A 57,671-nucleotide genomic window follows, 5' to 3' on the forward strand; every position below is an offset into this window, starting at 1 on the left:
AGCTTATTAATTTCCTCCGAGCCTATTATGTCTCCAGCCTGGGCTCCAGATGGTAAAAGTATTTCTTATGTTTCCTTCGAGAAAAAAAGAGCACAAATATTTACTGTTTCAGTTGAAACAGGTCAAAGACGTTTAATTACCAGTTTCCCGGGAATTAACGGTGCTCCTGCATGGGCTCCTGACGGAAGAGAGTTGGCTGTAGTTTTATCTAAAAGTGGAACACCCAAAATTTACAGTGTAGATATAGGTACTGGCAACATGAAGCAATTGACTTTTGGTGATGCCATTGACACTGAACCACGTTATGCCCCAGATGGCAAAAGCTTATTATTTACTTCAGGAAGAGGGGGTTCACCACAAATATATCGCCTATCTTTAGCCAATGGCCAAGTGAGTCGTGTCACTTTTGAGGGTAATTATAATGCACGTGCTTCCTATACACCTGATATGAAAAATATTGTTATGTTGCATCGAGATGACAAGCAATTTAACATTGGATTACAAAGTGCAAGTGGTGGACCAATTGTCAGTCTAACTTTTTCTGGTCGTGATGAGTCTCCATCTGTTGCACCAAACGGTCGTTTAATTCTTTATGCGACGCATAATCAGGATAAAGGTGTATTGGGTATCGTTTCTCTTGACGGTAGAATACGAATGAGACTTCCCGCACGTGAAGGAGATGTACAAGAGCCTGCGTGGTCTCCCTATTTGGGTTAATTATGTCACGAATTATTTATGCACTTGTTTTTTGCCTGGTAACTGTAAACAGCTATGCTTGGAATGCTGCAGGCCACAAGGTGGTGGCCCAAATTGCCTACGATAATTTATCCCCAAAAGCCAGGGCTATGTGTTATAAATACCTTCGTTCACGCCCGCATAACACACCCAATTCAAGTTTTGTTAGCTCCTCAACCTGGATGGATGAAATTAGGTGGAGGGAAGTATATTGGTATGATGTCATGCATTATATCGATATTCCTTTCTCCATTGATGGAACTCACCTACCTCCAGTTGAAAATACCAATGCAACAAGAGCAATAAAACAAGCAATCGCCGTACTTTCTTCTAAAAAGACAAATCCAGCAGATAAAAAACTTGCATTACGCATGTTAATTCATATAACAGGTGATATTCACCAACCATTACACGCTATAACTCGAGTCAGTGCGCAACATCCTAAGGGCGATTTAGGGGGCAATTTATTCTTCTTAGGGAAAAATCCAGTAGGCAGTAATTTGCATCAGTACTGGGACAATGGAGCTGGCTTTTTTCTTGGACAATTTGATGAGACTCGTATAAAAAATACAGCACAACAATTGGAACAAAAAATGTCCTGCTCGATGATTGGTACAGAAATAAAACCTATGAAATGGGCAAAAATGTCCCATAAGTTGGCCATAAAAAATGTTTATCAGATGAACCCTAATGAAACCCCTAGTGATAAATATCAAGATAATGCACAACAATTAGTTCAAAAACAAGCTACTTATGCTGGATGCAGGCTCGCAGCATTACTCAATAAAATTGCTCAATCATAAAATATGTGAGTGCAGTATTAGCGGAACTTGATATTTAATACAAATGAATATCTCGGTTAACTCGAATCACTAACTGTATTTTATGTATTAAAATAATACTATATGAATTTATTTTTATTTATTATGGTATTATTAAATGATAAAAAGAAAGCGCAACGATCCGAGTAATAAAATTACTAGAAATCAGTCTGCAGTTATTCCAGAGCTTTTTTTCAGGCATCATTACTCTTTATTTGTCTCTTCTAATATTTCTGAAAAGGATGCTTATAAACATTATCAAACACTTCAGTCTACTATGATTGATAGGAGAAATTCTAATAATCCTGTAAAACCTCTTATGCTATCTAAAAAAGTTCTCGCTATTTTACATACGGGCGAAGTAGTGGATATGTTAACGGCAACAGGAATTATGAAGGAAAACTTGCCTCCAGTAAAAGACATGAAAGACATTGTACCACAAGAACTTACTGTAGAAGCAAAATGGCTGGATAAGGATAAAGAGAAAGCAAATTGCGGTAATGATTCGAGTGTTTTTGGTGAATTAGGGATTCTGGCCATCTCAAAGGAAGTGAACGTCCTTAATATTCCCAAAATGAATGCACTAGGAGTGCCTGAGACCTTTTTAAGAAAATATGGCGCAGAACTTATTTCACTACATCAATCCTTTATATTAGATGATGTAGAATATGAGGAATTAAAAACTCTATTTCTCATAGAATATATATGGGATCCGGCCTATATTGAAGAATATGTTATGGATCAACTCGGTGGAGGGGGCGTATTTGTTGAAACCCATCCGTTTCCTCATGTTTTCACTCCTTTATCCCCTAAATGTGGTGGTGCTTTAACTCTTGGTTTTGATAGAGCGGATGGATATTTTGATTTTGCAAGCTTTGAAATTCCTTTTGGATATACAATGAAAGTGGGAAGTAATGTGATTCATAGTGACGCATTTTTTGTAGGTCCTTATGCAATCTCTTTGACACAAACAGATCGTGCTAATTCAGTACTTTTAAAACGCGATACTGTAGCCCGGGAAATAGAGAGAGTGTGTCTTACTTCTGTACCAAAATAGCTTAATTCGGGTACCAGCTACTTAATGTAATGTACTGAATTTAAACCTTAAATTACTCATAAAAGCAAAATATAAAGACTGTGCTATATTTTAGATGCAATTGTTTAAAAAATGGGATCGCTATCCTCAACAAAAGGAATTATAAAAATGAATAAATTATTTGCAAAGATTGGTATAGTTAGCATACTAATGAGTGTTTCATTATATGGTTGGGCAGAATCAGGGCCCTGCAAAGCTATTGCAATCACTTGTATGCAAAATGGTTACTTTAAAGGTGGGGAAAATGCAGGTAAAGAATTAGTCAAAGACTGTGTTTTACCTGTAGCCATGGGTAAGAAACAATTACCAAATACTAATTTTAGTCCAGAACAATTGCAGCAATGCAAAATGAAGTTAGCTGAGAAAATAAAAAGTAAAATGCAAGAAAAAATGCAGCAATAACATTCATGTCCTCTCCCGTCAGGGAGAGGACTTTTACCTCATTCCTTTTGTAATGACTCCATCACAGCGCCTAAGAAACGAGTTGCCTCGCCACCAGTGACTGCTCTGTGGTCAAAACTTAATGATAAGGGGAGTATATTATGTGCTTCTAATGTTCCTTGAGCGTTGACAACAGCTCCTTGATAGAGTCTGCCTACCGCCAAGATAGCAACCATCGGCGGAACAATAATTGGACTTGCAAAGCGGCCAGCAAATTTTCCGAAATTAGAAAGTGTTATAGTAGCTCCCTTCAATTTATCTGCAGTAATTTCTCGTTTGCTCACCGACTCTTTAAACTCATTGATCATTTTTCGTAGATCACCATCGGAAAGTTTTGCAGCGTTATGAATAACAGGCACAAATAACCCTTCCTCATTATCCATAGCTAAACCAAGATGCACCTCATCAAAACACTGGCGCGCACCATGTTTTGTATCAAACCATGCATTTAGGGCGGGTTCATTTTTAGCAGCGTAGACTATTGCCCGGATTAGGCGAATCGTAATATCAGTACCTGGCTTCCAGGCACTAATATCTGCTTCATCAAAAATACTTACAGGGACTACTTCCGCATGAGATTGAATCATACTATTGAGCATTGCTCGTCTTACACCGCGCAGAGGTTCAAAACCTGCAGGAATTTCTGAGTTCTTGTCTGCTTGCGCCTGAACATCATCTCGAGTGATGATGCCAAACTCTCCAGTTCCTTTAACTGTAGATAAATCGATATTAAGTTTTCTAGCAAGCATTTTTACCGCAGGGGTTGCCTTGATACGATTTTTAGTCGTATGTTGGATGCCAACAGTAAAATTATCTTCAAAGACTTCACTGCTTTCTTCTAAATTACCGACCACTGTTCCTTTGTCTTCGGTTTTAGCACTAGCTGATTTAAAAGCCACCAAAGGTTCACCTGTTTTAATTACATCTCCAGGTTTACCGTATAATTTACTAATAACTCCAGACTGAGGACAAGGTACATCAACTACAGCTTTTGCGGTTTCCATAGAAACCAATGGTTGATCTGCTATTACAGTATCACCCTCTTTAACAAACCATTCATGAATCTCAGCATCAGGCAAGCCTTCACCCAAATCAGGTAGATTGAAAATATTCATTATTACTCCATTATGCTCATAACACTGTTTTTAATCCGTGCAACGCTAGGGATGTACTGTTTTTCCAGCTGGAAATAGGGCATTACAGTATCATATCCGGTTACCCGTTGGACTGGAGCCATTAAATCAGCCATAGAATTTTCCATAATCTGTGCGGAAATTTCGGCACCAACTCCACAAGTTTTTGCTCCCTCATGAACGATAATACACCGTCCTGTTTTCTCTACGGAGGCTAAAATTGTTTCAATATCCAGTGGTTTAATCGTTGCTACATCAATGACTTCACAAGAAATTCCTTCGTTGCCTAGTTGTTTCGCTGCTTGTTGCGTTTCGTGGATGCTGGCTCCCCAACTTACTAAGGTGACATCTTCACCTTGTTGTAAAGTAAAACACTTTCCTAAGGGAAGCGCCTCACCATTATCTTCTACAGGTTGCTTGACCAAACGATAAATACGTTTAGGTTCGAGAAAAACAACTGGATCAGGATTACGCATGGCTGCTAAAAGCAAGCCATAAGCACGCCGTGGCGAGGAGGGAATCACAACTTGTAAACCAGGAATATGAGCAAACAGCGCCTCAGTGCTTTCAGAATGATGTTCTGGAGCTCGAATACCGCCGCCAAAAGGCGCACGAAAAACGAGAGGGCAATGCAGTCGTCCGCGTGTTCTATTACGCATCCGGGCAGCATGAGAAATAATTTGATTCATTGCTGGATAGATAAATCCCATAAATTGAAACTCAGCAACCGGTTTCAATCCTTGTATGGACATACCAATTGCCAATCCAGCAATCATGGACTCTGCCAATGGTGTATCAAAAACTCTTTTTTCACCAAAACGGTCTTGTAATCCTACCGTGGCGCGAAAGACGCCACCATTTTTACCAACATCCTCTCCAAAAACCACAACATTTTCATCATGAGCTAACTCATAAGCCAAAGCCTGAGTTACTGCCTCGATTAAAGTAATATCAGGCATGAGTTGCTTCCTCCATAGCTATTGCACGTTGTTCCACTAAATACTCAGGTAATTCGGCATAATGATAATCAAAAATACTGCTGATTGGTTGCGGCTCCATACTCAAGTATTCATTAACTGCTTTTTCTACTTCTTCAGAACATTGAATTACCAAATTTTCTTCTTCTTGTGCATTCCAGATTTTTTGTTCTATAAGAAATTCTTTAAATCGTGATATGGGTTCTTTAGGTTTTGCTTTCTCAACTTCATCGCCAGGTTGATAGCGCGTTGCATCGTCAGCTGTTGTATGATCCGATAAACGGTAAGACATGGCTTCAATTAAAGTAGGCCCTTCACCATGACGTGCTTTTTCAATCGCATCGCCAATAACTTGTCTTGTTGCTAGAATGTCGTTACCGTCAATTTGCATGCCTGTAAAGCCGGCGGCTATTGCCTTTTGTGCAATAGTTTGGGTACCTGTCTGTTGATCTCTAGGAACAGAAATTGCCCATTGGTTATTATTTACTACGAAAACGACAGGTAAATTCCATGTGCCTGCGACATTCATTGCCTCATAGAAATCGCCTTCTGAAGTACCTCCTTCACCGAGACACACTACAGCGACACGAGGTTGATTTCTATATTTAAAGGCAAATGCAACGCCTGTTGCATGCAAGCATTGAGAGGCAATTGGAACACAGATGGGTAAGTCTTCTGAATTACAGGAAAATTGACTGCCACGCTCGTCACCACCCCAGAAAGCGAGTATTTCAGACATTTTTACACCGCGTTGAAATTGCGCAGCATAATCGCGGTAATAGGGTACAAGAACATCCTCAGGGCGCATTGCATGACCTATAGCGGTTGAAATTGCTTCCTGTCCATTAATCGGGGCATAAGTTCCCATTTTCCCCGTTCTTTGCAAAGCTATAGCTTTTTTATCAAAAGTCCGTGTCAGAACCATAATTTTATAAAGTTCTTTGAGCACAGAATGATCACGGGCAAAAGAAGGTAGTTGTCCGACCAATTTTCCATGTTCATTTAAAAATTGAGTATATGTAATGTCAAATTGAGCAACTGTTGCCATACAAGGCTCCTTGTCAATAAAGCGTTTGCATAGCATACTCACAAATTAATTCAAAAACCAGAGAATTAGTGTTGAATTCGTGTTACAGAATGAAGTATTTGTAGCTCTATGCAGGCTACAAATATAAATTTTTATAAAATTACCTAAGAGGAACATTTTGAGCCAATTTGTATTATATTCATTAGACTATCATGATTCGTTGCATGAGTATTACCAAAAATTATTTCATTTACCTGGTTTTGTTCTTTTAGAAAGTACAGATCGCGCTTATGGGCGTTATGATATTATCAGTGCCTATCCTTATGATTTTATTCAAATCGATCAAAATGCTGAGGATTTACCAAATTTATTAAAAAAAATAAGTCTGCGCTTATCGCCAATATCCTCTGCGGCGGATCTTCCTTTTCAAGGCGGTGCTTTGGGTTATATTTCTTACGATCTTGGAGCAAAGTTATTAGGAATAGATTCCTGCATACACCCTACATTAGAAAATATGCCTTTGTTAGATCTTGGTTTGTATGATTGGGCAATTATCGTAGACCATCATAATAAAACCGTAACCGTATTTGCGGCAAATACACATCAATCAACAGCTATAATTGTTGATGAAGTATTGGAGTTGTGGAATAACCCTGCGAAACAACAGGATAATGCAGCTATTAAAGGTGATTTTACTCCTTTGATGAGCAAACCAAATTACATCAAAGCATTTTCTTCAGTTTACCAATTTCTAAAAGAAGGAAGGAGTTATCAGGTCAATCTGACTCAGCCATTTCACGTTGGTTATGAAGGGGACAGTTGGACTTTTTATAAAAAAGTTTGTTTGAAAAACCCTGTTCCTTATGCTGCTTTTTTACGAACAGCCCATGCTGATATTTTAAGTTTCTCCCCTGAACGGTTTCTATTGCATGAAGAGGGTAAATTAGTAACATCTCCTATTAAAGGGACAATAGGGCGCTCCACTAACCGTATGGAAGATGAAGAATTAAAAAGTAAATTGGCATCATGTGAAAAAAATCGAGCTGAGAATGTCATGATAGTTGATTTGTCGAGAAATGACTTAGGTAAAATTGCTCAACCAGGTTCAGTACACGTAACGAGTTTATGTGAGGTGCAAAGCTATAATTCAGTACATCATTTAGTAAGTACAATTGAAGCTCAATGCTCCGCTGCAATTCTGCCATTTGATGCATTTTTATCTTGTTTTCCTGGTGGTTCTATTACAGGAGCGCCAAAAGCTGAGTCTATACGAATTATTCATGAACAAGAGTGTTATGCACGAGGCATTTATTGTGGCTCCATAGGTTATTTTTCCCGGCATGGGCGCTTTGATACGAACATTGCTATTCGCACGGTTACAGCCAAAGAGAATACGTTACATTTAGCTGCTGGTGGTGGAATAGTGATTGACTCAAACTGGGAAGATGAATATCGTGAATGTTTTATCAAAATAGCAGCGGTTATTAATGGACTTAAATGAAATTAAAGGAAAAAAACTGACACATTCGGCTGTGGTTGTCTTGTATGAGCAATTATCTGATTCATTGATTCTGACACAACGTAGCGATAAATTGCGTGCGCATCCAGGAGAAATTTGTTTCCCAGGAGGTACCTGGGAAGAAGGAGATGAAAACTATTATGCTACTGCACTTAGAGAGTTGTATGAAGAGTTAGGAATTACCCAGGATCGTATCACTTTGATAAAAGAATTAAATATTCAAAAAACCCTTTTAGGGAAGATTATTCATCCTTGGTTTGCACGTATTGAAACGGTTCATCCTTACCAATTAAATGCTCAAGAAGTAACTCGTTTAATATCGATTCCAATGGCATTAGTCCAAGATGCCCAAAATTATAAAGATTTTATAGTTGAACGCAATGGCCGTCGTTATGCTACTTGTGAATTCACTGGAAATAAAGATTGGGTGTGGGGTGCGACCGCTCGCATAATGAGACAATTGGTAAAATAACACGTGCTAGAAAGAGTATCTTTATTTTGATTTTTGATGAAGAATATCCTGTGGTAAATTGGAACGAATCCAGGAAATAAGTTTCGCTTTTGCTCTCGGACCTGCTTTCTCTTTCTCACATCTCTGCCTACGCCCCGCGGCTTGTCCGTGGGGTCCAGTGTTTTAGCTGCAGATCGTTCTGGATCCCGCGGACAAGCCGCGGGACGTAGTAAGCAAGTATTGAATTTATATAGTAACGGCTGGTTTTTCTTCCGGGAGACTTGGTGATGCAGCATGAGAATCTTTAAGTGCTCGACGAAGAATTTTTCCCACATTTGTTTTAGGAAGCTCATCGTAAAATTCAACTAGCCTTGGAACTTTATAAGCTGTTAGGTGTTCTCGACAATAAGCAATCACTTGTTCTTCGGTTAAATCGGGATCTTTTTTTACAATGCATGCTTTAACACGTTCCCCCGATTCCTTGTCCACCACACCAACAACGCCCACCTCCAAAACGCCAGGATGCATTGCAATTACTTGTTCTACTTCATTTGGATAAACGTTAAATCCTGAGACAAGTAACATGTCTTTTTTTCGATCGACTAGATAAATAAAGCCTTCTTCATCCATTTTACCAATGTCCCCGGTTTTTAAATAACCATTTTTAGTGAACACCAATGCGGTTTCATCAGGTCGTTTCCAATATCCTGGGGTGACTTGAGGTCCTTTAACGCAAATTTCCCCGCTTGTTCCTATAGGTACTTCATGTTCATCATCATCAAGAATAATGACATCTGTAGAGGGAACAGGCACTCCTATACTTCCATTATATTCAGTCAGATTCATAGGATTCATAATGGCAGCAGGACTGGTTTCAGTTAATCCATAAGCTTCTAATACAGGTGTTTTGGTGACTTCATGCCATTTAAGTGCCACACTTTTTTGCAATGCCATACCACCTGCAAGTGAAATTTTTAGGTTGCTGAAATCAACTTCTTTAAAATCAGGCTGGTTTAGTAAACCATTAAACAGAGTATTAACTCCCGTAATTGCTGAAAAACGCACTTTTTTGATTTCTTTAACAAAGTGCTTCATATCACGGGGATTTGTAATCAGGACATTTTTTGCTCCTTGTTTTAAAAAGGTCAAACAATTCGCTGTAAGAGAGAAAATATGATAGAGAGGTATCGCTGTAATAATCGTTTCGTCACCATTTAATCCTACTATAGGCTTAATCCACGCTTCAGCTTGCAGGACATTGGAGATCATATTTCTATGAGTTAAAATAGCGCCTTTTGCTACACCTGTCGTACCACCGGTATATTGCAAAAAGGCAATATCGTCATGACCTAACGCTACATGATGTAACGTCGATTGTTTCCCTTCAAGCAAAGTATAATTAAAAGCTACCGCATGAGGGATATTATAAGCAGGTACCATTTTTTTTATGTATTTAATTATCGAATTGATAATAATTCGTTTCGGAGTTGGAAATAGATCTGCTATTTCAGTCACAATGACATGTTTTAATGTAGGAATGGAGCTTAACGCCTTTTCTACAGTTTTTGCAAAATTAGCAAGCACAATAATTGCTTCAGCACCTGAGTCATTCATCTGATGAATAAGCTCATCTGTGGTGTAAAGTGGATTTGTATTAACAACAATATAACCTGCGCGTAAGATGCCGAATAAGGCTACTGGGTATTGAAGAACATTGGGAAGCATGATTGCTATCCGAGCTCCTTTCTCCAGTTTGAGCTGTTGAAGATAAGCAGCAAAATCTCGACTTAACTCATCCAATTCGCCAAACGTAATACCACTCCCTAAATTGGTATACGCGGTTTTTTTAGCATAACGCGAGCAGGATTCTTTAAACAAATCTACGAGGGAAGAATACTGACTTGCGTCAATTTCATGTGGGACTCCTTTCTGATATTGTTCAAACCACCGTTTATCCACCTTAATATCCTTCTGTTATTGGTTTTCACATGTTAGTATAAACAAAAATATCGGTTATGGATATCATACTCATGGGTGAAAATACAACACAAACTCAAGCATTTAAGTTAAAAGGTCGTCTTTATACATTTACTGTATTACAGGTGTTAAATACGAACGCTGATGTTTTTTCGCAACAACTTGATGATACTATTGCCAAAGCACCTAAGTTATTTGAGCATACACCTGTTGTTTTTGACCTGTCTGCAGTACACCAATTAGAATTTGATTTACAGTCTTTACTCCAGAGTGCGCGTGCGCATGGTATGATTCCTGTTGCCATTCAAGGAGGGAGTGTATTGCATAATACTCTGGCTCAATGTCATGATTTAGCTGTATTGCATGCGTCTTCAACACAAGATAAACCTATTATTGAACAGCCGATTGAAAATAATAATCATTACGAAACAACAAAATCAATAACAAAATTAATTACTGCACCTGTACGTTCGGGGCAGCAAGTAGTGGCAAAAGGTGCCGATCTGGTGGTGACCTCTTCAGTAAGCCATGGCGCTGAATTACTGGCGGACGGTTGTATCCATGTCTATGGCGCTTTAAGGGGCAGAGCTTTGGCAGGAATCTCTGGAGATAAAGAGGCACGAATTTTTTGTCACTCCCTGGAGGCGGAATTGGTATCAATTGCTGGATTTTATCGCTTAAGTGATGCGATCGAACCTTATAATGGTCCTTGTCAAATTTATTTAATCGATGAACACATACAAATAGAGCCCTTATGATAGATGTTGTTTTTATTTCTGATCTTCATTTGCATCCTGAAGATCAGGCCATTCAGGAACGCTTTAATCATTTTCTTGAATGGGCTCGAGTTTCTGTTAGAAATATTTATATCCTGGGTGATTTTTTTCATGTGTGGGCAGGTGATGATGCTATTGATGATTGGAGCAGGGGCATTGCGCATCAGTTATTTTCTTTAAAAAAACAAGGGATTAACTTATTTTACATGCATGGTAATCGTGATTTCTTATTGGGAAAAACCTTTGCACGTCTGGCGGGATGGTCCATTTTATCTGAGCCGACTGTACTCCAATTGGGGTCGGAAAAAATATTGTTAGTGCATGGTGACCGGTATTGTACTAAAGATTTAGCACATCAGCGTTTTAGACGGTTAACTAGAAACAGGATATTTACTACTCTTTTTTTAAGTTTACCGCTGAAATACCGTGAGCGGTTGGTAAATCAAATACGTTATCGTAGCCAGATGAATAGCAACAAATCCATGGAAGAAATGGATGTGGTTGCTGAGGAAATTATAAAGCATATGTCATACTACCAAGTGACCCAATTAATCCATGGTCATACTCATAAACCGGGCATAACTTCTTATCAAAATAATTCTCAAAACTCAAAGCGTTATGTCCTGAGTGATTGGGATGACAAACCCCATCTGTTGTGTTATCATAATACAAAGGGGCTCTATTTTGCTCATTTGTAATTTTTTTAGAGAGGCTGGCTATGACTCAAAGTAAAAAAGATGAACTTGAAAGAAAAAAAGAAGAGGCGAATAAAGAGCTTGAAGAAGACATAGATCGGATCAATAAAGAAGAAAGTAAGAAAAAGCAAGACGAATCACTTGAAGCTGCACGATTTAAACATCAGCAAGAGTGGGCTAAGGTTATGGATGAGTTGAGAGAAAAACATAAAAGCATAAGCAAGAAAACAGGTAAAGAATCAACTCTTTGGGAAGACGTAATGGCGGAAGCTGACGATGTGATTAATTCAGAACAAACCTCCATCAATGACTGGCGCTCTAATATGATGTCCTTGCTAAATTTCTTTTCGAGACTTAATAAAGCAATGAATACATCGTCAACCCAGGTTGCTGGTGAAGCAGTAGATCGTATAAAGAAGGCTACCCACGAAATACCTATAGTTAGATCAATAACACATCCTAAAGAGTTTATATATGAAGGACTTAAATCAGCCATACTTCATAAAATTAAAGGCGACAAAGATATAAGCGTAGATGGCTTTAAACAGAAAGTTACGTTTAAGGATGGGAAAGTTGACATCGCTCCTTTAACTGATAAGAATGGTAATCCCTTACCCAAGCAACGCGACCAGTATGGAAGAGAAACCGAAAATGAAGCAGATAAAGCATTTAAAAAATTGGTTGATCTTTGGTTACAAGAAAACGATTATGTAATGGACTCTCAAACAAAAATTTATAAGCATTATCCGGATGGTACGCCATTAACTCAAAAAGATTTTGATGAATTACATAAGGGTTTAGGTAAGTTTTTAAAAGAAACCGCTTCCTTTAAATTTGAGGAACAAGAGAGCTTGCAATCAGGACTGACTCATAGTTAATCTTTATTAAGCTAATCCTTTAATGAGATTGCGGTATTCCGCTATGAAAGCGAAATACCGTATCAGTTGCTAAAATAAAATCATTTTCTAAAGATAAAAACAAATTCAGACGTTGCTCTATATCCCCGCCATATAATTTTGCCAAGCGCAGATAGTCTTCAAAATGACGGGCTTCTGATCGAATTAAAGTAGCGTAAAACTTTACTAAGTCCTGATCCTCAAGATAGGGGATGAGTGCATGAAAACGCTCACAAGAACGGGCCTCAATAATGGCACCAATTATCAGCTGATCGCATAAGCGCTGAAGGACATTCCTGCTGGTAACCTGCTTATGCATGTGAGTCGCATATCCTGATGGTTGCAAGGGACAAAATTGAATACCTTTTTGGGTCATCAGGTTAATGACTTTTTCAAAATGAAGTAACTCCTCCCGAGCTAAAGGCGACATTACCTCAACCAGTTCCTTTTTTTCCGGATACTTGCTGATAAAATTAATTGCAGTTGCTGCAGCTTTACGTTCACAATGTGCATGATCAATTAATAATAAAGGAATATGCTCCGCAGCGAAATCCAACCATACTTGCGGTGTTGTTATTTGGAGAAAATCATTTAATAATTGTAAATCAATATCTAATCGTTTTAACATCTGTGAAATACACTATACTTATCAAATAAAATGTCTTATATCATAGGATCTTTTTACAATTCTACTATTTTGGTCCTCAAGCTTTGATTTTTATGATCTGATTTTGTGCGCTGCGAAAAATCAAAGCCATGTGGTTCAATCTAGCGAATTGCAGACAGGCTCTATACTTTGAAAAATTTGAATTGGATGAAAAATGAACGGGGAAGAAATTGATAATGAATTAAGCAATTGGTTTTCAACTTACGGAATAATAACAGCTGAACGTATATTAGGTAGGTACCAAGTCAATCTAGCACAAACCGAATTAGTTGTAGCTATTAAAAGTCCATTTAGTTTTTATCATCGAATGCTGCAGGTTCCACTAAAAAGTGTACTTAATGGAATCATTTTGCAACAAGCAAATGATTATCATGTGTATGTACAAAAATTATTTATTGATTATTTATTGTCTGGAGAAAATTCTAAAGATGAAGAAGCCCAAGGTGCTGCAACACGTGAAGTTATAGAAAAAGAACGACAGCAATTAGTAGCGCTAGGTGATGAGTTTAATAATGTGCAAGGAGAACATGCCCATTTCATTGCTGCCAGTCAGGCTGTTTTGATAAAAATAGCTCAAGTGTTCAATACGGAATTGGAAAAGGCGATCACCACATTAAAGAGCGTACTTAAGAGTTCTGGCTTTTCAGAGAAAAAAAGTAAAATCCGACAGGCAATTAATCATGCTTTGATCTATTGCAATATGGCAGAAGTCCAAAACAATAAATATATTTTTATAGATAAAATGAATGAGGTTCTCAATGCATCATTATCGGAAGATTTAAAGGAGAAAATTATAAGTATTTTGTCCGAAATTTTGCAAATGGATATGGATTTTGATGAGCAGATAAGTGATTTTGTTGCACAAACTGAAGAATTAAGCAGGTCGGCTAATTCCTACCGCACTCAATTTTATGAGACAATCCTTCGCGTTGTTGAATTGTTAAAATCATTGCCTGAGTACAAAATTGATCCTGAGCAAGATGCCATAAATAGAGAGCCTTTATACTTTGATAAGAACATTGGCGCATTATGAGTTCTATTTTGATCGTTGAGATTATAATTGATAGAAAAATGAATTTATATTAGCCATATAGCCTGCATTTCATGTATAATATTGCACTTTAACTAAATTCCTATGGAGTGCGTGATGGCAAAAGAAACAACGTTGTCAATTATTAAACCTGATGCAGTAGCTAAATCGGTTATTGGACAAATTTATTCTCGTTTTGAAAATGCGGGCCTAAACATAATCGCTGCAAAAATGATGCAACTTTCTCGTGAACAAGCAGAAAATTTTTATGATATTCATCGTGCACGTCCTTTCTTTAAAGATTTAGTTGAGTTCATGATTTCTGGCCCTGTAATGGTTCAGGCATTACAAGGCGAAAGCGCTGTAATGAAAAATAGAGAAATTATGGGTGCAACAAACCCCAAAGAAGCTGCACCTGGAACCATACGTGCTGATTTTGCTGATAGTATTGATGCTAATGCAGTACATGGTTCAGACAGCCTTGAAAACGCAGCTCGTGAAATTGCCTTTTTCTTTGAACCACACGAAATTTGTGAAAGATAAGAAGAGTTAATGATATTAAGTTAAATTAGTTGGTTAAGCCTGTGGGTGAAGCACCTGTCTCTTGATCACATCTCTGCCTACGCCCCACGGCTTGTCCGTGGGGTTCAGTGTTTTAGGGCGGCTCTTCTGGATCCCGCGGACAAGCCGCGGTACATCGGAATAGAGCTGTACTGGATTTTAGCGATGTGTAGAAGATTCAGTTCGTTGTGCCCAGGACTATTTAACTTATGTCATTAAATTTGGAGCAAGAATGACACAAAAAGTAAATCTGCTTGATTACAATTATCAACAAATGCGTGAACTGCTACATAGCTGGGGAGAACAACCTTATCGAGCTCAGCAGATAATCCAATGGATTCATCAGGCCGGGTTTACTGAGTTCACAAAAATGTCAAATCTTAGCAAAGCCTTAAGAGAAAAACTGGCACAGCTGTCATGTGTTAAATTACCAGAAATTGTTGCGTGTCAAAAATCTAATGATGGCACCCATAAATGGCTCTTGAAACTGGAATGTGGTAATTGTATCGAAACGGTTTTTATTCCGGAAAGCAATCGCGGAACTTTGTGTGTTTCTTCACAAGTGGGATGTGCTTTGAATTGTTCCTTTTGTTCTACTGCAAAACAAGGTTTTAATCGCAATTTATCTACCGCCGAAATTATCGGCCAAGTTTGGTTGGCAGTCCGAGAATTATCACAACAAGAAGGAATTCATGACAAAAAAATAACAAATGTAGTCATGATGGGCATGGGAGAGCCATTACTTAATTTTGATAATGTGGTGTCCGCAATGAATATTATGATGGATGACTTTGCTTATGGATTATCGAAACGCCGTGTTACTTTAAGTACCTCAGGGGTTTTACCTGATCTCGAGCGTTTAAGAGAAATTAGTCCTGTTGCTTTGGCCGTTTCGCTGCATGCCCCAAATGATGAGTTAAGAAATGAGCTTGTTCCAATAAATAAGAAATATCCGTTGACTCAGTTAATGGCTTTATGCAAAAACTATTTTAAGAATGAACCTAGAAGAAAAGTAACTTTCGAATATGTGATGCTCAAGGGAGTTAATGATCAACCAGAGCATGCTAATCAATTGATAAAGTTGTTGCGAAATGTTCCCGCAAAAGTCAATTTAATCCCTTTTAATCCTTTTCCAATGACTCAATATGAGCGCTCATCCCAAGAAACAATTGATGCATTTAGAGATAGGTTAATCGCTCATGGTATTAATACGATTACTCGAAAAACACGGGGTGACGATATTGATGCAGCATGCGGGCAATTAGCTGGAGAGGTTAAGGATAGAACAAGTCGTTCTCAAAGATGGCAAAAATTGCATTTTATACCTAAAGCAAACCAAGAACAGCACGCAGCAGAATAGTGAAAAATGCCTTGGGTTTAACAAAGCAATTAATTCGGGAATCACAATAAAATCATTATTTGTGACAAATTATTTTTAATTTAGTTGTAAGCGGTTATAATGCGCTATCATTTCTAACCTTAGTGTGAAAATACTGTGTTGAAAAAGGTTTATCTCTTGCTTGTTATGACTTGCCTATTTTTGCAGGCATGCGCACATGATGGAGAAAGCGAAGAACAAAATTTTAAAAAACCGGATCTCAGTAAGGCTGCGTCATACAATGTTCAGTTAGGATTAGGGTATTTAAAGCAGGGTGATAGGCCAAGAGCGAAAAAAAAGATCCTTACTGCATTGGAGCAAGAGCCCACCTCACCTGATGTTAATTCGGCAATGGCTTATTATTTTGAACAAACCAAAGAATTAGATCAGGCAGAGAAATATTATTTGAAAGCCATATCACTAGCAAAAAATGGAGGCTCGCAACTTAACAATTACGGTGCCTTTTTATGTCGACAAGGTGATTATAAAAAAGCTGAGACTTACTTTTTAAAAGCCGTTAATGATTTAAAGTATTTGCATACTGCAGGAGCCTATGAAAATGCAGGCCTTTGCGCTTTATCAACCCCTAATGAGGATAAGGCAAAGCTTTATTTTGCAAAAGCATTAAATCAGGATCCTTTACGGAAAGTATCTTTTTATGAATTACTAAAACTTGAAATTAAGGCCAAACGAGATGCAGAGGCATTTGCGCTAATACAAAAGCATTCTGATTTAGTTTTGAATGACAGGGTATTATTATCTTTAGCCAAAGAGGTTTGTGATAAAGTTGGGCAACACACTTTAGCTGCAGAATATGAACAAAACATGAATAATTTGAATTCCAATATCGATAATAGTGGAGTAAATAATGACTATAACAACCACCACACTGGATGAGAATATAGTAGAGCATGATAAGAATCCAGGCGAGCAACTTGCCAGTATACGCGAACAAAAAGGGTACACAGTTGAGTATGTTGCCAATAAATTGCATTTAAGGGCTCGTATTATTGAATTAATTGAAAATAATGAATTTCATTTATTACCTGAGCCTGTTTTTGTTAAAGGATATTTGCGTGCGTATGCTAAGTTACTCGGCACATCTCCAGAGCCTTATCTGGCAATATTTAATGCTCAGTTTGTTGTCGAAAAAAAATCTGATCGAGCCCTCTTATGGCAGCAAAGCAAGCGTGAATCGCATAAAGCAGAACATATTATTCGTTGGTTTACAATTTTGTTTGCCTTAGGTGTGATTGTGGCTGTAGGAATGTGGTGGCAAAAAAATAGAGATACGCAACAGATATTTCCGACAAAGACAGCCCCTGTTGATTTATCATTAAATCAAACACCAACAATTGAAACTAAAGAACTTAAACTCACTGATATCTCAAAAATGCAATCTATGTTAGATCCAAAACCGGAAATGTCTCCTATGGAGAAGTTAGGTGACTGAACGAATTCAAGCAATACGTGGAATGAATGATATTTTGCCTGAGACAACAGTTTTTTGGCGTTCCATCGAACAGATTTTCGTGAGTGTATTGTCCAGTTATGGTTATCAGGAAATACGTTTCCCACTTATTGAAAGTACCCAGCTATTTAAGCGGACTATAGGTGAGGTAACTGATATAGTCGAAAAAGAAATGTATACTTTTAATGACTTAAACGGGGATAGTATTACTTTAAGGCCGGAAGGAACAGCTGGCTGTGTTCGTGCCTGCCTGCAAAATGGGCTTTTGCATAATCAGCAACAAAAATTGTGGTATATGGGACCAATGTTTCGTCATGAAAGACCACAGAAAGGACGGTATAGACAGTTCAATCAATTAGGTGTTGAAGCATTTGGTATGGCAGGTGCGATGGTTGAGTTGGAATTAATTTCTATATGCCGTAAGTTTTGGGAGGAATTAGGATTTGCAGATATTGTTCAATTACAAGTGAATACCTTAGGTGAGTTAACCGAGCGCCATCATTATAAAAAAATTCTCGTTGAGTATTTGACAGATCATGAAAATCAGTTGGATGAAGACAGCAAACGCAGGTTAACTCGAAATCCATTGCGTATTTTGGACAGTAAAAACCCAGAAATGCAACAGTTACTGGCAAATGCACCTAAACTGATTGATGTTCTTGGTGAAGAAAGTCGTGCACATTTCCGGTCTTTTTGCGATGGCTTGGATGCATTAAAGATCCCTTACGTAATTAATCCCGTTTTGGTGAGAGGTCTGGATTATTACGGACATACAGTGTTTGAATGGGTTACTGATAAATTAGGCAGTCAATCTACGGTATGTGCTGGAGGACGATACGATATATTAATCGAACAATTAGGCGGCAATCCAACCCCTGCAGTAGGTTTTGCATTAGGTATCGAAAGAATATACCTGCTTTTGGAAACCTTGAGTCTTCTGCAACAAGAGAGTAAAAAGAATGCATTATATCTTATTGCTACGAATGATCAGGCTGTGGTGCGTGGTCTTGTGATTTCCGAACGGATACGCAAGGCTTATCCAACAATAGAAGTGTCAGTAAATACTGCGGGTGGAAGTTTTAAAAGCCAATTCAAAAAAGCAGATAAAAGCGGTGCGCGCTTGGCGTTAATTTTAGGTGAAGATGAATTGGCTAAAGAACAAATTAGTATTAAAGATCTACGTAATGAGACTGAGCAAATTACAGTGGATCAAAATATGATTAATCAGGTCTTGAAAGATTATTTAGAGTGAGTGCGGGAGAATGTTATGTCAGTGTATATGACTGAAGAGGAACAACTAGAATCGATAAAGAAATGGTGGAAGCAATACGGTAATCTTGTCACCGTAGTATTATCGCTTATACTCTTTGGTATTGCCGGCTATCGATATTTGCATTGGCATCAAGCAAAGATTACTCAACAAGCTTCTGTGGCCTATGAGCAAATGATGGTTGCTCTTTCAAACCAAAATATCAAAGGGGTAAGAGCCTATGCTAATGAGTTGATTCATCAGCATAGTAGTACAGTTTACGCTGATGCGGCGCATCTGACACTTGCAAAAATCTATGTCTCAAAAAATAAACTGGATAAAGCTACAGATGAGCTGAAGGCGGTTGCTGCAAATAGTAAAATGCCGGCTTTAAAGCAAATTGCTAAAATTCGTATGGCGCGTATCTTTGCAGCTGAGAAGTCTTATACAAATGCTCTTAATGAATTAAGCAGCATCGATGATAAAACTTATTTACCAGTTATTAATGAATTAAAAGGCGACATTTATGGATCTACAGGCCAATATCAGGAAGCTATGAGCTCCTATAAACTGGCTTTAGATGAAGTAAAAAATAATGGAATGGGTAATCTATTTTTAGAAATGAAAACTAATGAGATAGCCAGTAAATCGCACTCAATGATTTCTGGAGATAAAAAGGTAAAGTCTGTATAACTACTATTAGTCCTACTTGTGGACGTAATAGATGATTTTTTATTGATACATTTTGTAAAAGTTGAGGTTTAATTTTCATGAAAATGAAATTATTTATTTTAATTCTCTGTGCCTTAGTTCAAGGATGTTCAAAACTTGATGACTATATGTTGGGCAAAGACAACACGCCAAAACCCAAAGAACTCAAGCTAATAAAGGATAAAATTAAAGTTGAGCAAAATTGGGCGGTGTCTGCTGGTAAATCATCAAAAAATAAAGAATATTTAAGGCTGAAACCAGTAGTTAAGAGCGGAGTTATTTATACCGCTGATGCCAGTGGATTAGTTCGTGCTATTAATAAGCATAATGGCGAGGTGAAATGGACTACGGCATTGAAACATGGCTTGGTTAGCGGCCCTGCTGTAGCCAGTGGATATATCGTTTTGGGTACCAATAACTCGTCATTGGTTGTATTAAATAAAAACAACGGTAATAAATTATGGCACAAAAAGGTTACTGGTGAAATTTTATCACCACCGGCTATCTTAGGTGGAAAAGTTATCGTGAAGACGATTGACGGCAAAGTTTACGCATTTAATGCAGCAGACGGAAAACAAATATGGATGGCAGAACATGGTTCACCCAGTTTAATCTTGAAGGCAAGCTCATCACCCGTTGGCATGGGAAATTTGGTGTTGATTGGTTTTTCTGATGGAAAATTAGATGCCCTGGATGTAAAAACAGGCCGTGTTATGTGGCAACGCAGCATTGCTTATGCATCAGGTCCAAGCGACGTGGAACGATTGGTTGATATTGATGCTGATCCAATTGTAGAAAATAATGTGGTTTATCTCGCCAGCTATCAAGGTTATATAGGGGCACTGTCTTTGTCAGATGGACAATTTATTTGGAGAAAACCAAGTTCCGTATATAAGAATATGGTTTTAAGCGGTAATACCTTATATGTAACAGACAGTCATGATGTCATTTGGTCCATTGATAAACGTAATGGTCAAGTTAATTGGAAACAGACTGGTCTAAAGGCAAGAATATTAACTGAACCTGCGTTAATAAAAAATGATTTAGTAGTAGGTGATAAAACCGGTTATCTACATTTTATTGATGCTCAAACAGGTGAAATTATAGCTCGCACAAAGGTTTCTGCAGGTGTCAGTATTTCTCCAAGCGTAGTTGGAAGAAAGTTATTTGTGTCAACAGACAACGGAATGCTTAATCAATTATCTGTGAGTTAATAAATGATCCCTGTGATTGCACTTGTTGGACGCCCTAATGTTGGTAAGTCTACTTTATTTAATAGACTTACCAAGACTCAAGACGCACTTGTTGCGGACTTTCCTGGTTTAACTCGTGACAGACAGTATGGTCAAGCTCAACATGAAAACAAACACTATATCGTTGTTGACACTGGCGGCATAGGTGTTGATGATATTGCTGTTGATAATTTAATGTCCAAACAATCGGAGATAGCGCTTAGTGAGGCTGATATTGTGCTTTTTTTGGTTGATGGACGAGCTGGTTTGACTGGAATAGATGAAAAAATTGCCAGCAATTTGCGTAAATTAAATAAAAAAGTCCACCTTGTTGTTAATAAAACCGAAGGGCTGGATGATGATGTTGCTTGTGCCGATTTCCATGGGTTAGGAATTGCTGATACTCACTCTATTTCTTCATCACATGGCAGTGGTATAAGCGCATTGCTGGATGATGTTTTATCGCCATTTGCAGCACAAGCAGATAAAAATGAAGAAGATAATGTAATTAAAATTGCCTTTGCTGGCCGCCCTAATGTTGGAAAATCAACTTTAATTAATCGAATTCTGGGTGAGGAACGAGTCGTTGTTTATGATATGCCTGGTACAACCAGAGACAGTATTGCAATTCCTTTTATCAGGGATGAACAGAACTACATTTTGATTGACACTGCAGGCGTTCGTAGAAAATCCCGAGTTGATGAAAAAATAGAAAAATTCTCTGTGATCAAAACGCTTCAAGCTATTGAAGAATCCAATGTATGCTTGCAAGTTCTGGATGCTAGAGAAGGAATTACTGATCAGGATATGAATTTGCTTGGGTTTATTATTGAATCCGGTAAAGCACTGGTTATTGCAGTGAATAAATGGGATGGCTTGGATGAAGAGCATAAGGAAAATGTAAAAAGCGAATTGTCCAGAAGATTGCATTTTGCGAATTTTGCCAAAATTAGGTTTATTTCGGCCTTGCATGGCAGTGGTGTTGGGGGATTATTTAAAGATATAAATGAAGCTTATGCTTCAGCCATTCAATCTTTTTCAACGCCACGGTTAACTCGTTTACTTCAAGATATCAGCACGAAACATACCCCTCCTTGTGTGAATGGTCGCAGGATAAAATTGAGGTATGCCCATCTTGGAGGCCACAACCCACCAGTAATTGTAATTCATGGGAATCAATTGGCTGATTTACCGGATAGCTACAAACGTTATCTGAATAATGAATTTATTAAACATCTGGGATTAATCGGAACGCCTTTAAAATTGGAGTTTAAAGGCGGAACAAATCCTTTTGCCAATAAAAAAGTTAAATTATCACAGCGCCAGGTGAATAAGAAAAGAAGATTAATGAGTCATGTTAAAAAGCGATCAAAAGGAAAAAAATAAGTGCTATTTGCGTTAGTATCGCTATTTCTTAGCAGGACCTAGATCTGAAACGGGATTTTCTTTTTGAATTTGCTCAAACATTTTTCTTGTAGACGTTTTGAAATGGAAAAAGCTGTTTCGTGGCGTATCAATAATTTGAGCATTTGCTTCGTGCTCAATGTACTGTTTAATATCATCCATTAAATCGTGTAAATTATGTTTACCACCTGTTAATTTATCGTATTGTTGTTGATAAAGAGTTTTTAATAATTCAAATTTTTTATAACTTTCGTCCATGCCCTTACTTGAACCAGACTTCGCTATTTTATCCATCCTTTTATACATGCGGTTCAAAATTTCCCACTCTTGCTTGTTTTCTGGATTTTTTAACACTGGAGGGGGTGGGGGATATATAAATAATTTGTCACTTATCTTGCCGTTACTTAAGTGCGCTTTAAATGGAAGCGATCTAAGAAAAAATGAAGAGACATTAGGTAATGATTCTGCGCTCATCGTGGCTTGAGTTAGATGTTTTGCAGCTGTTCTGCAGTTATTATCTAATGCAATTCCTTGTCTGATTTGTTCTGGATCATAATGAGTATTTCCATCTAAATCGGATAGATCAAGATCTTGGATTCTATTTTTTTTTGAGGTTGCTATATGGTCTAACCAGGTAAATCTTATTTCATCTTGCTCTGAAGGATCTCCGGTATCATTCACCCAATTTGAAGGGACAGCGAAGGCTGCGGCATTGGCTTTATGAGATATTTTCATCTCCTGCAGGAATTTAATAAGACTTCTATATTGACTTTGTGAAATAGAAAACGCTTGGATGTCAATAAGACTTTGACTTTTTTTTGGCATTCGTTCATTAGTTAAATATGTTCCTAGAAGCCCACCCCTACGACCAAACATTCCAATTACAAATTGTTCTTGTGTTTCAGAATCCTTAACACCTATTATCATATAAGAGTGATTTTTATAGCCACACACTGCCATGAAAAATTCAGGTTTTTTGCAAGTAAAACTATCTTGATCGTATTTATATCGCATATACCCAAAACCAAAGTAACATATTTTTACACTATTGGATAATTATATCATCTATATGGTAAGAATTAAATTAAAAAGAACGTTAATTAGTCTAGCTGAAATCATTAGCATATGATTGGCCTTGAAAAGACCCCAAATCCATCAAAAATATTTTTTGTGGACAAAACATATTTGGAGCCTGTTAAAGGCATCAAGAAAGGGTATTGGCATAATTACTAACAGTACAGAAAACTTATTTTTTAAATCCGTAAAGTTACTACATCACATGGAGCATGATTGACTGCAGCATGTGCTGTACTGCCCAAAAATGAGTGCAAACCTATAGAAGAATGACTCCCAATAATAATAAGTTGACAATTTAGCTCTTTCACTTTGCTAAAAATATGCTCTTTAACCGAGCCTACCTCAACAAATTGTTGCTCACGTGGAATATTAAAATTTTCTCCTATTAAAGATAATACAGTCTGTGCATCATCTTTGGCTGGGTTGGCTAATTCTGTAAAACCAAGTCCTTGGGCCAACTGAAAACTTGCAGGCAGTTCAATAACATGTAACAGGTATAATTTAGCGTCAAATTGTTTTGCAATCGCGATTGCTTTTTCTGTGAGATGATTATGTTCTTTAAGCAAATCCGTAGCAAATAAAATATTCTTATACATAGCAGCCTCACAATTGAGTTTATTATTCTAAATAATAGTCGATTCCTTGATATAAGTACCTATTTTACCTCATAAAATTTGAAATAATTTAGTTTGCCATTATGGCATTATTAAGTATTTCTTCTAGATAACGGACCTATGCATCAACTGATTTGCTAATTAGTAAAAGATTATTTATGGAATTCCGATGTTGGCTTTAACTTATAATTAGGATTTATTTCAATTAGAGGAATTAAAACAAAATTTCTAGATTGTATATATGGGTGGGGTATTACCAATTTCTTGGAGTGAATAACTTGATTCGCATATAGGAGAATATCAATATCAATAACTCTGGGCCCCCAACGCTTTTTTCGAATACGTCCTTGTTTTTTTTCAATTCTCTGGCATGCATTCAGTAATTCTAAGGGAGATAAAAGAGTAAAAAGCTCAATCACTGCATTGCAAAAGTCTTGTTGGCCTTTTAATCCCCAGGCTTTGTTCCAATAAAAGGATGAAACTTTGGTAACAACAGTAGAGTGCAAAGCTTTGATTGATTTAATTGCTTTTCGGAGTTGACGCTCGGGAACGAACTGATTAGATCCCAATCCTAAATAACAAATATTCATTGTGAGTCATCACTGGCTTTAATGCTTTTAGGTTTTTTACGACGGCGTTTTCGTTTCGTTAAGTCAGGTGTGAGCTGCGCAACCATTGCAGTTTGTTCTGCCTCGTCTGCATCCTGAAATGCTGTCCACCATTGTGCAAGTTCCATGGATTCGTCACCTGCAAGAGCACGTAATGCCATAAAATCATAAGCTGCTCTAAAACGTGGATGTTGTAAAAGGTTAAAGGCTCTTCCTCCTAGTCTCTTGGCAAAACGGTACTGCAACAACCAGATTTCACGAATAATTTGGGTATAGCGCTTAGGAATCGAAATTATTTTGTTTTGCTCTGCAAGGACAATTGACATCGCCTTTTCTATAGAAGGAAGTGGATCTATTCCGGATTCTTGTAACTCCTTTGCACACTCAATCATAGGAAACCATAAAAGAACTGCAAATAAAAATGCTGGTGTTACTGGCTTTTCCTCATGAATACGAGTATCTGTATTCTCGAGAGAGATTGTTAATAACGCATTTACGGGATAGGTACTGTTTAATAGAACATGAGTTTGAGGACATAAATATTGAAATAAGCCATATTTTATGAGCAATCCTTGCACTGCTACTGCATTACCACATTGGTACAGCTTAGTCATTTCATCAAATAAACGTGAGTTGGAAACATGAGTAATAAGATGACTAATCTCAGGAAAAGGTGCTTCAGTTTCTCGTGCCAGTTTGAAATTTAATTTTGCGCTAAAACGAATGGCGCGTAGCATGCGTACAGGGTCTTCCTGATAACGTTTTATTGGATCACCAATCATACGAATGAGCTTTTCTTCAACGTCGTGTACACCACCAGTAAAATCAATAATCGATGAATCGTTAACATTGTAGTACAGTGAGTTAATTGTGAAATCACGTCTCCAAGCATCTTCATCAAGTGAGCCATAAGCATTATCCCGAACTAACATACCTCGTTCATTTGTTAGTTGACTTTCATCAATAGCTACATGACTTCTAAAGGTAGCGACTTCAATAATTTCGCGATGGAATAATATATGAACCAGCTTGAACCGCCGACCTATAATTCGTCCATTTCTAAATAAACTTTTAACTTGATTGGGTGTAGCATCCGTAGCCACATCAAAATCTTTCGGAGCTTTATGCAGCAGCAAATCCCTGACACTACCTCCTACGATGTATGCTTGGAATCCAGCACCAATTAAGCGGTTAAGCACCTTGAGCGCATTGCTACTAATGTCCGCTTTAGAAATGGAATGTTTATTCCTTGGGATTATATAAGCTGAAGCAACAGGTTGCACATGAGCTCTGTTTCTTTTTAGCAGCTTTTTGATAAATTTGATGATCGCTGTATCTCACAAGATTAATATAACGTGGATATTATATCGAAGCAAAAGAATAAAGTGAATCTTTTGTCTTTATAAACATCATGCTTTCAATAAAGTTTATGCTGTAGATTTTGCAGAAAAATATAGGTAAATATCAGATTAAGAGTATATTATATGTTTTTTCAATTTCTGATATCAGAGGATTTGATGGATTTTATTGATGTTACAGTAGGCTTAATCATTTTAATCATATTGGAAATTGTTTTGGGAATTGACAATCTGGTTATTTTATCTATTTTGTCTGAAAGATTACCTCCCAAACAGAGAAAAAAAGCAAGGCGTTGGGGACTTACACTTTCCTGGGTCATGCGTTTGATTTTGTTAGGAGTAGCAGTTGATCTAATCAAATTGACCAAGCCGTTACTTTCTGTGGCTCATATGTCGTTTTCTGCGCGTGATTTGTTTCTCATAGGCGGTGGTGCTTTTCTAATTTGGAAAGCAACAGAAGAGATTCATCAGGATGTGACTTCAGAGCCTGCTTTAACGGGTGAGCCGAAGACAGCGGCATTTAAAACAACCTTTAAAGCGGTTATTTTCCAAATTGCATTAATGGATATTATATTTTCTTTAGATAGCGTCTTAACTGCAGTGGGATTAACGTCACACTTTTGGGTAATGGCTGTCGCAATTACGTGCGCTATTCTCATTATGGTTTTTGCCAGTGAAGCAGTAAGTGCATTTATTAAAGAATATCCCACAATCAAAATGCTTGCACTAAGTTACTTAATTCTAATTGGGATGGTGCTCGTTGCTGATGGATTTTCTTTCCATATTCCCCGGGGATATATATATTTTGCTATGGGTTTTTCGCTGGGAGTTGAGGCTCTGAATTTGGTAAAACATGCCCGGAAAAAACGAAAGCATCGCTCAGGAAATTAACTATGCTGTATATTAAAGCGTTTCATATTATTGCTATGGTTGCCTGGTTTGCTGGATTATTTTATTTACCCAGATTATTTGTTTATCACGCCGATACTCAAGATGAGAAAAGTCTTAATCGTTTTAAAATAATGGAAAAAAGACTTTACTATGGCATAACTTGGCCTGCTGCAATAGTGACAACTTTATTGGGGTTATGGCTCCTTAGTTATAATCCATCTTATTACTTAAAGGCAGGATGGATGCATGCCAAATTGAGTCTTGTAGTTATTTTATGGATTTATCATTTGTTATGTGGACATTATTTAAAGGCATTTGCACAGAATAAAAATCAAAAAAGCCCCCGTTTTTTTCGTATTTATAATGAATTGCCGACTTTGTTATTGATAGGGATTGTGATCTTAGTTGTGGTAAAGCCGTAGGAATACCCTGGGTGCCGTGTCGCAGTATTGTAGCTAACTCTTGCTCACATCTTTGCCTACGCGCCACGGCTTGTCCGCGGGGTCCAGTGATTTAACGTAGATCTCCTGGATCCCGCGGACAAGCCGTGGGACGTCGGAGCAGAGTTGGACTGGTTTTTCAGAGATGTAACTGGTAGGAGTCAGGTGCTTGGCCAAGGATTTATTCCATTTCAACCATGTCAAAATCTTCTTTACCTGCACCGCAATCTGGGCAGAACCAGTTTTCAGGTACATCTTCCCATCGCGTACCAGGTTCAATTCCATCTTCAGGCCATCCTTCGGCTTCGTCATAAATAAAGCCACAGATGACACAAATGTATTTTTTATATTCTTGCATAATAATACTCGTTTAAAAGCGCATAATTTATCTATTGTGGGCTTCGATGTAAAGATAAAGTGTTTCTTTGCCAATTTTTAAGAATGACTGTAATATTATACCGCATAATTATGGAGATTTTTATGATTCGTTCAACAGATTTATTTCGTCAAGCCCAAAAGCTTATCCCCGGTGGTGTTAATTCACCAGTGCGAGCCTTTAAAGGTGTCGGCGGCGATCCTATTTTTTTTAAACAAGGTAAAGGCGCTTATCTTGTTGATGTAGATAATAATGAATATATCGATTATGTTGGCTCTTGGGGACCATTAATACTTGGACATTGCCATCCAGCTGTAATAGAAGCAGTGAATAAAGTGCTGCATAGCGGTATGAGTTTTGGAGCACCTACTGAACTTGAAGTCCAATTGGCTGAAAAAATTATCTCTTTAATTCCTTCAATTGAGAAAGTACGCATGGTGAATTCCGGTACTGAAGCAACAATGACTGCGATCAGGCTGGCTCGTGGAGTAACCAAGAAAAATAAATTTATTAAATTTAATGGTTGTTATCATGGGCATAGCGACAGTTTGTTAGTTAAAGCAGGTTCTGGTCTCCTTACCTTAGGTATCCCTTCAACTCCTGGAATTCCACAAAGTGTTACTGAGCATACTCTAACCGCAAATTTTAATGATCTAAAACAAACAGAACAATTATTTGAAAAATTTCCTGATGATATTGCTGCAGTAATATTGGAGCCTGTAGCTGGAAACATGGGATTTGTTTTACCTGAGCCCGAATTCCTGAAAGGATTGCGTCAATTATGTGATCAATACAAAACATTATTGATTTTTGATGAGGTAATGACTGGCTTTAGAGTAGGGCTAACAGGGGCCCAAGGGATCTTCGGAGTTATTCCTGATATTACTACTCTTGGTAAAGTGATTGGTGGGGGCATGCCTGTCGGGGCGTTAGGGGGGAGAGCAGAGATCATGTCCTTTTTGGCTCCCGAGGGGCCTGTTTATCAAGCAGGTACACTATCAGGTAATCCATTAGCCATGGCTGCGGGTCTTGCAACTTTATCTGAAATTGAAAAGCCAGGATTTTTTACCAAATTAGGTGAGAGAACTCAAGCGTTAACTCTTGCATTGGCTTCTGTCGCTGAAACACTAAATATCCCATTTTTTAGTGCTTCATTAGGTGGAATGTTTGGCTTTTGTTTTACGGGAAAAAAACATATTGCTGATTATGCGGACATTGCTGCATCAGATGAGGTTTTATTTAAAAAGTTTTATCATGGAATGTTAGGAAAAGGTGTTTATTTTGCTCCTTCCATGTATGAGGCGGGATTTGTTTCCAGCGCACATGGAGAAAACGAAATTATTAAAACACAAATGGCCGCAGAGGAAGTTCTCCAGCAATTAAAAAGACAATAGGTCTGAGGGTGTTTGTAGCCTAGTGCAGTGCAGCGTAACCCGGGGTTTGATAGCGTTATTTATATGGAGAAAATCGGGCTACGCTGCGCTGCACCCAGGCTACAATATGGAGCAAAAAAATGAGAAAAAAATAAATTTTTAAAATGCCTAGACAGTAATTTTTTCACATGTCATATTCAAAGACGTTCTTTAACAAGGAAGTAAAATGATGTCGAGCATGGCAAACAAAAAGGAATTTATACAATCAATGCCGCAAGGAATTGTTCCTCTTTTTTTTATTCAGATTGTTTCTACGTTAAGCTTCAGTGTTCTTTATTCAACGCTTGTTTTGTACATGGAAGGGCGGTTAGGGCTTCAAATCAGTAGTGCGAACAGCATCATGGGTGTTTTTATTGCTTTTAATTACGGTTTGCATTTGCTTGGTGGTTTTTGGGGAGGGCGTTTGCTTTCTAATCGCGCATTGTTTTGCGCAGGGATGGTGGCGCAAATCATAGGTTGTATCCTATTGTCATTTGGTGATATTTCATTTCTTTATTATGGCTTGGCGGCTTTCTTAACGGGTTCTGGCTTGAATGTTACGTGTTTAAATTGCATGCTAACTCAACGTTTCACTCCAGAGGATACTCGGCGTGAAACAGCATTTCTCATGAATTATGCGGGTATGAATATTGGTTTTTTTGTGGGCTTTAGTTTAAGTGGATTATTTCAGCTTACTCAGAATTATGAACGACTTTTCCTTCTTAGTAGCTTGGGGAATTTGATTGCATTAATTATTTGTTTGTATTGTTGGCAGCAATTATCAGATAAAGAAACGATTTTTTCTAGAAAAGACAAGATGTCTCAAAAAAAAGCCATTCTTTTAGGTATTCTTCTGATAATGATACTCCCATTCCTTTTAAGCGAAATGCTTCAATATGCAGATTGGGCTAAAAAATTGGTATTGGTAACAGGAATAGTAATGCTGGGTGTAATTTTGTATTTGGCAAGACAACAACCATCAAAAGAAGCACGAGATAAAATAGTTGCTTTTGCTGTACTTATGATTGTGGGGACTGTCTTTTGGATGCTTTATCAAATAGCACCCATGGGTCTTACGGTCTTTATTGACCATAATGTACAGCGTGATTATGCAAGCTGGGTAATTCCACCGCAATGGTTCCAAAATATTAATACAGTAGCTATTGTTATTGGAGGGCCATTATTAGGCATTTTGCTGCATAAGATGCGCAAAAATGGGGTACAAATTAATATTCCTACTCAATTTGCATTGGCATTGCTTTTTATTGGTATTGCTTTTGCAATATTACCTATTGGTATCGCTTATGCCAATTATGAAGGGTTAGTGAATCCCGGTTGGATTGTTTTGAGTTATACTTTGCAGAGCATTGGTGAACTTTTAATATCCCCTATTGGTTATGCTATGATAGGATATTTAGCGCCTCCATCATTACAAGGTGTGATGATGGGAATGTGGATGTTAAATACGGGCGTGGGTGCGGCCTTGTCGAGCTACAGTTCAAACATGATGATTGAAGGACAAGAGAGTGTTTCACCTCTAATAACTAATGATGGTTACAGCCACGTGTTTTTAATGTTAGGTTTATTTGCAATTGGATCTTCAATTGTCCTTTTTGTCATGGTTCCCAAGCTACGGGAGTTAATCCAGGAAAAAAAGCCAACTGAATTACAAGAAGCCAAAGGGATGGCTACGAATCGAGTGGTTGTATGTGAGTAATTTTTTTGTACCGATTAATAAGGCAGAGTTGGAGTGGCATGGAACTTTGCCTTTCTCGACACAATATGATGATATTTATCACTCTTCCGAAGGTGGGATTGATCAAGCACTTTATGTATTCATTGATGGAAATGACTTAACCAAGCGTTGGCAATCTTTTTCCACTGATGAGCCGCAACGATTTACCATAGCAGAAACTGGTTTTGGAATTGGCTTGAATTTCCTTGTAAGTTGGAATTTGTGGGAACAATATGCTCCTAAGTCATGTCAATTACATTTTATTTCCTGTGAAAAGTATCCTTTGTCTCTTGCAGACATAACGAAAAGTCTTGCTTTCTGGCCACAATTGGAAAAGCAAGCCCAGCAATTTATAGCAAGTTATCCTGTATTAACTCCCGGTTATCACCATCTTTCATTTTGTGACGGTAGAGTGACTTTGACATTAATGTTAGGAGATGCACTGGAATGCTATGAACAGCTATTAATTTGTGGCGAGCCTTTGCTTGAGAGTCAACTCAGAACAGCTTTTATTGACGCATGGTTTCTTGATGGTTTTGCTCCAGCCAAAAATCAAAGTATGTGGTCTGATGCTTTAATGAAAGTAATTGCCATGTTGTCTAAAGAAGGAACAACCTTAGCAACTTATACAGCTTCCGGTTCGGTTAAAACAAGTTTAAGCCAGCATGGATTTATTGTTAAAAAAAGAAAAGGGTTTGGACCAAAACGTCATATGGTTTGCGCTCGTTTAGTTAAAATATCACCACTAAATGCTGCAAAACGTCACACTCCGTGGCATGTAGGGAAAGCGGAAAAACACCCCAGTAAATCAGCTGTGATTATAGGTGCTGGCCTGGCAGGTTGTTTTACAGCACATGCTCTTAATAAGCGAGGGTGGAAGGTAACAATTATTGATGAATTAAGTCAAATAGGGAGGGGTGGATCAGCAAATCAGCAAGCGGTTTTATTTCCTAAACTATCTGCTTATAGTTCTCCTTTGACTCAATTTATGTTAGCTGCATTTTTATATGCAGTACGAACTTATCAATACATCTTAAAGCAAACAAAAATTGGTGAGTTAAATGGTTCTTTATTACTTTCTTATTCTGATAAGGAAAAAGCGGCTCAATCCAGCTTACGTTCTTGGCTGGCTCATTATCCAGAGTTAGGTACACTCGTAGATGTAGAACAGGCTTCGCAATTAGCAGGATTTTCGTTAGATAAGCCCGGTCTGTATATTCCTCTATCAGGATGGATTAACTCTCCAGAATTATGTCAATTTTTAATTAATTCGGAAGGAATTTCCTTATTGACTGATACGGTAATAAACCAATTGATTTTTGATAGGCGATGGTTGGTGAATGATTTGGAAACGGATGTTCTCATTTTAGCTAATGGTCATAAAATCAATTCGTTTAAAGAGACAAAGCATTTGCCTGTTAAACCCATTCGGGGACAAATGACAGCAATTTTATCAACAGAACAAAGCGCTTGTTTAAAATTGCCCTTATGTGGTCAGGGGCATGTGCTTCCTGCAATACAGGGGATTCATCACTTAGGTGCTACCTATGAGTTAAAATCAGCAGAATCCCAAATAAAGTCCCAGGACGATCGGAGTAATTTGGCTAAGCTTAAACAATTGGCTCCAGAGATTTTATGGTCTGATGAGGTCAGTACTCATTGGGCAGGGGTCAGGGCATCAACTCCTGATTATCTTCCTTTAGTTGGAAAAATTGCAGAAGCAGAACAATTTGTGGAGCAATTTGCTCGATTGGAAACGAATGCAAAACGTTGGATAGCTCAACCCGGGCCGTATTATCCTGGACTTTATGCCTGTGCTGGCTTTGGTTCTCGAGGCCTTACAACAATTCCCTTGTGCGCAGAATGGCTCGCCTCGGTAATCAATCACGAAATGAGCTGTTTGCCTAGAAATTTACATTATGCTTTATCACCCGCGCGTTTCTTACGTAAAAATATAATTCGGGGTGATATTAAAATCGATTGAGATGAAATTCTCATTAGAGCATAATATTAAACCTGTAGTTTGAGCGAAGTAAAATACTTGAATCCACACAGGGAATTCAAGTTCTGCTTCTCTGCACTCAGACTACGTTAGTTTATATCATATTAAGATCAAGGAGTGACAGCTAATGGCGAGTTCCATGGGCAAAGCCTTCAAACAGACAGTCAAAGAAAATAAACCACTACCCATATTGGGAACCATAAATGCTTATTCTGCTATGCTCGCGCAATTTTCTGGAGCTAAGGCAATATATCTTTCAGGAGCTGGTGTTGCGAATGCCTCTTATGGTATACCCGATCTTGGCATGACCAATCTATCACAAGTTCTTGAGGATGCGCGCCGAATTACCGAAGCTTGTCCTTTACCACTGCTTGTTGACGTGGATACAGGATGGGGCCATGCGTTTAATATCGCTAGAACCATAAAGCTTATGGAGAAAACAGGTGTAGCGGCCATTCATATTGAAGATCAGGTACTGGCAAAACGATGTGGCCACAGACCCAATAAAGCTATTGTGTCTTTGCAAGAAATGGGTGATCGGATTAAATCAGCAGTTGATGCACGTCAGGATCCTGATTTTGTCATCATGGCAAGAACGGATGCCTATGCTGTTGAAGGAATGAATGCAGCTATAGAAAGAGCATTGCTTTGCGTCGAATTAGGGGCTGATATGATATTTCCTGAGGCGATGACTCGTCTGGAGGAGTATCAAACATTTACTCAGGCAATTCCTGTGCCTGTATTGGCGAATATTACTGAGTTCGGCAAAACCCCTTTATTTAATCGCGAAGAACTGAAACACGTGGGTGTATCGCTAATTTTGTACCCATTGAGTGCATTTAGAGCTATGTCTCAATCAGCGTTAAATACCTATAGAGCAATTCTTCAAGATGGAACGCAACAATCCATGGTCGATAAAATGCAGACCCGGGAAGAACTTTATGAAGTACTTGGTTATTATCAATACGAACAAAAACTAGACCAATTGATGGAGGAAGACAATGAGTGTTAAAAGCGGCGGTTTAGCCGGTGTAGTTGCTGGCCAATCAGCAATTTGTACAGTTGGACTAGCAGGTAAAGGTTTGAATTATAGAGGCTACTCAATTGATGATTTAGCAGAGTATGCTACTTTTGAGGAGGTAGCTTATTTATTACTTTATGGGCGATTACCTACCCAAAAAGAATTGGATGAATATACAAAAAAGCTGGTTAGTCTTAGAACATTACCCGATACGTTAAAGACCGTACTTAAACTAATTCCTAAAAACACACATCCGATGGATGTGCTGAGAACGGGCTGTTCATTCTTGGGAACAATCGAACCAGAAGATAGTTTTTCACAGCAATATGACATCGCAGATAGATTACTTGCTTTATTCCCAGGAATAATGTGCTACTGGTATGCATGGCATTTTCATAATAAAGAAATTTCTGGCTTAAGTGATGAACAAACAACCGGGGCACATTTTCTTGCATTATTACATGGGCGTAAGCCAAGCAAATTAGAAGCTCAAATGATGAATGTATCATTGATTTTATATGCTGAGCATGAATTTAATGCTTCAACCTTTGCTGCACGAGTTACCGCTGCAACATTGGCTGATTTTTATTCTGCGATTACAAGTGCTATTGGTACTTTAAGAGGTCCTTTGCACGGAGGGGCTAATGAAGCGGCGATGGAGCTTATAGAACGTTTTGAAAGTCCCGATCAAGCTGAAACTGAGCTAAGGAAAATGTTGCTTAATAAAGCACTCATTATGGGTTTCGGACATCGGGTCTATACGACCAGTGATCCACGTTCTGATATTATCAAAAAATGGTCATTCCGTTTGGGTGAGGACAAGGATGATCTTCTTTTATATCATATTTCAGAACGCATTGAAGAAGTCATGTGGAATGAAAAAAAATTATTTCCAAATCTAGATTTTTATAGTGCTTCGGCATACCACTATTGTGGCATTCCTACATTCTTATTCACACCAGTTTTTGTTATGTCGCGTATTACAGGATGGTCAGCACATGTATTTGAACAAAGAGAGAATAATAAGTTGATTCGACCTACTTCTGAATATACTGGGCCTGAACCTCAAAAATTCCCAGCTATTGAGACGAGAGGGTAATTGCTTAATTTATGAGCACAGCGACACTGTATTAAGGGACCAAGCGTCACCCATGTCCCACAAAAAAGCCGCTGTCTCTTGATCTCTGCCTACGCCCCGCGGCTTGTCCCTGAGAGATGGTCACAAAAAGTGACCATCTCTCAGGCATAAGCGCGGTACGTAGAGAAATTTAAAGCAGTACGTAGAGAAACTTAAGTGGTACATGATAAATTTAAAAAAACTGACGATCGTTCAGGGCTTGTCCGCGGGGTCCAGTGTTTTCGCGAAGATCTTCTGGATCCCGCGGACAAGCCGCGGGAAGTCGGAGTAGAGCTGGAATGGTGTAGACGGTTCACGAACAAGTCGCAGGAGGTAGGATAAGAAATTAATTTAATGCAAGTGCAGAGCACGTGTAAACTGGTTAACGATATAGTGTTCTCATTGAGCAAGTAAATCTGATGAGCAACAGTACCCAGATAAATAAATACAAGAGGTTATTATGCACAGCTATGTAGAAGATAATATTAAACCTGATTACGATCAGGTGATGATTGATATTGCGGATTACGTGCTAAACAAGAAAATTGATAGCGCTTTAGCTTATGAGACAGCACGTTTATGCCTTATGGATACACTAGGTTGTGGTATTTTGGCATTAAATTTTGCTGAATGTACCAAGCTCCTAGGTCCGGTTGTTCCTGGTGCTACTCTTTCAGGTGGGGCACGAGTTCCAGGCACAGCATATGAATTAGATCCAGTACAGGCAGCCTTCAATATAGGTGCTATGATACGCTGGCTGGATTTCAATGATACCTGGCTTGCGGCAGAGTGGGGACATCCTTCTGATAATTTAGGTGCTATCCTTGCTGTAGCAGATTATATGTCCCGACAAAATTACGCCAAGGGTAATGCGCCAATTTTAATGCAAGATGTGCTTACCGCTATGATTAAGGCACATGAAATTCAAGGTTGCCTCGCTTTGGAAAACAGTTTTAACCGAGTAGGGTTGGATCATGTCTTTTTAGTGAAAGTTGCCAGTGCTGCTGTTGCAGCCCAGCTTTTTGGCGCTGATAAAGACATGATGTTAAGAACTTTATCTCAAGTTTTTGTAGATGGTCAAAGTTTGCGAACGTATAGGCATGCACCTAATGCGGGATCAAGAAAATCATGGGCGGCTGGGGATGCCACTTCAAGAGCAGTGCGTTTAGCATTAATTGCTCAAACAGGAGAAATGGGTTATCCAAGCGCATTAAGTGCTCCAACCTGGGGTTTCTATGATGTTCTTTTTGATAAAAAAATATTTAAATTTCAGCGTCCTTACGGCAGTTATGTGATGGAAAACGTTTTGTTTAAGTTATCTTATCCTGCTGAGTTTCATGCACAAACTGCGGTTGAATGTGCTGTGGTGTTGCATCCTATTGTGAAACACAGATTTGATGATATAGCACGAATTGATTTAGTAACCCATGAGTCGGCAATTCGAATTATTAGTAAACAAGGTGCGCTGCATAATCCTGCCGATCGGGATCATTGTTTACAGTATATGGTTGCTATAGGCTTATTGTTTGGAGATTTAAAAGCCGAACATTATGAAAATGATGTTGCAGCAGATCCCAGAATAGACTTACTACGCGAAAAAATGCATGTTACTGAAAATGAGCGTTTTTCTCGTGATTACCTTGATCCAGAAAAGCGTTCAATTGCAAACAGCATCAAAATAGTTTTCAAGGATGGTACTGAAAGTGATTTGATTACCGTAGAGTACCCGATTGGTCACAAACGCAGGCGTGAAGAAGGCATTCCTGTTCTATTATCCAAATTTAAGAAGAACTTAAGTACCCAGTTTTCTGGAGAACATGCCGAACGAATCATGCAGGCAATGAGTGATACAAATACACTTGCAGCAATGAAAGTGCATGATTTTATGCAACTGTGGGTTGTATCGTAGCTCTCCAATGGTCTGAGCAACGTAGTGGACTGCTGGATTACTAATCTCCGGATTCCCCTACGTATGTTCGGCCGTTTGCTTATCTCCATTAAATGTATATAATTTAATCAGGTGGCGAATAAGTAGCTAGGGAGAAGCAATGAAATTAAAACAAACATGTCTCTCTGTGTTATGTACCCTATGGATGCTCGATAGTTCATTTTCTGTAGTGCAAGCCAGTCCTGCTGCGAATGAAAAAATTGTTTCTGTATATTTGCTTATTGATAATTCTAAGCAGCTTCAGCAGTATGTTAACGATTTGCTTAAACTCAAAAAACCGAATTTTAATCGTGTTATTTTTTCATTTGTTAGACCATCATTGATCGATTATCAGACTGGAAATCTCGCTAAAACCGGCATACTTGGTTATTTTACGGATCATGATGGCAAAGGTGCTCATGCTTTTAATCAGTTAAAAGCGGCAATCAAATTATCCGAAGAGAAAAATATTCAAACATTCCTTTCCGTAGGCGGTTGGAATTACAGTTGTAATTTTGCGGAAGCGCATGGGGCGTGTGGACCTGCATCCTCAAGCATAAATCAAGTTTTTTACGATTGGTTTCCTGACCCAAATGACCCCGAAAGGGAACAGGCGTCCAAAGCAAAAACTTCCTATGCAAATCTAGTCAAATTAGCGAATGATTTAGGGGTAGATGGGATTGATTTTGACTATGAAGAGTTTTGGCATGCTGATCAATATGCAGTTTCTTGGGGACCTAGTGCAAATGGTGAATGGTCAACAGATATTGCACAAAGCATACTGAATGCAGGGGGGCCAACATATACAAATCTCATGAAGTATGGGATAGGCTCGGGTTCTTCTTCTGTTATGCCTAAAACAATTGATAAAGTAGATGCAATTTTGCGTGCAATAATGGATGACCCTGGAGCAAAATATCTCAAATTTGCTACAGCTGCACCTCCGGTGGGTGCTCGTCCAATCACAGGTTTTGTAACTGGAGACACATATCCTGAGATATATACCAAGGGTGGGCTTTGGTGGAGAGGGAATTTGAAAGGGTTATGGTATAACCTTGCGAATAAAGATGAAGCAATAGTGTCGCGCTTTGATAGCCTGGGTTTGATGACCTATGACTTATGCGGAGATAATCCAGCTGAATGTGCTCCCTATGCTAATGGGCCTTTGGATTTACCTGGCCAGGTCAGTGCGTATATGAAAGATTATACCAATTGGCTGAAAGCAGAAATGGTTAGCAAACCCAAGTTAACAATTGATAGCATCGGAAAAGTGACTTTTTTACCGGCCAAATATCATATTAACGCAAAAATACAATTTGGTTTCGAAGTAAATCAACCAGCCTTTCCAAAAAATATTAGTGGTCAACTGCAACTGACAAATCAATTGGTTGATGAAATCCTCGAGCAGCAAAAAGACAGTGACGGAGTTATTATTTGGCAAATGTATTCTAAGCAAAATGCGGCTGTACCTGATGCCACTACTGTAAAATATACCATTCGTCAAAGTTGCAAAACTTTTTTAGCTAATGATAGCCGCTATGATTGTGATGCGGATTTTCCTAGTACTGCTAATTAGTTAATATTTTAATGAATTGTGATATAAGAGCGCTGCGGGCGCTACTACGTATTGTGCATAAAGCGCGATACGTAAATAGTGTTATATGATGTAACAGCAAAATTATTCTCACACTTTCCTATATTTTACGGTGTAAACCTGACGCGGCCAGTATTTTTGTTGATATTTCCTCAATAGAATATTTTGTCGAATTAATATAAGGAATTTTTTCCTTTTGGTACATGGCTTCAACTTCATTTACTTCCAAGCGACATTGTTCTGGTGAAGCATATTTACTATGGGGTCTACGTTCCGCTCTGATTTGTTGGAGGCGCTGAGGATCAATGGTTAATCCAAACAGTTTATGTTTATAAGGTTTTAAAACCTCAGGTAATCTAAAGCCAATAATATCTTCTTCAGTAAAAGGATAATTAGCAGCCAAAATTCCATATTGAAGTGCCATATACAAGCAGCTGGGTGTTTTTCCGCAACGTGAAACACCAATGAGAATAATATCTGCTTTGTCATAACCGCGAGTTTTCACGCCATCATCATGAGATAAAGCAAAGTCTATTGCTTCAAGTCGATGCAAATAAAGTTTACTGTTACCCACACCATGAGTTCTTCCAACTGTATAAGAAGATTTTTCATTAAGTTCTTCTTCCATGGGACCAATAAAAGTACTAAATAAGTCAAATACGCGAGCATTTGCTTTTTTAAAGTAATTTCTGATTTCGGGATCAATTAACGTCATAAATACTAGTGGTTTGATTCTATGTTCTTCAAAGGCCTGGTTAATTTGTAGAAGGGCATGTTCTGCTTTTTTTAAAGAATCAACATAGGGAATCGTGAGTCGTTCAAATTTTGTATTTTCAAATTGAGTAATCAAACTATGGCCTAAAGTTTCAGCGGTAATCCCTGTACCATCAGAGATCATAAAAACATAACGTTTCATGGGTTGCCTTATAAGAAAAATGTTCTATATTCTATTTTAAAATGAATTAGTTAATATCACCAGTAAGTGTACTTATTTAAATCCATCTGCTATCTTAAATTAAAGAAAAGGATATTTTAAGGGTAATATGGAACAAGATCGATTCGGCAGTAATAGTAAGCTCTATATTTTAGGCATGATTTGCTTGGTTCTTTCCCTGGGCTTGTTTTTTTATAGTTTATATATTTTGCCTTATCTTGTTTGGGGATTGAACTATAATGTTCCGGATATGGTTTTGACCATGCTGAGTTCATTGCAGGATGATTATAACTATACTGTGGGGGCAAGCAAACTTATAGTTTGGTTAATATTTTTTGTTCCCTGCGTGATAACTGGGCTGGTTTCCTATTTTGTATCCAATTATATTGATAACAATCTTTATAAGTCTGAATTGAATGTGGAGGGAGAGGCAGAAAATCCTCCCAGCAAACAAATTAGTAAAGAAATAAAAGAGTCCGCTGGTTTTGGACTAAAAATTCTTGGTTTAATGATCCTCATTGTAATCGTGATTTTTTTATTACAATATCTTATCCAATCAACATCATAATAAGTGGCAGGAGAGTTTATGGCCTATTTAAAACGTTGGCAAATTAGAAGAATTGTTAAGAAAATAAAAGCCATGCAAGCGAATCGGGTAAATAATCAACCCGGAGATGAGATGCTCAAAAAAGAAATTGCCTATTATTTCGAATTGGCAGCTATTTACAACAAATTGAAAGGAAATAAAAAGTTTCCTTTTGCACACCTTATGTACATGGAATGTTACAGAGCAGCGGCAATGCTTGATAATGCAGAAGCGAATTATCAATTAGGGCAAATGATTCTTGAGGAAGCTAAATTCAGACAGAATTTGGAAAAAGAAGGTGTTTTTAAAAGCGAAGCTAATTTGAAAAAATGTAATCAGCTTTTTGAAGAAGCGCATGCTTATTTATTAGCCGCAATCGCATTAAATCATATTGCTGCAAAACGATTAAGAGGACTTAGTTTCATTAATGGTTGGGGATTGGAAGCAGATAAGAAAACTGGTTTTGAGTTAATTGTCGCAAGCATTGAGGAAGAGGGATCATGGGATAGAGTGCCTCAAATTTTTGCATCCATGGGTCTCAATAAACCTGAGTTTTTTTCACAAATTATGCAGCGTAGAAAATCATCATAAATATTAAATTCTATGCACCTTATAGCCTTGGGTATACAGTAAAAGCAATGCTCGGGCGAATGTCGCGCATTTTTCTATCTGCTTTTTGCTTGTTAAACTACAGCTATCCAAGCAGCTGGATAGGGTGAGGAGCAGCATGTGGCCATTTAAAATGGCCTTTAAGTGTAATTATTGCTCAAAAAATCTCTTGAGCTTGCTTTATGCCACCCTTCTCACTGTTAATGGGAAAGTCGATTATAAAAAACTAACAAAACCTAGTTTTGAATCGACCTTTCTTAGCATGATGATTTATTAACCCCAACCCGTCAATTATTTGCAGGCGTATTATCATTACACCTTGAAGTTATTGATAATCATGTTATTTTTGGCGGATGGGAGGCGACTCCCTGAAAATGCATTACATGATTAATGAAATGCTTATAATGATTTCTGCTGAGTCCCATTTTTTCTTTTACTAATGGATTGGAACGACAATTAGTTAGTGCAACACCGCATAGTTTTTATGTGCATGTTTCAAAAATTATTTAAGGCAAGCAGAAAATTTTGTTCTTAGTAATTGCATGATTTTAAAAGTGGGTACTTGGTTTTTAAGGAATAGGTAAATGAACATTTTAGTTACTGGAGGTAGGGCGCCTGCTACTATGGATATTATGCGTAGTCTCATTAATCAGGGATATCAGGTTTATAGTGCTGAGAGTATGCTTTATCCACTTGCACGATTTGTCAAAGGAGTAAAAAAGCATTTCGTTATTCCTAAACCGAATCATGATTTGACTGCATTTTTAAAAGCAATTAAAGAAATAGTGATTCAATATAAAATTGATCTGCTTATTCCTTCTTGTGAAGAGATTTTTTATATAAGCCAGGGCCATGAAGAATTATCTACGCATACTAAGTTGTTATGCGAGCCTTTTGAGCGCTTGAATCAATTACATAATAAATATACGTTTAATCAACTTGTCAGGGAGTATGGTTTGATCGCACCTCAAGGTTGGTTAATAAGTACTGATAAGGATAAACACATTCTTCCTAAGGATGGAGTGTTTGTTTTAAAGCCGGTTTTTTCTCGTTTTGGTTCGCTGATTAAACCTTCGCAAAAAATCATTTCAGAGCTTACTATTAATGAGCCTTATATTGCGCAACAATTTATTCAAGGAAAAGAATACAGTGCTTATGCTATCACCCATCAAGGTGAAGTACTGATTCAGTCGTGCTATCACTCTAAATATCAAGCGGGTCGTTCAACTGGAATTTATTTTGAGCCTGCGGAAATTAAACCAATCACTGAATTTATTAAGACTTTTTGCAAACGGTTGCAATTCAGCGGCCAAATTGCCTTTGATTTTATTTTGGTGAATGATAAAGCTTATGTATTAGAATGTAACCCAAGAGTAACCAGCGGTTTTCATTTACTTACAGATAAAATTGATTGGCATAGTATTCTAAGTGGCCAAAGGCAATATGATATACCCAATATGCAACATATGCAGCCTTACATGCTGGGTCAAGGAATGATGCTTCATTGTTTGAAATATATATCCAAAAATCCACGTCAATTTATTAAAGATTATCTAAGAGCACATGATGTACTGAAGCATAAAGCTTATCCTTGGCTTAGATTAAAAAGTACATTGATGATGCTTAATGTGCTTTGTAGAGCAATCAGAGTGAAGAAGGGGTTTTATCCTGCATCAACTTATGACATTGATTTTAATGGAATTGAAAATCTGTCGAAATAAACTTTATCGCGAATCATTTTGTTTTTTGCTAAAGAGGGACATTAAACTTAAAACTGGGAAATTGTTTTATTTGCCTATACTTTAAATAGCTAACCTTTAAGGAAATCAAAAATGAAAAAAATACTATTAAGTAGTATTGGATTCTTATTGGCTACACAAACTCTAGCACTTACCGCACCCATGGTGAATTCAGATGAAAATAAATCCTTGTTACCATCCCCTTTCCCTGTTTATATTTTAGGGAATAAAGGAGTCATTAATCACCCTTATCCCGGTTCAGAACGTGCTCTTTTACCAACAGATAACAGCTACACCCTGGCTCCTGGATGCTATATCGCATGCTATTCGCATAATAACCATGGTATTTATCCTGTTGCTGATGATATTTACGTAATGGGACAAATTCGTGTAAGGGGAGAATATGTAGCACGAATTTGCCAGCCTGAAGGTTATAAGGGAATGGACATCAGTAAGGCAGACAAATTCAAACTGCTCTGCTCCGAGAAATTTAAGGACTGTCAAAATAACACATGTTGGGCAGGGGGCGATACCGGAGGTTGGTTTGGTATTCAGTAGTGAGTTTTTAGTCTGGGTGAATTCTTAATATAAGTTATATGGGAATTTGATTTTTTTATTATGAAAGGAGCAGTAAGTTGATGAAAATCGCAGTATGCAGCGATGCACTCTATCCCGTTAATGATTATATTGTGGAAGAACTAAAGCGCTTAGGGCATGAGGTTATTCCATTTGGTGCAATTAAATCTCGACAAAATGAATCGTGGATTCAAACAGCTCAAATTGCCGCTGAGGCAATTCGCCAAGGCGAATGTGACGAAGGCATTTTCTTTTGCTGGACCGGAACAGGGATTTCAATTGTAGCAAATAAAATACCTGGTATAAGAGCCGCTTTATGTACGGATGCCCAAACGGCAAAAGGTGCAAGAATATGGAATCGGGCGAATGTTTTGGCTTTATCCAACCGGCTGTTAACTCAGGACTTAGCAAAAGAAATTTTAGATTCCTGGTTTAATACTAAAACCGATGTAGAGGGTGAGGAGGTTATCAAGGAAATTGAAGCAATAGAGCATAAAAATCGCTAAAAACCTCTTCTTTGTGCTTACAATACAGTCAATTAGAAATAGCTGAATTCACTTGTAAAAAAAATTTTAAGGGTGTTTGCACCTATGGATTTATTAAACTTGTATAATTAACCACTTTCTGGCTAAATAAAAGTAACGCCTAATCAAAGGGTTTTTTCATGTTAAAACGCGATATTTCAACGACTAACATTCTTATCGTTTCTGCAGGGGGAATGATTGGATCGGGGTGGTTGTTTAGCCCCTTTATTAGTGCGCAAATGGCGGGCAGCAATTCATTGATTTCTTGGATTATTGCTGCTGTTTTTATGATTTTTATTGCTCTGCCGCTATGTGAACTGGGTACAATGTTTCCAATTTCTGGAGGCATGTCTAATTATCCAACTTTTACCCATGGAAAAGAGGTTGGTTTTTTATTCGCGTGGACATCTTGGCTGTCTTATGTTGTTATGACCCCAATAGAAATACAAGCAATTCTGCAATATTCAAGTCATTTTTTCCCAATATTAATTGCCAAAGATTCAACAACATTCACTCTTTCAGGATATGGTTATGTTGCAGCAATGGGTATCATGCTTTTCGTCGTCATATTGAACTCTTATGGAATTAAATTGCTTGTTGAATGCAATAAATATGCAAGCATTATTAAATTCATATTACCAGGTATTGCGATTGTTTCATTGCTGCATGTCGCACCGACCATGGATAATGTCAAAATTAGTTTGTCTGATAAAGACAGTTGGGTAAATATTTTTACGGCACTTTCTGCTGGGGGTATTGCTTTTGCTTTTACTGGATTTCAAAACGGTTTGGTGCTGGCAGGAGAAGTAAAAAATCCACAACGAAATATTCCTATTGCTATTTTAGGTGCTGTGCTGATTGGATTTGTTTTGTATTTCATGTTGGAATTGAGTTTCATCGCTGCAATGCCTCAGAAGTATGTAGCTCAGGGCTGGCATGCCTTAAGTTACCCAGGAGATAGCGGGCCTTTAGTGGGCTTGACATTACTTTTAGGTCTAGGTGTAGTGGCAACATTACTGATGATTGATGCTGCTTTTTCTCCTTTTGGGACAACTCTGGTTTATACAGCGGCAACTTCCAGAATTTTATATGGAATGGCCTTAAATGATCATTTACCCAAAATCTTTTTAAAGGTAAATCGTCATAAAATTCCTTATGTAACTCTTTATGCAAACTTATTAGTTGGAATGTTATCTTTTCTTCCTTTTCCTGGATGGCAGAAGTTAGTCGCCTTTCTCTCTTCTGCTAGTATTCTTTCTTACAGTATTGGGCCCATATGTCTCTTGGCGATGCGGAAATTACAGCCATTAACCCCAAGACCTTTTAGACTTTCAGGAGCGATAGTTTGTTCGCATATCGCATTTTATTTTTGTAATTTAATGCTGTATTGGTGTGGGTTTTCAATTATATGGAAGTTGGATATTGCCTTACTTATGGGTATTCTGATTTATTGTGTTTATCATCGTAAAAACTCCTGGGATAATAGCGCGCTTTTATACTGGTTTTTATTTTATATGGTTACCGTACTTATTGTTTCCTATATAGGTGTTTTTGGGGGTATAGGTATTTTAAAGTTTCCTTTTGATCTCTTAAGTTTGCTGCCCTTGAGTATTTTTATTCTCACTTCGTCCCAACGATTACTCAGTCCCATGCGACATGAGCATGTTACCTCTATATTAGAGGAGTCGACTAAAGTTTTAGAGGATAAAATTCTTACATAAAGGTTATTTAATGATATAATTGCTCGGAATTTGGGTTTTGTTGGATTTTTTTATGTGCTTGGGATTATTTGACTTCAGAGATTTAAGCAAGCGAGTTTTTTTATTTTTAGGGATTTGCTTTCTATCAGTTTCTTTTGCAACTGAAGTGCCAATTTATGATTTTTCGATAAAATCTTATTCCCAAAATATCAATGATTATTTTCCCTCAGACAGTAACGACTATGATACTCCTCTGTTAAAGCGAGAGTATCAAGAGGAGCAACTGCAACAATTCTATAATCATTATTATTCTGATCATGGTGAAGGGCTTTCTCCTTGGAACGAGAAGATGGTAAATTCCGTTCTCCCTGTAGTTAAAAAAATTGAGCTGGAATTATTAGACGAATATGACAACCAAAATAAATCCGATGAAGAGCGTCACTTTGCGGAAAATTTTAAAGAACATGATGCATGTCTGGCTAAATCATATCAAAAACAATATGGATTTACCTGCCATTGAGGGATTAAGATTTAACGAAAGGAATCGAGCTATTGCAGTAAATAATACTTTTGCACGTGCGCTTCCGGATCATGCTCCGGACTTCTTTCACTTCACTATGCCGGGCCAAGGTTTCCCGTTCGATAATTTACAAGAATCAGTTGTTTGGGCGGGAACCCCCCTCTATGTTTTCACTGTCTCACACGATAAATCTTGGTCATTAGTACTAACCCCAGATGCTTACTTTGCCTGGGTAAAAAGTTCCGATATTGCTTATGCTTCAGGCGGATTTATTGAAGAGTGGAAGCGCACCGCTAAAAAGGGCCTTGTGGCAATCACTGAAACAGAAGCAAGCATCGTGAATCAACATCAGAATTTTCAATTTGCAGGCTATATAGGTGCAGTATTTCCACTTCTTAATCGTAATGAAAATTATATTTCTATCTTGATCCCAATAAAAAATGCACATCATCAAGCAGTGATTCAAACTGGATTTGTGAAATCGCAATCTGCAAGTCTGATGCCTCTTGAAGCCTCGAAAAAAAATATGGCTAATATTATGAAACAATTACTAAACCGTCCTTATGGATGGGGAGGGGCTTATTTTTTTAATGATTGCTCACAAGAATTAAAGAGTATATTTACTCCGTTTGGTATTTGGCTACCGCGAAATTCGGCTCAACAGGCAAAAATAGCTTCGGGTATTGATCTCACCCAAAATACAGTTGATGAACGAATCAGCGCCTTGAAAGTACAAGGACATCCCCTGATGACACTTATTTACATTGGTGGTCATGTGATGCTTTACTTAGGGAATAAGTCCATAAACAATCATGAAATGGCTGCAATGACCTATCAGAATGTTTGGGGACTTTCTCCTGAAACCAAAGATAAACGTTATATCATTGGACAATCATTGTTTTTTCCGTTGCTTAAGTATTATCCGGAAAATCCAGATGTAAGTTCGCTGGCGAATAAATCTTACTTTAAGATGATTTATCTTGATGAGCTTAGTACTAGAAGCACTACACCGGAAGCGTTTTCACGAAGCTTTATAAAACCTGATGGCCCTCATTCAATTTTATAAAATGATAAAATCTAAGTTAGCATATATTTTTTTGGTATTACTTGTCTTTTTAATTTATCGATATCTACCAATAGCTAAAAGTTCTACTGACCTTTGTATGGTTGCTCATTTACAAAATCTTCCTGATTGTTCATCCCAAGTGATTCTGGTAAATCATATAAAAGGTTTTGAAGCTGAGGTAACTGCTTGTAAAAAACATGGTCATGCATGGAAGCAAGTATGGAGCTCTTTTCCAGCAGTAGTAGGTAAGAGTGGAGTAGCTCCTTTAGGAGAGAAACGGGAAGGTGATATGAAGACACCTGCTGGTTTATACCCTTTGGGCGATGCTTTTGGCTCAGAGCCTCTAGCACTTAAAATGGATTTTAAATACATTACTGCTGATGATAAATTTATAGATGATGTATCCCATAGTGGTTATAATACCTGGGTAAAAGGAAATACAAACGCCAAAAGTTATGAAACGATGCTCATTGATGCATATAGAATAGGTGCGATAGTTAATTACAACATGAATCCTGTAATCCCCGGAGCAGGAAGTGCTATTTTTATACATTTATGGCGATCAATTCATTCTGGAACTTATGGATGCATTGCTATGGATGAACCCCATCTATTAAAACTACTTCATTGGTTGGATAAAGATAAGCATCCTTATATTCTCATATCAGGTAAGTTTTCTTAAGGAAAATAAGGCGGAATCCAGATAACTGATGTGGGTCAAAATACTTTAATTAGGGAAATTAGGGGTTGCACTTCAGTTCTGAATGGGTAAAGCTATGTTTTATGTTTCTTTTTAGGATAAATGCCGTGTGCTATTCTAATTATTTATGTTTCTTTGCCGCTCTTTTCATGAGTCAAATAGGAAGTTCTCAAACGCTTTCAGAGAAAATAGATGGGATTATTGCGCAGAAATTGCCTCATGCAACCGTTGGTATTGTCATTAAAGAAGCAGAGACAGGGAAAGTGGTTTACAGTCGAAATGCAGATAAATTACTTGCTCCAGCCAGCGGCATGAAGTTGCTTACTGCAGCAGCAGCGCTGTATCAATTAAAGCCAGACTATCGTTTTAGAACAACGCTTTCTCAAAAAGAACACGATTATTATATTCATTTTACCGGTTCACCGTCTTTTACGGTAGATAATTTAGCTTCTTTATTGCTTAATTTGAAAAAAAATAATTCGAACACGATAAAAGGAAATGTGATAATTGATAGCTCACAATACCAGGCTCCATATTATCCAAGTGGTACATCGTATGATGATTTAGGATGGTATTATGCTGCTCCAGATACAGCGGCAATATTAAATGAAAACAAAGTAGCCTATGAATTGATTAGTGCAAAAGAATTAGACAAACCTGTAACGATCACACTAAAGAAAAACCAGCCTAAAGCACTGACGCTTGTTAATGAAGTGGTCACAGTGAGTAAAGAAGAGGAAAAGGAGCATTGCAGCCTGAATCTTGAAGTGAAACCTAATAATACTATTCGCTTATATGGCTGCAAGATGCAGGATAAAAACCCCAAATTAATAGAGCTTGCTATTCCTGATCCTTTGTTATTTGCCAAACAAGTGGTCCAAAAAACTTTCGATAAAAATAGTATTATTTTGAAAGGAAAAATTATTTCAGGAGTATCGCCAACGGATACTCATTTTGTTGCCAGCTTTCAATCAAAAACGCTCAGTAAATTGATTATGCATATGCTGCAACAGTCCGATAATCTTTATGCAAACAGCCTTACTAAAAAATTAGGCTTTACTTTAACTGGAAAAGGAACTCATAAAGAAGGAGCATATGCTATTAAAAAAATATTATCTGAGCATACGCATCTGGATTTGTCGCAAATGGAAATCGTTGATGGTGAAGGAACGCGCTACAATTTGGTGACTCCAGAACAAATGGTGATTTTGCTTAATGACCTTTATCATGATAAAAATATGAAAACTATTTTCTTTAAAGCCTTACCGCAAGCAGGTGTTTCAGGAACTCTAAAGGATAGAATGAAGAAAACCATGCTCGAGAAAAAAGTTTATGCCAAAACGGGTTCAATGCATGATATCTCTTCATTATCTGGTTTTATCATTAATCCACATGACAAGACCTTCATTTTTTCCATTATTGTCAACGGAGTGAATAAACCTCTAGTAAAAGCCAAGTCACTTGAGGAAAAAATATTATTAGCTTTAGATGAATACAGTTTAGAGGCGAGCCCTAGCTAAAACCTCAATATTGTACCTTTAAGTACCTAATAAAATAGGTGTTTTAATCATATCGTTTTCTGGCTTATACTAAATTTATAGCCAAGGAAAAGAGTATGGATGAAAAGCACATATTATAAAGCTTTCACGAATTTAACTGGGATAATCTGTTTTCTTACTGGTATTTTTGATTTATTCATCAGGTATTTCAATGCTCATTTATCAGTTGAGTTTCCTGGATATATCTTTATGAGGCCGACTACGGCTTTTGGCTTTATTTTGGCAGGCTCATCATTAATTTGTTTAAATAGGAGATTTATTCAATTTAGCCGAGTCTTAAGTAGTATTCTTTTATTATTTTCCGGGGGTTATTCTATGTGAGTACATTTTAAAGGTTAATCTAGGGATTGATACATTCTTTATGAAAGTCTTTTCACTGGATTCTCATAACTACCCAGGCAATATGGCATCAAGTATTGCTTTAAGTTTTATAATTATTGCTCTGTGTTTCCTCATTATTTCATTTCATTTTTCCAATTACTGGCTTTGGTTGTGTTTATTGGGTGTTTTTTTTACCTTAAGTTTAGGATTTATTGCAACTACCAATCACTTTATTGAGTTCGCAACACATTTTGGCGTTGGACGATGGATGAGGATTTCAATTTATACTTCTTTGGGTTTGATCTTTTTAAGTTTGGCAATCATTTCCTATATTAATTCAAAGAATGTAAAGCATTCATTCGTATCCCTTCCTTTAATAACAGTTTTCGTGATTTTAAACATCACTGTTTTGGGATGGCAGTTCACTAAAAAAAATCAGGAAAACTCGTTAAATATGTTATTACAGTTGAAAGTTGAAAATGTAGAGGATGTGGTTGAGTCGCATACAGCAGAGCTCGCTTCTTCATTTTCAAGAATTACTTATCGTTGGCTACATCGGCAAATTACCCCTGAAAGTGAATGGCGAGCGGATCTGATGCGCTATATTCATGATCAGCCGGGTTACAGAGCAATCGGATGGGTTGATAACAAATATACGATACGTTGGATAGTTCCCGAAGAAGGTAATGAATTCATAAAAGAATATGGGCTTTTTAATAATCCTGATCGACGTGGGGAAATGCTAAAAAGTGTAGCAAAAAACGAGTTACAAATAAGCTCCCAGTTTGATTTGGTTGAGGGAAACAAAGTGATTTTACTATTTAGCCCCATGCTGAAAGAAAACTATTTCCAGGGATTTATGGTGGGGATTCTAAATACAACGGCATTTTTAAAAGATATTTTAAAAAAAATGGATATTCAAGGATATAATTTGAGTATCTATGATACTTCCGGGCTTTTATATACCAATGCCCCTCGAGATCATAAGCTTTACAAAAGTTGGAAACACAGTATTACACTTCCCTTATATGGACAAAAGTGGAGGATCATTCTTTGGCCTTCCATTGCCCTTCACAATCAGGTTATTACTTCCTTTTTTCCCACTATGATCTTGATCATTGGAATAGTTATGGCTCTGCTTTCTGGATTTTTAATTCATACACTGCAGTTTATAAAGGGGAACTCTGAAAAATTAAAACGAACGCAAACTGAACTCGCAAATGCACGCGAGCGTTTGCAAGGAATTATTGAAGGAAGCAGTGATTTGGTTGCCGCAATTGATTTGAATTATGATTTTATTGCATTTAATACAATGTATAAATGTGAAGTTTATCGTATTTTTAAAGTTGATTTGGAAATTGGTATGAATTTCAGATCGCTTTTACAGAAAATGAGTGTTGAAAATCAAACAAAAGTTATGTCGCTTTGGGAAAGAGCAATGAAAGGTACTGGATTCACAGTAATTGAGTCATTTAAAGACAAACGATATGAAGGGCTAGATTTTGAAATACATTACAATCCTATCCATGATTCGGAGGGCGAACTTATTGGTGTGAGCCATTTTGCAATCAATGTTCATCAACGTATTCATAATGAAAGAAAACTTGAAGAGTCTAAAGTAGAACTGGAAAATGTAGTTAAAAGTCTTGAAATTCAAAATAAAGAGCTGGAGTTATTGAAAGAGCTAATGAGTTTATTGCAATCAAGTCTTTCTATGGACGATGCGATTGAAATAATTAAAAATTACAGTAAGCGAATTTTATCAGGAACTTCGGGGATTGTTTATCTTATTTCTTCAGACAATTTAAACCTGATTAGCAGGGTACTGAGCTGGGGGGAACCGGTTTCTAATTTATTCCTTTTTACACCTAAGGATTGCCTCTCTTTACTACGACATCAATCTTATTATATTTCTGATACAACGGAAGGTGTTTTGTGTAACCATATTAAAAAAGGTGAAAAAAAACCTATAAGCTATGTCTGTTTGCCTTTATTTGCGCAAAATGAAATGCTAGGATTATTTTATGTTGAATTTGGCTTAAATACAGATAACCAACGATTGATTGCGTTGGCACAAATTATCTCCGAACAGTCTGCATTAAGTATATACAATATTAAGCTGCGTGATGTTCTAAAAACCCAATCCACTCAAGATAGTCTAACTGGTGTCTATAACCGACGCTTTTTTGAAGAGTACTTGCAAAAAGAAATTTTAAAAACTAAAAATCATCCATTCACATTTGCTCTTTTATTAATTGATATTGATTATTTTAAAAAAGTAAATGATACCTATGGCCACTTGGTAGGCGACCAGGTTCTTCTTGAGTTTGCCGCAAAAATACGTCAAATATGTCGACAAGATGATTTAATATCCCGCTGGGGTGGTGAAGAATTTATGATTTTTTTACGAATTGCTAACATGGATGCGGCCAAATCAAAAGCAGAAGCAATTCGTGAATCTATTGAAAAGTTTTCAGTTGAAATCAATCAGGAAAAACCTATTTCGGTTACCATATCAATTGGAATTGCCTTTTATCCCTATGATGGTAAAAAAATAGATGACTTAATATCAAAAGCTGATGAAGCACTTTATCAAGCAAAAAAAATGGGCCGTAATAAAGTAGTAGCAAGCTCAAGGATGCATCAAAATAAAAATCATTAATTAAATTTTGAGCATTTAATGGGATTATATGCGGTCGTTTGACATGGATCTATGACAAAATTGCGAATTCTAAGTCTTGAGTAAAAGCAAACTAGTTGCGCAACTAACTTTATTTAAAATAAATCATAAATGAGGATAAGATGGAACAACGACGTATATTGGGGTTACCCGCTAGTACTTCACTTGTTATTGGCAATATGGTTGGATCTGGAATTTTTCTTTTGCCATCTTCTCTTGCATCTTTTGGCAGTATAAGCCTGTTAGGTTGGGTAATTACCGCTTTGGGTTCTATTTTATTAGCAATCATTTTTGGTAAATTAAGTCAGCGGATGCCTTTAGTCGGAGGTCTCTATGCTTATTGTCGACATCAGTTAGGTGATTTTGCTGGATATCAAGTCAGCATTGCTTATTTACTGGGTAATATCATTGGTGACGCAGCCACTGTTGTTGCTCTATTGGCCTATCTTACTATCTTTTGGCCGGCAATTCAGGCTAATCATTTTTTAGCATTTCTAGTTGGGAGCGCAATTATTTGGTGCATAGCTTTACTTAATATTATTGGTATAAAGGAAGTCAAGATTGTTCAGGTTGCCACCACAATTATTAAATTAGTTCCTATTGTGCTTGTTTCAATTGCAGGTTTATTTCATGTGCAAGTCGCTAATCTTTCTGATTTTAATGTTTCAGGACAGTCTAATATTACTACATTAGCTAATGTTGCTATGTTAACTTTTTTTGCTTTTGCAGGATTGGAGTCAGCTACAATTCCTGCAGAAAATGTTAAAAACCCAGAAAGAACTATTTATCGGGCTACCGTGCTAGGAACTTTTATTACTGCACTTATTTACATATTAAGTACAATAGCAATTATGGGGATGTTTTCGTCGAAATTTTTAGTGAATAACCCAGCCCCTTTTGCTGCAGCAGGTAGGGTGATTTTTGGTGAGTTAACAAATCAAATCTTTGCTTTAGCAGCTATTATTTCCTGTTTATGTACAATTATTGGTTTTTTATTCATTACAAGTCAGGCCGCTATGGCGACAGCAAGAGATGGGTTATTACCAAGTTTTCTTGCAAAATTATCGCGATATCAGACGCCTTATTGGTCAATTATTATTTCATCGTTAATTATGACGATTTTATTGGGAATGAACTACTCCAAACTGCTGACTTCTCAGTTTACCTTGCTTGTCACCTTGTCTAATCTATGTATTTTAGTCCCCTATCTTTACACTACCGTTGCTGCTATGGTGTCCTTTCGCCAATTTAAAAAAACGGATACAAAGAGTGACTTTATCAAAGCGATGGTTATTTTTATTTTAGCTTGTGTTTATGTTTTATTTGCTATTATAGGCTCAGGTCAAGAGGTTATTTTTTATGGTATTGTCTTATTATTCATTCTAACACCTTTCTATTCATTCATGGCAGCTCCCTTTAAGAAACCAAAATACAAGGTGCAAAATGACTAAAAATTGATCAATTCAATGCCGCTTGATATAATAAATGAATATTTATGTATGGTTAATGAGAAAAAATATGCCGCACCCCTATATTCGTAAAGCTGAACCCGATGATTATGAGGCGATATGGAAAATATGGATGCAAGATCACGTTATCCAATGGATGTCCTTCACCAAGCAGACCCAAGAAGAGTTTAGGTCGCATTATGCGCATATGGCAAAAACGAGCGATATCTATGTGCTTATTGATAAAATCGATGATGTAGAGAAAATTGTTGGAGTAAGACGAATTAAGTTTGGTAAAAATCAGCATCAACATATCGCAGAATATTGCTCAATGGGCATTGACAAGGATTATCAGGGCAAAGGATATGCAAAATTCTTTTATCAGGAATTTGAAAAAATCGTGCGTTTAGCAGGTATTAAAAGAATACAGTTGACTCAAAGTGGTGGAAATTTAGCAGCTTTTCATATAGCAGACAAAGATTTTTCTGAGGAAGCTGTTTTTCCTGATTGGTTGCAGCGGCGCAATAACGAGGGGAATTTTTATCTCATTGAGCGCTATATTTGTCGTTTTTTGGATGATGAATTAGTTAAAGCCGCTTCTAAATTACCAAGCTTAAAATATGAGGAAGTTAATCCACCATTGCAGTCGGCAAATAACAACGCTATTACAGTTAAACGGGTGAACAGTCAATATACTGCCTATTTTCAAGAAAAACCCTTACTAACTCTTGATGTTGAACCGGATAACTCTGTAATTCGACACATTGGCTTCATGTCAATCCAGCTCCATATGCCGGAACATCAGGCAGAAGCTACTCAAGCTTTGCAAAAAATTCTCACAGATATTCTGCAAGAAAATCGTGTAAAAAAAGTAGAGCTATTTACGGCTGAACCTGCGGTAGCTGAATTATGTCAAAACACTGGTTTTTTTGTTCGTGGCGAAACAATCGCTTCATATTATGATGATAAAGAAGGGTTTAAAAATGAATTAGGGGTAGAATATAGCTTCTTTAATATTACTGATGCTCAAAGTTTAATAACAGCCAAAATTGCCAATACAGAAAAGAGGGAAAGAGTATCTTCTGCGCTTTTCAATTGCTCTGTAAAAATTAATGAATTAATCAAGAGCAAAACTTGTGATACTTTAGGTGCACGTTTTCTTGAAAATTTAATTTACCAAATGGTTCGTGATGGTTTGGGGCCAAACAGAGTTTTTTCGCTGGACGACAAACGATGGTTGCCCTTAATCAAGGAAACACCATGTATTTTGCAGGACGATTTAAGTCGTCTTCTGAATCGTTTGCAAGATACAGGGGCTACTTTTTTTAAATCTAACGTAGAAGAGAATACCTCCATCAATCTTATAACTAAAATAAATAGTTTTAACGAATGATAATGCAAATCCAATACCCTATATTATTCAGATTTTAAGGGGATAACTCAGAATTAACATTTGTGGTGGTTAAGTATTTATCCGCGATCCGCTGGATGCGTGCATGAAGCAGGGCAAGTAGACAAAAATAGATGTGCTTACTCCGTATGTTCTTCTCCGTCTTGTCATTGCTAAAAAAATCTGGATAATCGCTAATTATTTTGATGAGTAGAAGTAATGAATACTGAAAAATTATTTTCCTATGGCACGTTACGTTATGATGCAGTGCAGCTGAGTAATTTTGGACGAAAATTACATGGAACAGCAGATGTTCTTCCCGGATTCGGCATGTCTAAAATAAAAATTAAAGATGTGGATGTGATTGCTACAAGCGGTGAAGAGGAACACCCCATTATTACATATACTGGAAAATTTACAGACAGCATAGAAGGGATGGTATTTGATGTGAGTATCGAAGAGTTAAAGAAAGCAGATTCTTACGAGGTTGAAGATTATAAACGAGTCAAAGTAAAGTTAGCTTCAGGTGTATTTGCCTGGGTATATGTTCATGCTGAAAGCGTAGAAATCATTGAGGGTTCATTAAGCCTCAATTAAGGCTTAATGAACCCTTTTTTAATGAACTGCACGATGTTCATCTTTAACCCACCTCATCAAAAATGCACCGATGATTTGGTATAAAGGTAAAACAGCCAAGCCAATATGATAACTAAATAGAGAAAAATCGTGAGAGACATCTACATTACTAAATGTATCGAGAAGTTTCCCTATTGCAGGTTCAGTAATTGCATCCAGGAAGGCGTCACTTGCATTGATTAAAGAGGTTACTGTACCAGCCAGATATAATGGATTGGATTCTTTCCCGATTACAAAAACTATTGGAAATGCTCCCAAACTAAAACCAAATAGAAAAAGTAATACGCTCAATAGCCAAATGGGCATGGGGTGGGCATAAATGACCAAACTAATAGATAAAGCAGAAATTATTGTGCTGTAAAATATAAACGCACAGCGATTTTGTATGCGATTAATAAATAAAGCAAATACGGGGCATGCAATTGCCAGTCCCACAAATACTAAAGAAATAAGAGATGGGGCAACTAATTTATCTAAATGATACGCTTTTTGTAAAAAGGGATTCCCCCATAAACCACAAAAAATAACTATGGGAGAAAATGCCAAACCACTATATCCTGTTAACAACCAGTTTTGTTTATTTTTTACAATTAATAAAATATCTTGCCATAAATGTGGGTTTTTAGAAGCATGCCGAGTATTGGATTCTAAAGACTCAATGGAGAAAGAAGGTTTGTCTTTAACAATAAAAAAGAACAAGAAGGCCAGTATGATACCCATCCAGGCCATATAAACTAAACTGGTCCTCCATCCTACCTGACTAATCAACCATGCGAGCGGCATTTGTCCAAAAATTGCTCCGACCATTGCGGCCGTAACAAGTAATGAGGTTAGTAATGCATAATGTTTTTTGGGAAACCATACTGCCGCTAATTTGAAATAGGCGATGGAAGCAAAAGAAACGCCAACCCCGGTCAAGGTACGCCCCCAAATAGCGGTGTTTAATTCCTGAGCCTGAGAAAAAATATAAATTCCAAAGGCACAACAAAAAATTGCTCCTGTGGTAACCCATCGTGTGCCGTAGCGATCGAGAACGATTCCTACAAATAAAGGTACGATGAGATAAGTCCAGAAATAAGCTCCGGATAAAACACCAAGACCTAATCCCTGTAGATTAAATGTATCCATCAATTGTTGAGGCATTACACTTGGAAAATTTTGGAGGATGTACTTATAAAATAAAAATGCAGCGCATAAACTAATGATAAAAAGAGCGCGGTAGGTTATTGTTTTTTGTTGCTGCGATGCGTCTGCATCAAGTGCATTTCCCATGGTGAATCTCCTCAATATTGTTAAATCGTATCACTTGATTATTCGGCCTTCTCCCTAGAGAAGCTGAACAATCAAAGACGCGACTCTAGGGCGAGGAGAGGAACACCACGACCACCACTACAACTGAAACGATAGAAACAATAGCACGCACCAACCCAGCAGAGCTGCTTAAAAAAATTGGATGTCTCGAGTTATTGTTCATATATATTGCAGAGTGAGAGATAAATTGTTAATTATCCTGATGATACCAATTAGTATTAATTCGTGTCAAATAAATTATCAAAAAAGAAGGGAGTAACCACTGACAAAGTAAGAATGTATTGGTTGATTGAGATTACAACATAAGAATAAATGAATGGTATCCGAGACATCAATGCCTCGGATTAATCTGAACATGGTGGACTCAACTGGGATTACTTTTTATATTTTAACTTTGAATCTTCTTCTGGCACTGGAATATCAGGCATTAGCATTCTGAATTTGTTGAACCAACTATATCTTCTCTCTGGAGCCATAATTTCACCAGGTCTGACTTCATTGATTAGTTCTTCTAATGCACCTTTTCTCTCCGGTGGAACTACTGCCTCAAGTTCATGACGCGCGTTGAGAATATCTTGTGGACGTGGAGCCGGAGCCTGAGATGGTACTAAACGCTCTAACATGAGTGAATAACTGCTTTTGGGTTGTGGTTTTGGCGTCATGCTAAAGGGTGTTTTTTCTGGCAGAAGTTGCAATTTAGTTGTTTGAACTTGATCTATGCGATTCAGCAACGCTTGTGCACGACTTTGGCAAGAGTGTGTTCGTTCTCTAATTGATTCTACATCACGTTTCATTTGATCGTTGTAGAAAAAGTTAACGGTACAAATATTAGATCGCGACTGCTCATAGTTTAGCTTTGCTTGCAACCAGTCATCTTCACTTAATTGGCGTTCAGGAGTTATATCTTCCGAAAAATAGGCATATGAATCTCCATACCGTCGAAAACGAGACAT

General features: G+C 37.5%; 54 protein-coding genes (2 of these 54 running past the window's edge). 41 read left to right on the plus strand and 13 right to left on the minus strand.

Features of this window, described 5'->3' with window-relative positions:
* The 4 genes from tolB to FOLKNPGA_RS08825 form a co-directional block, all read left to right on the plus strand.
* Positions 1–717, plus strand: partial view of a Tol-Pal system beta propeller repeat protein TolB gene (gene tolB, locus FOLKNPGA_RS08810; RefSeq protein ID WP_182352678.1) — the 3' portion only. Its footprint begins 543 nt before the window's first position; only the last 717 of its 1,260 coding nucleotides appear in the window; its start codon lies off the left edge, out of view; the stop codon is at positions 715–717.
* Positions 718–719: 2 nt separating this feature from the next.
* Entirely contained in the window at positions 720–1,538 is an 819-nt protein-coding gene (locus FOLKNPGA_RS08815; RefSeq protein WP_182352679.1) for a S1/P1 nuclease, read from the plus strand.
* A gap of 136 nt (positions 1,539–1,674) precedes the next feature.
* Complete coding sequence (locus tag FOLKNPGA_RS08820; RefSeq protein ID WP_182352680.1) at positions 1,675–2,613, plus strand: hypothetical protein; 939 nt, start codon at positions 1,675–1,677, stop codon at positions 2,611–2,613.
* A 147-nt stretch (positions 2,614–2,760) separates the two neighbouring features.
* Positions 2,761–3,054 carry a hypothetical protein gene (locus FOLKNPGA_RS08825; RefSeq protein WP_019232427.1) on the plus strand — a complete coding sequence of 98 codons (294 nt, stop codon included), beginning with the start codon at positions 2,761–2,763 and terminating at the stop codon, positions 3,052–3,054.
* Positions 3,055–3,092: 38 nt separating this feature from the next.
* Here the strand turns inward: FOLKNPGA_RS08825 and FOLKNPGA_RS08830 are convergent, their stop codons facing one another.
* Genes FOLKNPGA_RS08830 through pdhA form a run of 3 tightly spaced genes read right to left on the minus strand, consistent with a single transcriptional unit; the run spans position 3,093 to position 6,251 of the window.
* Entirely contained in the window at positions 3,093–4,208 is a 1,116-nt protein-coding gene (locus FOLKNPGA_RS08830; RefSeq protein ID WP_182352681.1) for a dihydrolipoamide acetyltransferase family protein, read from the minus strand.
* Between the two features lie 2 nt (positions 4,209–4,210).
* Positions 4,211–5,185, minus strand: coding sequence for an alpha-ketoacid dehydrogenase subunit beta (locus FOLKNPGA_RS08835; RefSeq protein WP_182352682.1), 975 nt, complete (start codon positions 5,183–5,185; stop codon positions 4,211–4,213).
* A complete protein-coding gene (gene pdhA, locus FOLKNPGA_RS08840) occupies positions 5,178–6,251 on the minus strand; it encodes a pyruvate dehydrogenase (acetyl-transferring) E1 component subunit alpha (protein WP_182352683.1) in 1,074 nt (357 codons plus the stop codon). Before pdhA ends, FOLKNPGA_RS08835 begins: the two co-directional genes overlap by 8 nt.
* Before the next feature lie 157 nt (positions 6,252–6,408).
* Between pdhA and pabB the strand changes: the two genes are divergently transcribed.
* Positions 6,409–7,731, plus strand: coding sequence for an aminodeoxychorismate synthase component I (gene pabB / locus FOLKNPGA_RS08845; RefSeq protein ID WP_182352684.1), 1,323 nt, complete (start codon positions 6,409–6,411; stop codon positions 7,729–7,731).
* Positions 7,718–8,221 (plus strand): CoA pyrophosphatase, encoded by a 504-nt coding sequence (locus tag FOLKNPGA_RS08850; RefSeq protein ID WP_182352685.1) that lies wholly within the window; start codon positions 7,718–7,720, stop codon positions 8,219–8,221. The genes pabB and FOLKNPGA_RS08850 overlap by 14 nt, the downstream gene beginning before the upstream one ends.
* Positions 8,222–8,446: 225 nt before the next feature.
* Here the strand turns inward: FOLKNPGA_RS08850 and FOLKNPGA_RS08855 are convergent, their stop codons facing one another.
* Positions 8,447–10,159, minus strand: coding sequence for an AMP-binding protein (locus FOLKNPGA_RS08855; protein ID WP_182352686.1), 1,713 nt, complete (start codon positions 10,157–10,159; stop codon positions 8,447–8,449).
* Between the two features lie 71 nt (positions 10,160–10,230).
* Between FOLKNPGA_RS08855 and minC the strand changes: the two genes are divergently transcribed.
* The 3 genes from minC to FOLKNPGA_RS08870 are packed head-to-tail and all read left to right on the plus strand — an operon-like array spanning position 10,231 to position 12,526.
* Positions 10,231–10,935 (plus strand): septum site-determining protein MinC, encoded by a 705-nt coding sequence (gene minC, locus FOLKNPGA_RS08860; RefSeq protein WP_182352687.1) that lies wholly within the window; start codon positions 10,231–10,233, stop codon positions 10,933–10,935.
* Complete coding sequence (locus FOLKNPGA_RS08865) at positions 10,932–11,651, plus strand: UDP-2,3-diacylglucosamine diphosphatase (protein ID WP_182352688.1); 720 nt, start codon at positions 10,932–10,934, stop codon at positions 11,649–11,651. Before minC ends, FOLKNPGA_RS08865 begins: the two co-directional genes overlap by 4 nt.
* A 20-nt stretch (positions 11,652–11,671) precedes the next feature.
* On the plus strand, positions 11,672–12,526 hold the full coding sequence (locus FOLKNPGA_RS08870; RefSeq protein ID WP_182352689.1) for a hypothetical protein: 855 nt from the start codon (positions 11,672–11,674) through the stop codon (positions 12,524–12,526).
* 19 nt (positions 12,527–12,545) lie between these two features.
* Here FOLKNPGA_RS08870 and FOLKNPGA_RS08875 read toward each other — a convergent pair whose 3' ends face one another.
* Complete coding sequence (locus FOLKNPGA_RS08875; protein WP_182352690.1) at positions 12,546–13,172, minus strand: tRNA-(ms[2]io[6]A)-hydroxylase; 627 nt, start codon at positions 13,170–13,172, stop codon at positions 12,546–12,548.
* A gap of 193 nt (positions 13,173–13,365) precedes the next feature.
* On the opposite strand from FOLKNPGA_RS08875, the gene FOLKNPGA_RS08880 reads away from it, so the two are divergent.
* From FOLKNPGA_RS08880 to der, 9 genes are all read left to right on the plus strand, one after another.
* Positions 13,366–14,244 carry a hypothetical protein gene (locus FOLKNPGA_RS08880; protein ID WP_182352691.1) on the plus strand — a complete coding sequence of 293 codons (879 nt, stop codon included), beginning with the start codon at positions 13,366–13,368 and terminating at the stop codon, positions 14,242–14,244.
* Between the two features lie 114 nt (positions 14,245–14,358).
* Positions 14,359–14,784, plus strand: coding sequence for a nucleoside-diphosphate kinase (gene ndk / locus FOLKNPGA_RS08885; protein WP_182352692.1), 426 nt, complete (start codon positions 14,359–14,361; stop codon positions 14,782–14,784).
* Positions 14,785–15,034: 250 nt separating this feature from the next.
* Complete coding sequence (gene rlmN / locus FOLKNPGA_RS08890) at positions 15,035–16,162, plus strand: 23S rRNA (adenine(2503)-C(2))-methyltransferase RlmN (protein ID WP_182352693.1); 1,128 nt, start codon at positions 15,035–15,037, stop codon at positions 16,160–16,162.
* A 135-nt stretch (positions 16,163–16,297) separates the two neighbouring features.
* Positions 16,298–17,077: a type IV pilus biogenesis/stability protein PilW gene (pilW, locus tag FOLKNPGA_RS08895; RefSeq protein WP_182352694.1), complete on the plus strand. Its 780-nt coding sequence runs from the start codon at positions 16,298–16,300 to the stop codon at positions 17,075–17,077.
* Positions 17,049–17,633, plus strand: a complete 585-nt coding sequence (locus FOLKNPGA_RS08900; protein WP_182352695.1) for a helix-turn-helix domain-containing protein — start codon at positions 17,049–17,051, stop codon at positions 17,631–17,633. The genes pilW and FOLKNPGA_RS08900 overlap by 29 nt, the downstream gene beginning before the upstream one ends.
* A 22-nt stretch (positions 17,634–17,655) precedes the next feature.
* Entirely contained in the window at positions 17,656–18,903 is a 1,248-nt protein-coding gene (hisS, locus tag FOLKNPGA_RS08905; RefSeq protein WP_220471064.1) for a histidine--tRNA ligase, read from the plus strand.
* 15 nt (positions 18,904–18,918) lie between these two features.
* On the plus strand, positions 18,919–19,593 hold the full coding sequence (locus FOLKNPGA_RS08910) for a tetratricopeptide repeat protein (RefSeq protein ID WP_182352697.1): 675 nt from the start codon (positions 18,919–18,921) through the stop codon (positions 19,591–19,593).
* A gap of 77 nt (positions 19,594–19,670) precedes the next feature.
* Entirely contained in the window at positions 19,671–20,825 is a 1,155-nt protein-coding gene (bamB, locus tag FOLKNPGA_RS08915) for an outer membrane protein assembly factor BamB (RefSeq protein WP_182352698.1), read from the plus strand.
* Positions 20,826–20,828: 3 nt separating this feature from the next.
* Positions 20,829–22,229 carry a ribosome biogenesis GTPase Der gene (gene der, locus FOLKNPGA_RS08920; protein WP_182352699.1) on the plus strand — a complete coding sequence of 467 codons (1,401 nt, stop codon included), beginning with the start codon at positions 20,829–20,831 and terminating at the stop codon, positions 22,227–22,229.
* A gap of 21 nt (positions 22,230–22,250) precedes the next feature.
* Here the strand turns inward: der and FOLKNPGA_RS08925 are convergent, their stop codons facing one another.
* The 4 genes from FOLKNPGA_RS08925 to pcnB all read right to left on the minus strand — a co-directional run bounded on the left by FOLKNPGA_RS08925 (position 22,251) and on the right by pcnB (position 25,829).
* A complete protein-coding gene (locus tag FOLKNPGA_RS08925; RefSeq protein WP_182352700.1) occupies positions 22,251–23,261 on the minus strand; it encodes a hypothetical protein in 1,011 nt (336 codons plus the stop codon).
* Positions 23,262–23,500: 239 nt separating this feature from the next.
* Positions 23,501–23,920, minus strand: coding sequence for a universal stress protein (locus FOLKNPGA_RS08930; RefSeq protein ID WP_182352701.1), 420 nt, complete (start codon positions 23,918–23,920; stop codon positions 23,501–23,503).
* 170 nt (positions 23,921–24,090) lie between these two features.
* Complete coding sequence (gene folK / locus FOLKNPGA_RS08935) at positions 24,091–24,528, minus strand: 2-amino-4-hydroxy-6-hydroxymethyldihydropteridine diphosphokinase (protein ID WP_182352702.1); 438 nt, start codon at positions 24,526–24,528, stop codon at positions 24,091–24,093.
* Positions 24,525–25,829, minus strand: a complete 1,305-nt coding sequence (gene pcnB, locus FOLKNPGA_RS08940; RefSeq protein WP_255466079.1) for a polynucleotide adenylyltransferase PcnB — start codon at positions 25,827–25,829, stop codon at positions 24,525–24,527. The genes folK and pcnB overlap by 4 nt, the downstream gene beginning before the upstream one ends.
* 234 nt (positions 25,830–26,063) lie before the next feature.
* Here pcnB and FOLKNPGA_RS08945 point away from each other — a divergent pair, with 234 nt between their 5' ends.
* Entirely contained in the window at positions 26,064–26,795 is a 732-nt protein-coding gene (locus FOLKNPGA_RS08945; protein ID WP_182352810.1) for a TerC family protein, read from the plus strand.
* Between the two features lie 2 nt (positions 26,796–26,797).
* A complete protein-coding gene (gene hemJ, locus FOLKNPGA_RS08950; protein ID WP_182352703.1) occupies positions 26,798–27,217 on the plus strand; it encodes a protoporphyrinogen oxidase HemJ in 420 nt (139 codons plus the stop codon).
* A 199-nt stretch (positions 27,218–27,416) separates the two neighbouring features.
* On the opposite strand, the gene FOLKNPGA_RS08955 is transcribed toward hemJ, so the two are convergent.
* Positions 27,417–27,593, minus strand: a complete 177-nt coding sequence (locus FOLKNPGA_RS08955; protein ID WP_019232400.1) for a rubredoxin — start codon at positions 27,591–27,593, stop codon at positions 27,417–27,419.
* A 122-nt stretch (positions 27,594–27,715) separates the two neighbouring features.
* On the opposite strand from FOLKNPGA_RS08955, the gene hemL reads away from it, so the two are divergent.
* From hemL to FOLKNPGA_RS08990, 7 genes are all read left to right on the plus strand, one after another.
* Positions 27,716–29,005 (plus strand): glutamate-1-semialdehyde 2,1-aminomutase, encoded by a 1,290-nt coding sequence (hemL, locus tag FOLKNPGA_RS08960; protein WP_182352704.1) that lies wholly within the window; start codon positions 27,716–27,718, stop codon positions 29,003–29,005.
* A gap of 208 nt (positions 29,006–29,213) precedes the next feature.
* Positions 29,214–30,740 carry a peptide MFS transporter gene (locus FOLKNPGA_RS08965; RefSeq protein WP_232891096.1) on the plus strand — a complete coding sequence of 509 codons (1,527 nt, stop codon included), beginning with the start codon at positions 29,214–29,216 and terminating at the stop codon, positions 30,738–30,740.
* Positions 30,733–32,742: a bifunctional tRNA (5-methylaminomethyl-2-thiouridine)(34)-methyltransferase MnmD/FAD-dependent 5-carboxymethylaminomethyl-2-thiouridine(34) oxidoreductase MnmC gene (gene mnmC, locus FOLKNPGA_RS08970; RefSeq protein WP_182349594.1), complete on the plus strand. Its 2,010-nt coding sequence runs from the start codon at positions 30,733–30,735 to the stop codon at positions 32,740–32,742. The genes FOLKNPGA_RS08965 and mnmC overlap by 8 nt, the downstream gene beginning before the upstream one ends.
* Before the next feature lie 145 nt (positions 32,743–32,887).
* Positions 32,888–33,772, plus strand: coding sequence for a methylisocitrate lyase (prpB, locus tag FOLKNPGA_RS08975; protein WP_182349595.1), 885 nt, complete (start codon positions 32,888–32,890; stop codon positions 33,770–33,772).
* Positions 33,762–34,880 carry a 2-methylcitrate synthase gene (gene prpC, locus FOLKNPGA_RS08980; protein WP_182349596.1) on the plus strand — a complete coding sequence of 373 codons (1,119 nt, stop codon included), beginning with the start codon at positions 33,762–33,764 and terminating at the stop codon, positions 34,878–34,880. The genes prpB and prpC overlap by 11 nt, the downstream gene beginning before the upstream one ends.
* 478 nt (positions 34,881–35,358) lie before the next feature.
* The gene (locus FOLKNPGA_RS08985; protein ID WP_182349597.1) at positions 35,359–36,807 is read left to right on the plus strand and encodes a bifunctional 2-methylcitrate dehydratase/aconitate hydratase; all 1,449 of its coding nucleotides are present in this window, start codon (positions 35,359–35,361) and stop codon (positions 36,805–36,807) included.
* Positions 36,808–36,946: 139 nt separating this feature from the next.
* A complete protein-coding gene (locus FOLKNPGA_RS08990) occupies positions 36,947–38,401 on the plus strand; it encodes a glycoside hydrolase family 18 protein (protein WP_182349598.1) in 1,455 nt (484 codons plus the stop codon).
* Between the two features lie 118 nt (positions 38,402–38,519).
* Here FOLKNPGA_RS08990 and FOLKNPGA_RS08995 read toward each other — a convergent pair whose 3' ends face one another.
* Positions 38,520–39,335: a pyruvate, water dikinase regulatory protein gene (locus FOLKNPGA_RS08995; RefSeq protein ID WP_182349599.1), complete on the minus strand. Its 816-nt coding sequence runs from the start codon at positions 39,333–39,335 to the stop codon at positions 38,520–38,522.
* 127 nt (positions 39,336–39,462) lie between these two features.
* Here FOLKNPGA_RS08995 and FOLKNPGA_RS09000 point away from each other — a divergent pair, with 127 nt between their 5' ends.
* The 14 genes from FOLKNPGA_RS09000 to FOLKNPGA_RS09060 all read left to right on the plus strand — a co-directional run bounded on the left by FOLKNPGA_RS09000 (position 39,463) and on the right by FOLKNPGA_RS09060 (position 55,368).
* Positions 39,463–39,921 (plus strand): hypothetical protein, encoded by a 459-nt coding sequence (locus FOLKNPGA_RS09000; protein ID WP_182349600.1) that lies wholly within the window; start codon positions 39,463–39,465, stop codon positions 39,919–39,921.
* A gap of 18 nt (positions 39,922–39,939) precedes the next feature.
* Positions 39,940–40,530, plus strand: coding sequence for a hypothetical protein (locus tag FOLKNPGA_RS09005; protein WP_182349601.1), 591 nt, complete (start codon positions 39,940–39,942; stop codon positions 40,528–40,530).
* A gap of 602 nt (positions 40,531–41,132) precedes the next feature.
* Positions 41,133–42,269 (plus strand): ATP-grasp domain-containing protein, encoded by a 1,137-nt coding sequence (locus FOLKNPGA_RS09010; protein ID WP_182349602.1) that lies wholly within the window; start codon positions 41,133–41,135, stop codon positions 42,267–42,269.
* A gap of 111 nt (positions 42,270–42,380) precedes the next feature.
* Positions 42,381–42,845 carry a hypothetical protein gene (locus tag FOLKNPGA_RS09015; protein WP_182349603.1) on the plus strand — a complete coding sequence of 155 codons (465 nt, stop codon included), beginning with the start codon at positions 42,381–42,383 and terminating at the stop codon, positions 42,843–42,845.
* A gap of 80 nt (positions 42,846–42,925) precedes the next feature.
* Positions 42,926–43,369: an RpiB/LacA/LacB family sugar-phosphate isomerase gene (locus tag FOLKNPGA_RS09020; protein ID WP_182349604.1), complete on the plus strand. Its 444-nt coding sequence runs from the start codon at positions 42,926–42,928 to the stop codon at positions 43,367–43,369.
* Between the two features lie 158 nt (positions 43,370–43,527).
* Positions 43,528–45,108: an APC family permease gene (locus FOLKNPGA_RS09025; protein WP_182349605.1), complete on the plus strand. Its 1,581-nt coding sequence runs from the start codon at positions 43,528–43,530 to the stop codon at positions 45,106–45,108.
* 52 nt (positions 45,109–45,160) lie between these two features.
* On the plus strand, positions 45,161–45,607 hold the full coding sequence (locus FOLKNPGA_RS18930) for an NlpC/P60 family N-terminal domain-containing protein (RefSeq protein ID WP_255465942.1): 447 nt from the start codon (positions 45,161–45,163) through the stop codon (positions 45,605–45,607).
* Complete coding sequence (locus FOLKNPGA_RS09030) at positions 45,552–46,673, plus strand: SH3 domain-containing protein (RefSeq protein ID WP_255465943.1); 1,122 nt, start codon at positions 45,552–45,554, stop codon at positions 46,671–46,673. Before FOLKNPGA_RS18930 ends, FOLKNPGA_RS09030 begins: the two co-directional genes overlap by 56 nt.
* 97 nt (positions 46,674–46,770) lie before the next feature.
* Positions 46,771–47,355: a L,D-transpeptidase gene (locus FOLKNPGA_RS09035; protein ID WP_232890965.1), complete on the plus strand. Its 585-nt coding sequence runs from the start codon at positions 46,771–46,773 to the stop codon at positions 47,353–47,355.
* 167 nt (positions 47,356–47,522) lie between these two features.
* A complete protein-coding gene (gene dacB / locus FOLKNPGA_RS09040; protein ID WP_255465944.1) occupies positions 47,523–48,893 on the plus strand; it encodes a D-alanyl-D-alanine carboxypeptidase/D-alanyl-D-alanine-endopeptidase in 1,371 nt (456 codons plus the stop codon).
* Positions 48,894–49,293: 400 nt separating this feature from the next.
* Complete coding sequence (locus tag FOLKNPGA_RS09045) at positions 49,294–51,915, plus strand: diguanylate cyclase (protein ID WP_182349608.1); 2,622 nt, start codon at positions 49,294–49,296, stop codon at positions 51,913–51,915.
* Between the two features lie 140 nt (positions 51,916–52,055).
* Positions 52,056–53,384: an amino acid permease gene (locus tag FOLKNPGA_RS09050; protein WP_182349609.1), complete on the plus strand. Its 1,329-nt coding sequence runs from the start codon at positions 52,056–52,058 to the stop codon at positions 53,382–53,384.
* A gap of 67 nt (positions 53,385–53,451) precedes the next feature.
* On the plus strand, positions 53,452–54,774 hold the full coding sequence (locus FOLKNPGA_RS09055) for a GNAT family N-acetyltransferase (RefSeq protein WP_182349610.1): 1,323 nt from the start codon (positions 53,452–53,454) through the stop codon (positions 54,772–54,774).
* 216 nt (positions 54,775–54,990) lie between these two features.
* The gene (locus FOLKNPGA_RS09060; protein ID WP_182349611.1) at positions 54,991–55,368 is read left to right on the plus strand and encodes a gamma-glutamylcyclotransferase family protein; all 378 of its coding nucleotides are present in this window, start codon (positions 54,991–54,993) and stop codon (positions 55,366–55,368) included.
* 18 nt (positions 55,369–55,386) lie between these two features.
* Here the strand turns inward: FOLKNPGA_RS09060 and FOLKNPGA_RS09065 are convergent, their stop codons facing one another.
* Both FOLKNPGA_RS09065 and FOLKNPGA_RS09070 read right to left on the minus strand, forming a co-directional pair.
* On the minus strand, positions 55,387–56,679 hold the full coding sequence (locus FOLKNPGA_RS09065) for an MFS transporter (RefSeq protein ID WP_182349612.1): 1,293 nt from the start codon (positions 56,677–56,679) through the stop codon (positions 55,387–55,389).
* A 413-nt stretch (positions 56,680–57,092) separates the two neighbouring features.
* Positions 57,093–57,671, minus strand: the 3' end of a protein-coding gene (locus FOLKNPGA_RS09070; protein ID WP_182349613.1) for a hypothetical protein. The gene runs 1,098 nt beyond the window's last position; only the last 579 of its 1,677 coding nucleotides appear in the window; its start codon lies beyond the right edge, outside the window; it ends in the stop codon at positions 57,093–57,095.

It is taken from the genome of Legionella sp. PC1000 (assembly GCF_014109805.1).
In the GTDB taxonomy this organism is placed as follows: domain Bacteria; phylum Pseudomonadota; class Gammaproteobacteria; order Legionellales; family Legionellaceae; genus Legionella; species Legionella resiliens.

Bases quoted from the DNA above. Each gene is read 5' to 3' on its own strand.
- FOLKNPGA_RS08820 (WP_182352680.1), top strand. From the start codon at position 1,675: ATGATAAAAAGAAAGCGCAACGATCCGAGTAATAAAATTACTAGAAAT.
- hemJ (WP_182352703.1), top strand. From the start codon at position 26,798: ATGCTGTATATTAAAGCGTTTCATATTATTGCTATGGTTGCCTGGTTT.
- FOLKNPGA_RS18930 (WP_255465942.1), top strand. From the start codon at position 45,161: ATGTGCTTGGGATTATTTGACTTCAGAGATTTAAGCAAGCGAGTTTTT.
- FOLKNPGA_RS08900 (WP_182352695.1), top strand. From the start codon at position 17,049: ATGACTATAACAACCACCACACTGGATGAGAATATAGTAGAGCATGAT.
- FOLKNPGA_RS09010 (WP_182349602.1), top strand. From the start codon at position 41,133: ATGAACATTTTAGTTACTGGAGGTAGGGCGCCTGCTACTATGGATATT.
- FOLKNPGA_RS08945 (WP_182352810.1), top strand. From the start codon at position 26,064: ATGGATTTTATTGATGTTACAGTAGGCTTAATCATTTTAATCATATTG.
- FOLKNPGA_RS09035 (WP_232890965.1), top strand. From the start codon at position 46,771: ATGGTTGCTCATTTACAAAATCTTCCTGATTGTTCATCCCAAGTGATT.
- FOLKNPGA_RS08990 (WP_182349598.1), top strand. From the start codon at position 36,947: ATGAAATTAAAACAAACATGTCTCTCTGTGTTATGTACCCTATGGATG.
- FOLKNPGA_RS08825 (WP_019232427.1), top strand. From the start codon at position 2,761: ATGAATAAATTATTTGCAAAGATTGGTATAGTTAGCATACTAATGAGT.
- FOLKNPGA_RS09020 (WP_182349604.1), top strand. From the start codon at position 42,926: ATGAAAATCGCAGTATGCAGCGATGCACTCTATCCCGTTAATGATTAT.
- dacB (WP_255465944.1), top strand. From the start codon at position 47,523: ATGAGTCAAATAGGAAGTTCTCAAACGCTTTCAGAGAAAATAGATGGG.
- FOLKNPGA_RS08910 (WP_182352697.1), top strand. From the start codon at position 18,919: ATGTCAGTGTATATGACTGAAGAGGAACAACTAGAATCGATAAAGAAA.
- FOLKNPGA_RS09045 (WP_182349608.1), top strand. From the start codon at position 49,294: ATGAAAGTCTTTTCACTGGATTCTCATAACTACCCAGGCAATATGGCA.
- FOLKNPGA_RS08930 (WP_182352701.1), bottom strand. From the start codon at position 23,920: ATGTATAAGAATATTTTATTTGCTACGGATTTGCTTAAAGAACATAAT.
- FOLKNPGA_RS08880 (WP_182352691.1), top strand. From the start codon at position 13,366: ATGAACGGGGAAGAAATTGATAATGAATTAAGCAATTGGTTTTCAACT.
- minC (WP_182352687.1), top strand. From the start codon at position 10,231: ATGGGTGAAAATACAACACAAACTCAAGCATTTAAGTTAAAAGGTCGT.
- FOLKNPGA_RS09005 (WP_182349601.1), top strand. From the start codon at position 39,940: ATGGCCTATTTAAAACGTTGGCAAATTAGAAGAATTGTTAAGAAAATA.
- FOLKNPGA_RS08830 (WP_182352681.1), bottom strand. From the start codon at position 4,208: ATGAATATTTTCAATCTACCTGATTTGGGTGAAGGCTTGCCTGATGCT.
- folK (WP_182352702.1), bottom strand. From the start codon at position 24,528: ATGAATATTTGTTATTTAGGATTGGGATCTAATCAGTTCGTTCCCGAG.
- FOLKNPGA_RS08865 (WP_182352688.1), top strand. From the start codon at position 10,932: ATGATAGATGTTGTTTTTATTTCTGATCTTCATTTGCATCCTGAAGAT.
- FOLKNPGA_RS09055 (WP_182349610.1), top strand. From the start codon at position 53,452: ATGCCGCACCCCTATATTCGTAAAGCTGAACCCGATGATTATGAGGCG.
- FOLKNPGA_RS08955 (WP_019232400.1), bottom strand. From the start codon at position 27,593: ATGCAAGAATATAAAAAATACATTTGTGTCATCTGTGGCTTTATTTAT.
- ndk (WP_182352692.1), top strand. From the start codon at position 14,359: ATGGCAAAAGAAACAACGTTGTCAATTATTAAACCTGATGCAGTAGCT.
- FOLKNPGA_RS08850 (WP_182352685.1), top strand. From the start codon at position 7,718: ATGGACTTAAATGAAATTAAAGGAAAAAAACTGACACATTCGGCTGTG.
- hisS (WP_220471064.1), top strand. From the start codon at position 17,656: ATGAATGATATTTTGCCTGAGACAACAGTTTTTTGGCGTTCCATCGAA.
- FOLKNPGA_RS09030 (WP_255465943.1), top strand. From the start codon at position 45,552: ATGATGCATGTCTGGCTAAATCATATCAAAAACAATATGGATTTACCT.
- FOLKNPGA_RS08875 (WP_182352690.1), bottom strand. From the start codon at position 13,172: ATGTTAAAACGATTAGATATTGATTTACAATTATTAAATGATTTTCTC.
- FOLKNPGA_RS09025 (WP_182349605.1), top strand. From the start codon at position 43,528: ATGTTAAAACGCGATATTTCAACGACTAACATTCTTATCGTTTCTGCA.
- FOLKNPGA_RS09015 (WP_182349603.1), top strand. From the start codon at position 42,381: ATGAAAAAAATACTATTAAGTAGTATTGGATTCTTATTGGCTACACAA.
- FOLKNPGA_RS09000 (WP_182349600.1), top strand. From the start codon at position 39,463: ATGGAACAAGATCGATTCGGCAGTAATAGTAAGCTCTATATTTTAGGC.
- FOLKNPGA_RS08995 (WP_182349599.1), bottom strand. From the start codon at position 39,335: ATGAAACGTTATGTTTTTATGATCTCTGATGGTACAGGGATTACCGCT.
- FOLKNPGA_RS08985 (WP_182349597.1), top strand. From the start codon at position 35,359: ATGCACAGCTATGTAGAAGATAATATTAAACCTGATTACGATCAGGTG.
- FOLKNPGA_RS09050 (WP_182349609.1), top strand. From the start codon at position 52,056: ATGGAACAACGACGTATATTGGGGTTACCCGCTAGTACTTCACTTGTT.
- FOLKNPGA_RS09060 (WP_182349611.1), top strand. From the start codon at position 54,991: ATGAATACTGAAAAATTATTTTCCTATGGCACGTTACGTTATGATGCA.
- der (WP_182352699.1), top strand. From the start codon at position 20,829: ATGATCCCTGTGATTGCACTTGTTGGACGCCCTAATGTTGGTAAGTCT.
- FOLKNPGA_RS09065 (WP_182349612.1), bottom strand. From the start codon at position 56,679: ATGGGAAATGCACTTGATGCAGACGCATCGCAGCAACAAAAAACAATA.
- FOLKNPGA_RS08925 (WP_182352700.1), bottom strand. From the start codon at position 23,261: ATGCGATATAAATACGATCAAGATAGTTTTACTTGCAAAAAACCTGAA.
- prpB (WP_182349595.1), top strand. From the start codon at position 32,888: ATGGCGAGTTCCATGGGCAAAGCCTTCAAACAGACAGTCAAAGAAAAT.
- FOLKNPGA_RS08815 (WP_182352679.1), top strand. From the start codon at position 720: ATGTCACGAATTATTTATGCACTTGTTTTTTGCCTGGTAACTGTAAAC.
- FOLKNPGA_RS08965 (WP_232891096.1), top strand. From the start codon at position 29,214: ATGTCGAGCATGGCAAACAAAAAGGAATTTATACAATCAATGCCGCAA.
- FOLKNPGA_RS08835 (WP_182352682.1), bottom strand. From the start codon at position 5,185: ATGCCTGATATTACTTTAATCGAGGCAGTAACTCAGGCTTTGGCTTAT.
- rlmN (WP_182352693.1), top strand. From the start codon at position 15,035: ATGACACAAAAAGTAAATCTGCTTGATTACAATTATCAACAAATGCGT.
- prpC (WP_182349596.1), top strand. From the start codon at position 33,762: ATGAGTGTTAAAAGCGGCGGTTTAGCCGGTGTAGTTGCTGGCCAATCA.
- FOLKNPGA_RS08870 (WP_182352689.1), top strand. From the start codon at position 11,672: ATGACTCAAAGTAAAAAAGATGAACTTGAAAGAAAAAAAGAAGAGGCG.
- hemL (WP_182352704.1), top strand. From the start codon at position 27,716: ATGATTCGTTCAACAGATTTATTTCGTCAAGCCCAAAAGCTTATCCCC.
- pdhA (WP_182352683.1), bottom strand. From the start codon at position 6,251: ATGGCAACAGTTGCTCAATTTGACATTACATATACTCAATTTTTAAAT.
- bamB (WP_182352698.1), top strand. From the start codon at position 19,671: ATGAAAATGAAATTATTTATTTTAATTCTCTGTGCCTTAGTTCAAGGA.